The sequence below is a fragment of the Rhodococcus sp. 24CO genome, from assembly GCF_050586165.1.
In the GTDB taxonomy this organism is placed as follows: Bacteria; Actinomycetota; Actinomycetes; order Mycobacteriales; family Mycobacteriaceae; genus Rhodococcus_F.
This window is the reverse complement of record NZ_JAZFNF010000010.1, coordinates 173,015-228,297: the sequence shown is the minus strand read 5'-3', so window position 1 is coordinate 228,297 and position 55,283 is coordinate 173,015. Positions and strand designations below refer to the sequence as shown.

Annotated in this window: 58 protein-coding genes and 2 pseudogenes (2 of these 60 running past the window's edge); 44 read left to right on the top strand and 16 right to left on the bottom strand. The window is 61.5% G+C overall.

Translation table 11 applies throughout. The annotated features are described in order from the left end of the window. Positions 1 to 219: the 3' portion of a hypothetical protein gene (locus V2B23_RS25160; RefSeq protein WP_141484428.1), read on the top strand. The gene continues 6 nt to the left of window position 1, outside the view; 219 of the gene's 225 nt are visible here — the last part of the coding sequence; its start codon lies off the left edge, out of view; the stop codon is at positions 217 to 219. Between the two features lie 18 nt (positions 220 to 237). Here V2B23_RS25160 and V2B23_RS25155 read toward each other — a convergent pair whose 3' ends face one another. Next, positions 238 to 1,380: a TDT family transporter gene (locus V2B23_RS25155; protein ID WP_430952815.1), complete on the bottom strand. Its 1,143-nt coding sequence runs from the start codon at positions 1,378 to 1,380 to the stop codon at positions 238 to 240. Positions 1,381 to 1,525: 145 nt separating this feature from the next. Here V2B23_RS25155 and V2B23_RS25150 point away from each other — a divergent pair, with 145 nt between their 5' ends. From V2B23_RS25150 to V2B23_RS25140, 3 genes are all read left to right on the top strand, one after another. Further along, entirely contained in the window at positions 1,526 to 2,095 is a 570-nt protein-coding gene (locus tag V2B23_RS25150) for a DUF2567 domain-containing protein (RefSeq protein ID WP_430952788.1), read from the top strand. A 60-nt stretch (positions 2,096 to 2,155) separates the two neighbouring features. Beyond that, positions 2,156 to 2,551 (top strand): hypothetical protein, encoded by a 396-nt coding sequence (locus V2B23_RS25145; RefSeq protein WP_430952787.1) that lies wholly within the window; start codon positions 2,156 to 2,158, stop codon positions 2,549 to 2,551. Positions 2,552 to 2,652: 101 nt separating this feature from the next. Continuing rightward, positions 2,653 to 2,985, top strand: coding sequence for a short-chain dehydrogenase (locus V2B23_RS25140; RefSeq protein WP_430952786.1), 333 nt, complete (start codon positions 2,653 to 2,655; stop codon positions 2,983 to 2,985). 15 nt (positions 2,986 to 3,000) lie between these two features. Here V2B23_RS25140 and V2B23_RS25135 read toward each other — a convergent pair whose 3' ends face one another. After that, complete coding sequence (locus V2B23_RS25135) at positions 3,001 to 3,729, bottom strand: NUDIX hydrolase (protein WP_430952785.1); 729 nt, start codon at positions 3,727 to 3,729, stop codon at positions 3,001 to 3,003. Between the two features lie 101 nt (positions 3,730 to 3,830). On the opposite strand from V2B23_RS25135, the gene nadA reads away from it, so the two are divergent. Genes nadA through nadC form a run of 3 tightly spaced genes read left to right on the top strand, consistent with a single transcriptional unit; the run spans position 3,831 to position 7,308 of the window. After that, entirely contained in the window at positions 3,831 to 4,868 is a 1,038-nt protein-coding gene (nadA, locus tag V2B23_RS25130; RefSeq protein WP_033230932.1) for a quinolinate synthase NadA, read from the top strand. Then, positions 4,865 to 6,439, top strand: coding sequence for an L-aspartate oxidase (locus tag V2B23_RS25125; protein WP_430952784.1), 1,575 nt, complete (start codon positions 4,865 to 4,867; stop codon positions 6,437 to 6,439). Before nadA ends, V2B23_RS25125 begins: the two co-directional genes overlap by 4 nt. After that, complete coding sequence (nadC, locus tag V2B23_RS25120) at positions 6,436 to 7,308, top strand: carboxylating nicotinate-nucleotide diphosphorylase (protein WP_430952783.1); 873 nt, start codon at positions 6,436 to 6,438, stop codon at positions 7,306 to 7,308. The genes V2B23_RS25125 and nadC overlap by 4 nt, the downstream gene beginning before the upstream one ends. 67 nt (positions 7,309 to 7,375) lie before the next feature. Here the strand turns inward: nadC and V2B23_RS25115 are convergent, their stop codons facing one another. Next, positions 7,376 to 7,828, bottom strand: a complete 453-nt coding sequence (locus V2B23_RS25115) for a GNAT family N-acetyltransferase (RefSeq protein ID WP_430952782.1) — start codon at positions 7,826 to 7,828, stop codon at positions 7,376 to 7,378. Between the two features lie 112 nt (positions 7,829 to 7,940). Between V2B23_RS25115 and V2B23_RS25110 the strand changes: the two are divergent. The 3 genes and pseudogenes from V2B23_RS25110 (at position 7,941) to V2B23_RS25100 (ending at position 11,800) form a co-directional block, all read left to right on the top strand. After that, positions 7,941 to 9,965: pseudogene (locus V2B23_RS25110) on the top strand (glycosyltransferase family 39 protein). Positions 9,966 to 10,013: 48 nt separating this feature from the next. Beyond that, complete coding sequence (locus tag V2B23_RS25105; protein WP_430952781.1) at positions 10,014 to 11,198, top strand: hypothetical protein; 1,185 nt, start codon at positions 10,014 to 10,016, stop codon at positions 11,196 to 11,198. Between the two features lie 68 nt (positions 11,199 to 11,266). After that, on the top strand, positions 11,267 to 11,800 hold the full coding sequence (locus tag V2B23_RS25100; RefSeq protein WP_430952780.1) for a GbsR/MarR family transcriptional regulator: 534 nt from the start codon (positions 11,267 to 11,269) through the stop codon (positions 11,798 to 11,800). A gap of 27 nt (positions 11,801 to 11,827) precedes the next feature. Here the strand turns inward: V2B23_RS25100 and V2B23_RS25095 are convergent, their stop codons facing one another. Both V2B23_RS25095 and V2B23_RS25090 read right to left on the bottom strand, forming a co-directional pair. Continuing rightward, a complete protein-coding gene (locus V2B23_RS25095; protein WP_430952779.1) occupies positions 11,828 to 12,862 on the bottom strand; it encodes an iron-siderophore ABC transporter substrate-binding protein in 1,035 nt (344 codons plus the stop codon). A gap of 137 nt (positions 12,863 to 12,999) precedes the next feature. Further along, positions 13,000 to 13,455 carry a MarR family winged helix-turn-helix transcriptional regulator gene (locus V2B23_RS25090; protein ID WP_430952778.1) on the bottom strand — a complete coding sequence of 152 codons (456 nt, stop codon included), beginning with the start codon at positions 13,453 to 13,455 and terminating at the stop codon, positions 13,000 to 13,002. 84 nt (positions 13,456 to 13,539) lie between these two features. Here V2B23_RS25090 and V2B23_RS25085 point away from each other — a divergent pair, with 84 nt between their 5' ends. From V2B23_RS25085 to V2B23_RS25055, 7 genes are all read left to right on the top strand, one after another. Then, positions 13,540 to 14,802: a multidrug effflux MFS transporter gene (locus V2B23_RS25085; protein WP_430952777.1), complete on the top strand. Its 1,263-nt coding sequence runs from the start codon at positions 13,540 to 13,542 to the stop codon at positions 14,800 to 14,802. 279 nt (positions 14,803 to 15,081) lie between these two features. Continuing rightward, positions 15,082 to 15,363, top strand: a complete 282-nt coding sequence (locus V2B23_RS25080; RefSeq protein ID WP_033230926.1) for a hypothetical protein — start codon at positions 15,082 to 15,084, stop codon at positions 15,361 to 15,363. 39 nt (positions 15,364 to 15,402) lie between these two features. Further along, positions 15,403 to 15,816 (top strand): DUF7144 family membrane protein, encoded by a 414-nt coding sequence (locus V2B23_RS25075; RefSeq protein WP_033230925.1) that lies wholly within the window; start codon positions 15,403 to 15,405, stop codon positions 15,814 to 15,816. Between the two features lie 112 nt (positions 15,817 to 15,928). Next, entirely contained in the window at positions 15,929 to 17,305 is a 1,377-nt protein-coding gene (locus tag V2B23_RS25070) for an MFS transporter (protein ID WP_430952776.1), read from the top strand. After that, positions 17,292 to 18,806 carry a pyridoxal phosphate-dependent decarboxylase family protein gene (locus V2B23_RS25065; protein WP_430952775.1) on the top strand — a complete coding sequence of 505 codons (1,515 nt, stop codon included), beginning with the start codon at positions 17,292 to 17,294 and terminating at the stop codon, positions 18,804 to 18,806. Before V2B23_RS25070 ends, V2B23_RS25065 begins: the two co-directional genes overlap by 14 nt. 184 nt (positions 18,807 to 18,990) lie before the next feature. Continuing rightward, on the top strand, positions 18,991 to 20,280 hold the full coding sequence (locus V2B23_RS25060; protein WP_430952774.1) for a class I SAM-dependent methyltransferase: 1,290 nt from the start codon (positions 18,991 to 18,993) through the stop codon (positions 20,278 to 20,280). A 45-nt stretch (positions 20,281 to 20,325) separates the two neighbouring features. After that, positions 20,326 to 20,994, top strand: a complete 669-nt coding sequence (locus V2B23_RS25055) for a DUF1345 domain-containing protein (RefSeq protein WP_430952773.1) — start codon at positions 20,326 to 20,328, stop codon at positions 20,992 to 20,994. Between the two features lie 21 nt (positions 20,995 to 21,015). On the opposite strand, the gene V2B23_RS25050 is transcribed toward V2B23_RS25055, so the two are convergent. After that, a complete protein-coding gene (locus V2B23_RS25050) occupies positions 21,016 to 21,645 on the bottom strand; it encodes a LysE family transporter (protein ID WP_430952772.1) in 630 nt (209 codons plus the stop codon). A 162-nt stretch (positions 21,646 to 21,807) separates the two neighbouring features. Here V2B23_RS25050 and V2B23_RS25045 point away from each other — a divergent pair, with 162 nt between their 5' ends. After that, a complete protein-coding gene (locus V2B23_RS25045; RefSeq protein WP_430952771.1) occupies positions 21,808 to 22,920 on the top strand; it encodes a diguanylate cyclase in 1,113 nt (370 codons plus the stop codon). 952 nt (positions 22,921 to 23,872) lie between these two features. Here V2B23_RS25045 and V2B23_RS25040 read toward each other — a convergent pair. Further along, positions 23,873 to 24,816 (bottom strand): annotated as a pseudogene (locus V2B23_RS25040) (alpha/beta hydrolase family protein). 120 nt (positions 24,817 to 24,936) lie between these two features. On the opposite strand from V2B23_RS25040, the gene V2B23_RS25035 reads away from it, so the two are divergent. The 3 genes from V2B23_RS25035 to V2B23_RS25025 all read left to right on the top strand — a co-directional run bounded on the left by V2B23_RS25035 (position 24,937) and on the right by V2B23_RS25025 (position 27,030). Then, complete coding sequence (locus tag V2B23_RS25035; protein WP_430952770.1) at positions 24,937 to 25,536, top strand: TetR/AcrR family transcriptional regulator; 600 nt, start codon at positions 24,937 to 24,939, stop codon at positions 25,534 to 25,536. 286 nt (positions 25,537 to 25,822) lie between these two features. After that, positions 25,823 to 26,479 (top strand): nitroreductase family protein, encoded by a 657-nt coding sequence (locus V2B23_RS25030; RefSeq protein WP_430952769.1) that lies wholly within the window; start codon positions 25,823 to 25,825, stop codon positions 26,477 to 26,479. Beyond that, a complete protein-coding gene (locus V2B23_RS25025) occupies positions 26,473 to 27,030 on the top strand; it encodes a dihydrofolate reductase family protein (RefSeq protein WP_430952768.1) in 558 nt (185 codons plus the stop codon). The genes V2B23_RS25030 and V2B23_RS25025 overlap by 7 nt, the downstream gene beginning before the upstream one ends. Here V2B23_RS25025 and V2B23_RS25020 read toward each other — a convergent pair. Genes V2B23_RS25020 through V2B23_RS25010 form a run of 3 tightly spaced genes read right to left on the bottom strand, consistent with a single transcriptional unit; the run spans position 27,019 to position 31,992 of the window. Next, entirely contained in the window at positions 27,019 to 27,459 is a 441-nt protein-coding gene (locus V2B23_RS25020) for a hypothetical protein (RefSeq protein WP_430952767.1), read from the bottom strand. The genes V2B23_RS25025 and V2B23_RS25020 overlap by 12 nt on opposite strands. Positions 27,460 to 27,467: 8 nt before the next feature. Further along, positions 27,468 to 28,754, bottom strand: a complete 1,287-nt coding sequence (locus V2B23_RS25015) for a glycoside hydrolase family 1 protein (protein WP_430952766.1) — start codon at positions 28,752 to 28,754, stop codon at positions 27,468 to 27,470. A gap of 49 nt (positions 28,755 to 28,803) precedes the next feature. Further along, entirely contained in the window at positions 28,804 to 31,992 is a 3,189-nt protein-coding gene (locus V2B23_RS25010; protein WP_430952814.1) for an arabinosyltransferase domain-containing protein, read from the bottom strand. 337 nt (positions 31,993 to 32,329) lie between these two features. On the opposite strand from V2B23_RS25010, the gene hisD reads away from it, so the two are divergent. From hisD to hisF, 11 genes are read left to right on the top strand one after another with little or no spacing between them, the layout of a single operon-like run. After that, on the top strand, positions 32,330 to 33,652 hold the full coding sequence (hisD, locus tag V2B23_RS25005; protein ID WP_430952765.1) for a histidinol dehydrogenase: 1,323 nt from the start codon (positions 32,330 to 32,332) through the stop codon (positions 33,650 to 33,652). Next, positions 33,649 to 34,785, top strand: coding sequence for a histidinol-phosphate transaminase (locus V2B23_RS25000; RefSeq protein ID WP_430952764.1), 1,137 nt, complete (start codon positions 33,649 to 33,651; stop codon positions 34,783 to 34,785). The genes hisD and V2B23_RS25000 overlap by 4 nt, the downstream gene beginning before the upstream one ends. Further along, a complete protein-coding gene (hisB, locus tag V2B23_RS24995; protein WP_430952763.1) occupies positions 34,782 to 35,396 on the top strand; it encodes an imidazoleglycerol-phosphate dehydratase HisB in 615 nt (204 codons plus the stop codon). Before V2B23_RS25000 ends, hisB begins: the two co-directional genes overlap by 4 nt. Then, positions 35,393 to 35,542, top strand: a complete 150-nt coding sequence (locus tag V2B23_RS24990; RefSeq protein ID WP_430952762.1) for a hypothetical protein — start codon at positions 35,393 to 35,395, stop codon at positions 35,540 to 35,542. Before hisB ends, V2B23_RS24990 begins: the two co-directional genes overlap by 4 nt. Beyond that, positions 35,542 to 36,759, top strand: coding sequence for an MFS transporter (locus tag V2B23_RS24985; RefSeq protein ID WP_430952761.1), 1,218 nt, complete (start codon positions 35,542 to 35,544; stop codon positions 36,757 to 36,759). Before V2B23_RS24990 ends, V2B23_RS24985 begins: the two co-directional genes overlap by 1 nt. After that, entirely contained in the window at positions 36,746 to 37,042 is a 297-nt protein-coding gene (locus V2B23_RS24980) for a DUF2470 domain-containing protein (protein ID WP_430952760.1), read from the top strand. Before V2B23_RS24985 ends, V2B23_RS24980 begins: the two co-directional genes overlap by 14 nt. Positions 37,043 to 37,079: 37 nt before the next feature. Then, positions 37,080 to 37,715 carry an imidazole glycerol phosphate synthase subunit HisH gene (hisH, locus tag V2B23_RS24975; protein ID WP_430952759.1) on the top strand — a complete coding sequence of 212 codons (636 nt, stop codon included), beginning with the start codon at positions 37,080 to 37,082 and terminating at the stop codon, positions 37,713 to 37,715. After that, positions 37,712 to 37,975, top strand: coding sequence for a hypothetical protein (locus tag V2B23_RS24970; protein WP_430952758.1), 264 nt, complete (start codon positions 37,712 to 37,714; stop codon positions 37,973 to 37,975). The genes hisH and V2B23_RS24970 overlap by 4 nt, the downstream gene beginning before the upstream one ends. Positions 37,976 to 37,994: 19 nt before the next feature. Further along, the gene (gene priA, locus V2B23_RS24965) at positions 37,995 to 38,729 is read left to right on the top strand and encodes a bifunctional 1-(5-phosphoribosyl)-5-((5-phosphoribosylamino)methylideneamino)imidazole-4-carboxamide isomerase/phosphoribosylanthranilate isomerase PriA (RefSeq protein WP_045070169.1); all 735 of its coding nucleotides are present in this window, start codon (positions 37,995 to 37,997) and stop codon (positions 38,727 to 38,729) included. Between the two features lie 9 nt (positions 38,730 to 38,738). Further along, the gene (locus V2B23_RS24960; protein ID WP_430952757.1) at positions 38,739 to 39,572 is read left to right on the top strand and encodes an inositol monophosphatase family protein; all 834 of its coding nucleotides are present in this window, start codon (positions 38,739 to 38,741) and stop codon (positions 39,570 to 39,572) included. Continuing rightward, a complete protein-coding gene (gene hisF / locus V2B23_RS24955; protein ID WP_033230908.1) occupies positions 39,569 to 40,342 on the top strand; it encodes an imidazole glycerol phosphate synthase subunit HisF in 774 nt (257 codons plus the stop codon). The genes V2B23_RS24960 and hisF overlap by 4 nt, the downstream gene beginning before the upstream one ends. Here hisF and V2B23_RS24950 read toward each other — a convergent pair. Next, entirely contained in the window at positions 40,339 to 40,992 is a 654-nt protein-coding gene (locus V2B23_RS24950) for a TetR/AcrR family transcriptional regulator (protein WP_430952756.1), read from the bottom strand. The genes hisF and V2B23_RS24950 overlap by 4 nt on opposite strands. Before the next feature lie 53 nt (positions 40,993 to 41,045). Here V2B23_RS24950 and V2B23_RS24945 point away from each other — a divergent pair, with 53 nt between their 5' ends. The 3 genes from V2B23_RS24945 to V2B23_RS24935 all read left to right on the top strand — a co-directional run bounded on the left by V2B23_RS24945 (position 41,046) and on the right by V2B23_RS24935 (position 46,102). Next, positions 41,046 to 42,527 carry a flavin-containing monooxygenase gene (locus V2B23_RS24945; RefSeq protein WP_430952813.1) on the top strand — a complete coding sequence of 494 codons (1,482 nt, stop codon included), beginning with the start codon at positions 41,046 to 41,048 and terminating at the stop codon, positions 42,525 to 42,527. A gap of 126 nt (positions 42,528 to 42,653) precedes the next feature. Then, complete coding sequence (locus V2B23_RS24940; RefSeq protein ID WP_430952755.1) at positions 42,654 to 45,986, top strand: protein kinase domain-containing protein; 3,333 nt, start codon at positions 42,654 to 42,656, stop codon at positions 45,984 to 45,986. Continuing rightward, a complete protein-coding gene (locus V2B23_RS24935) occupies positions 45,962 to 46,102 on the top strand; it encodes a hypothetical protein (protein ID WP_430952754.1) in 141 nt (46 codons plus the stop codon). Before V2B23_RS24940 ends, V2B23_RS24935 begins: the two co-directional genes overlap by 25 nt. Positions 46,103 to 46,348: 246 nt before the next feature. On the opposite strand, the gene V2B23_RS24930 is transcribed toward V2B23_RS24935, so the two are convergent. Together V2B23_RS24930 and V2B23_RS24925 are read right to left on the bottom strand one after the other, a co-directional pair. Further along, positions 46,349 to 46,471 (bottom strand): hypothetical protein, encoded by a 123-nt coding sequence (locus tag V2B23_RS24930; protein WP_430952753.1) that lies wholly within the window; start codon positions 46,469 to 46,471, stop codon positions 46,349 to 46,351. Positions 46,472 to 46,506: 35 nt separating this feature from the next. Further along, positions 46,507 to 47,637, bottom strand: a complete 1,131-nt coding sequence (locus V2B23_RS24925) for a lipase family protein (RefSeq protein WP_430952752.1) — start codon at positions 47,635 to 47,637, stop codon at positions 46,507 to 46,509. A gap of 154 nt (positions 47,638 to 47,791) precedes the next feature. Here V2B23_RS24925 and V2B23_RS24920 point away from each other — a divergent pair, with 154 nt between their 5' ends. Continuing rightward, on the top strand, positions 47,792 to 48,148 hold the full coding sequence (locus V2B23_RS24920) for a hypothetical protein (protein ID WP_430952751.1): 357 nt from the start codon (positions 47,792 to 47,794) through the stop codon (positions 48,146 to 48,148). A 76-nt stretch (positions 48,149 to 48,224) separates the two neighbouring features. Here the strand turns inward: V2B23_RS24920 and V2B23_RS24915 are convergent, their stop codons facing one another. Next, entirely contained in the window at positions 48,225 to 48,521 is a 297-nt protein-coding gene (locus tag V2B23_RS24915; protein WP_430952750.1) for a hypothetical protein, read from the bottom strand. Positions 48,522 to 48,761: 240 nt separating this feature from the next. Here V2B23_RS24915 and V2B23_RS24910 point away from each other — a divergent pair, with 240 nt between their 5' ends. The 3 genes from V2B23_RS24910 (at position 48,762) to V2B23_RS24900 (ending at position 50,310) form a co-directional block, all read left to right on the top strand. Next, the gene (locus V2B23_RS24910) at positions 48,762 to 48,962 is read left to right on the top strand and encodes a hypothetical protein (protein ID WP_430952749.1); all 201 of its coding nucleotides are present in this window, start codon (positions 48,762 to 48,764) and stop codon (positions 48,960 to 48,962) included. Positions 48,963 to 49,144: 182 nt separating this feature from the next. Then, entirely contained in the window at positions 49,145 to 49,393 is a 249-nt protein-coding gene (locus tag V2B23_RS24905) for a hypothetical protein (protein WP_430952748.1), read from the top strand. Positions 49,394 to 50,103: 710 nt separating this feature from the next. Continuing rightward, complete coding sequence (locus tag V2B23_RS24900) at positions 50,104 to 50,310, top strand: hypothetical protein (RefSeq protein WP_430952747.1); 207 nt, start codon at positions 50,104 to 50,106, stop codon at positions 50,308 to 50,310. A gap of 1,008 nt (positions 50,311 to 51,318) precedes the next feature. Here the strand turns inward: V2B23_RS24900 and V2B23_RS24895 are convergent. Beyond that, a complete protein-coding gene (locus tag V2B23_RS24895) occupies positions 51,319 to 52,350 on the bottom strand; it encodes a beta-ketoacyl-ACP synthase III (protein WP_430952746.1) in 1,032 nt (343 codons plus the stop codon). A gap of 84 nt (positions 52,351 to 52,434) precedes the next feature. Between V2B23_RS24895 and V2B23_RS24890 the strand changes: the two genes are divergently transcribed. Further along, positions 52,435 to 53,019, top strand: a complete 585-nt coding sequence (locus V2B23_RS24890; protein ID WP_430952745.1) for a TetR/AcrR family transcriptional regulator — start codon at positions 52,435 to 52,437, stop codon at positions 53,017 to 53,019. A gap of 94 nt (positions 53,020 to 53,113) precedes the next feature. Here V2B23_RS24890 and V2B23_RS24885 read toward each other — a convergent pair whose 3' ends face one another. Next, a complete protein-coding gene (locus V2B23_RS24885; protein WP_430952744.1) occupies positions 53,114 to 53,650 on the bottom strand; it encodes a universal stress protein in 537 nt (178 codons plus the stop codon). A gap of 130 nt (positions 53,651 to 53,780) precedes the next feature. Between V2B23_RS24885 and hisI the strand changes: the two genes are divergently transcribed. The 4 genes from hisI to V2B23_RS24865 form a co-directional block, all read left to right on the top strand. Continuing rightward, positions 53,781 to 54,125, top strand: a complete 345-nt coding sequence (gene hisI, locus V2B23_RS24880; RefSeq protein ID WP_033230902.1) for a phosphoribosyl-AMP cyclohydrolase — start codon at positions 53,781 to 53,783, stop codon at positions 54,123 to 54,125. Between the two features lie 25 nt (positions 54,126 to 54,150). Further along, positions 54,151 to 54,444: a DUF1905 domain-containing protein gene (locus V2B23_RS24875; RefSeq protein ID WP_430952743.1), complete on the top strand. Its 294-nt coding sequence runs from the start codon at positions 54,151 to 54,153 to the stop codon at positions 54,442 to 54,444. A 23-nt stretch (positions 54,445 to 54,467) separates the two neighbouring features. Then, a complete protein-coding gene (locus V2B23_RS24870; protein WP_430952742.1) occupies positions 54,468 to 55,094 on the top strand; it encodes an SRPBCC family protein in 627 nt (208 codons plus the stop codon). A gap of 73 nt (positions 55,095 to 55,167) precedes the next feature. Beyond that, positions 55,168 to 55,283 carry the beginning of a DUF2784 domain-containing protein gene (locus V2B23_RS24865; protein ID WP_430952741.1) on the top strand. The gene runs 274 nt beyond the window's last position, so the window shows 116 of its 390 coding nt (coding positions 1-116); it begins with the start codon at positions 55,168 to 55,170; its stop codon lies beyond the right edge, outside the window.

Here is a 55,283-nt window from a genome sequence, read left to right as displayed (position 1 = left end):
GAGTCCGTCACTGACGAGCGGTACAACCCGTACACCGGGCGTCGACTCGTCGAGGGCGTCGAAGACCTGACGCCGGCCGCTGCGTCGCTCGGACTCGAACCACCTCGGTTCTGCGAGCACTGCGGTCGGCGCATGATCGTGCAGATCAGCCCCGACGGGTGGTGGGCGAAGTGCTCACGGCACGGGGTGGTCGACTCGATCGACGCAAAGCTCAGGTAGCGCGCGGCAGGTGGTAACTCACGTCGGAGGCGTTGTTACCGGCGGAAATTTGTGTGCCTTGATCGCCCCAGTTGTCGGAGGTGGCAGGAACAGATTTCCGCGAAGGCTGCCGCGGGCAGTTCGGACTGCCACCAGGCACCACGTGCTCAAAAGCCCGACGTAGGCGATGGCAGCGGCATATCGGAAGGCCGGCAATTCGGTATGCAACGCCAATTGTGTTGTGCCAGTAACAAAAGTTCCGACCGGAAAAGTCAAACTCCACCACGTCAGGGCAAACGGCATTCCCTGGCGTGCGGTCCGGACTGTGAGCGCTGTGGCCAACCCGATCCACAACACCGCGAATCCCCACACGGGAACTCCGAACAGGATCGAAAAGATCCCCATCCCGGAGGCCAATTGCGGTGAAACGGCAAGATGCGCATTCGCTCCGAGCAAGCCGACCGCCGTGATGGACTGGCCCAAAGGGCCCAGGACGATCCACAAAGTCGGCACGCGGGCGGTTCCGGAGGTACCGAAATGGGCGAGGCGACTCCACACCATCGTGATGATGATGAACGACGCGAACAACGACAGGCCGAACATGGCGTAACAGCCGTAGAGCATCGTCGTGCGTCCGGTGCCTGGCGGCATATGCGGGATGAGCAGCGCGCCGGTCGCCGCGGAGACCATGGGCGGCACGACGGGCATCAGCCACCCGCCGAAGGCCGCGTCCGCTTCGACCTTGTGCTGGGTGAACATCAGGTAAGGGATGGTCATTGCGGTGAACAGTCCGCCGATGGTTCCCATCGTCCACAGCGCCGCGTCGAGGATCACAGCAGCGTGTTCCCCGATGAGAGACTTTCCGATCAGTAACGCTCCGGCTCCCACTGTCAGAAATGCCATCGGTGCGGCGCCGTAGAAATGCGCCATCTGCGGGTTGTGTGCGTGGCTGCGAGCCACCGTCGGATGGCGTACCCAATGCGCAACCACAGCGACGACGAGAACCACGAGCAAGATCGCGGCGAGTGTCCACATCACCTGTGCAAACACTTGCTGACCCCGAACCTGCACGGGGAGTGTCGCTGCTGCCGTCGCCACAATTCCGGTGCCCATGACGGACGCGAACCAATTCGGCCCGAGATTGCCGAGGATCTGACCGGGCGATTGCAGTGACGAAAGCAACCACGGCTGGTGCGGTGCAACCACGATTGCTCCTCGCTTAGAGCGCCGATTGTATGAACATGGTTCGTCAGGTCAGCGTAGCGGCGCGAGCGCCGGTTCCGAGAGGTTCTCGGCTCCCCGATGAGGGAAGGTAGCGTCACACAGTGTGATTTCTCTTCGGCGGACTCGACTACGCACTGCACTTCTCATCGGTTGCTCAACAGCGGCGGTGAGCGCACTGGTCGGAGTGCTGTGGGCGTTCCTGGCTCCGGCCGAGCATCTGTTGGTTGTCGCCGAGGGCCGCGGAATTGCGCTGACCGGGGAGAGTCTTCATCAGTTCGATGCAGTCGCGATCTTTGTTCTCCTTGCCTTGATTCTCGGTGTTCTCACCGGGGTGGCCGCGTGGCTGGCGAGACTCAGTCGGGGTCCGTACGCGCTCGGCGGGTTGATCGTCGGTTCAGTGATCGGTACGGCACTGATGGCAGCGGTGGGAACCGGAGTCGCGAAGTTGCGATTTCCGTCCGTCGACAATCCAGCCGTGGGGGAGATCATCGCGCGGGCGCCCGGTGTCGGCACGTTGCTGGCGCTGATCGTTCAGCCGTTGGCGGCGTGCATCATGACATTGATTCTTGTGGCACTGAGCCCGTACGACGACCTCGGGGTTGCCGATCATGTAGACGACGCGGAGACCGAAGCGGACATGTTGTCGGAGCCTGCGACGCAGGAATCATCCTAGGGTTTCGCAGCAACCGCCTTAGTACGGACGATGTCGTAGTGCGTGCCTAGTCTTTCCGTCATGAGCTACGACATCCTTGCGTTCGAACCGTCGGCAACGAGTGACGAGGACTTTGCGTCCTGGTACGAGAACCAGGTGGAGTGGTCCGAGGATCATGGGTACGACGACCCGTCCGTGACCACATCTCGACTGCGCGCGTTCTACGAAGATCTTGTTGTCGGCTATCGCGCGATGAACGGACCCGGTGCGCCGACCGACGAAGAGTTGGACGCAGACGGGGATCTCGAATCGCGTTTGACCGACTACAGCATCGGAACCACGCTCGTCTACGCGGCGTTTGCGTGGAGCCAGGCCGAGGAAGCCCAACGGGTGTTTTGCGAACTCGCCGCCAAACATGAAGTGGCTGTGGCACTGGTCAGCGAAAGCTCCACGCCGGCGATCATTCGTCCTTCCTAGGTCGAATCCCCAGAGTTCTCACAGAATGAGCACAACGGCAGCACAAGATTGTGGACTTACATAGGGGTCACAGTGATTGATTCCTCGAAGGAGATGCCGCAATGAGTGCTCACACAGTTGATCTCGACCGGGGAGTGGTGTTGGTGACCGATATCGGCCGCGATCACGGAACGCGTGTTGCCGCCGAGTTCCTTGCTGCCGGCTGGAATGTGGCAGTGACGGCTCGGAGCGTCACGGCACTGGTTCGGATCATGGCCGGTAAGCCTGCCCATCGGTTCTTCGCGGTTGTCGCGGACCCGACGGATCGTTGGCAGGCGGATTGCATTCTCGACCGGGTGGGTGCACGTTTCGGCACGATCAACCGCGTGGTCGATCCCACCGGAACCGTCGCCGCAGCATGGCTGATGAGAAGCGATGTCGACGCTGCTGCGTGACATCGACGTTCGCAGTCAGCTGGGCGGTCGTAGAGCCGCAAACTCGTCTGTCACGCGCAGTGTGGAGTCGGTGAAGCGGTAGAGCGCCGGTGGGCGGCCACCCGACTTACCGGACGGCGCCGTGTTTCCGGTGGCTGTGAGCACACCGCGTCGGCACAGGACTCGATGCAGATTGGTTGCATCAACTTGGTACCCGAGTGCGGCGCAATAGATTTCGCGCAGAGTCGACATGGCGAACTCATCGGGAGCCAATCCGAAGCCGATGTTCGTGTAGGAGAGTTTGGCGGCCAGTCGGTTGCGGGCGTGCCGAACAACTGTGCCGTGGTCGAAAGAAGTCTTCGGCAGCTTCGAAACCGGGTGCCATGCGGTGTCCGGCGGAAGTTGCGGGTCTGCGCTCAGGGGAACCAGTCCCAGGAAGGTCGACGCGATGCGGCGCCCACCCGGAACGCGTTGCGGATCGCTGAAAACCGACAGTTGTTCGAGGTGCGCGACCTTGCGCAGATCGACTTTGTCGGCAAGGAGTCTGCGAGCCGACGTGGTGAGGTCTTCGTCGTCGCGCAGGGTGCCACCGGGCAGTGACCATGTGCCCTTCTGCGGATCGAGCGCGCGCTGCCACAGCAGGACGGCAAGTTCTTCACGTTCGTCGGTGCTGTGAGCGCCGTCACCTGCGGTGATGTCAGTGGGGAAGGCGCGAACCTGGAACACCGCTGTGAGCACTTCGTGGGTGGTGTTACTATTGGGCACGTTTTCGATCCTAAGTCGAAAACCTCGATAACGGAAATCCGGACCAGCCCGTTCGGATTGAACTGGGTGATGAGCCTGGGTTCACGGTGAAGGAGAACGCCATGACGACCACGACGTTGTGGGAGGGATCGACCTCGCAGATTCACGACGGCCCCGGCGGTTACGCAGGAGTCGAAGCGACGCCCGAGTGGGCTGCCGAGGTCAAACGTCTGGCTCGCGAACGCGGTGCCACGATTCTGGCGCACAACTACCAGCTTCCAGCTATTCAGGACGTCGCTGATCATGTCGGCGACTCTCTTGCCCTCTCGCGTATCGCGGCAGAGGCCCCCGAAGACACGATCGTGTTCTGCGGCGTCCACTTCATGGCCGAGACCGCCAAGATTCTGTCGCCGTCCAAGACGGTGCTGATCCCGGACGAGCGCGCGGGATGCTCGTTGGCCGATTCCATCAACGCGGAGCAGCTTCGCGAGTGGAAAGCGGACAACCCGAACGCCCTCGTGGTGTCCTACGTCAACACCACGGCCGAGGTCAAGGGCCTGACGGACATCTGCTGCACGTCGTCCAATGCCGTCGATGTGGTCAACTCCATCGATCCCGACCGGGAAGTTCTCTTCCTTCCGGACCAGTTCCTCGGAGCCCATGTCAAGCGCGTCACTGGTCGTACCAACATGCAGATCTGGGCCGGTGAATGTCACGTTCACGCAGGCATCAACGGTGACGAGTTGACGGCGAAGTCCAAGGCTCACCCCGATGCCGAGCTTTTTGTGCACCCCGAATGTGGTTGTGCCACTTCGGCTCTGTACTTGGCCGGCGAAGGTGCGGTTCCGGCGGACAAGGTCAAGATCCTCTCCACCGGTGGCATGCTCGACGCTGCCCGTGTCACGAAGAGCAAGCAGGTTCTGGTCGCCACGGAAATCGGCATGCTGCACCAGTTGCGTAAAGCCGCACCGGATGTCGACTTCCAGGCGGTGAACGACCGTGCGTCGTGCCCGTACATGAAGATGATCACTCCGGCCGCATTGCTGCGCTGCCTCCTCGAAGGCAAGGACGAGGTTCACGTCGACCTCGAGATGGCCAAGCGTGCTCAGAAATCGGTGCAGCGCATGATCGAGATCGGTAATCCGGGCGGCGGCGAGTGACGAGCCCTGCCGGGCGCTACGCCTGGGAGGCGCACGCCGATCTTGTCGTGGTCGGCGGCGGCGTTGCAGGGCTCACAGCCGCGCGCGTCGCGTCGATGCGTGGGCTGAAGGTGCTCACTGTCAGCAAGGGCGGTCCGACCGACACGTCGACGCAGTACGCGCAGGGCGGCATTGCCGTCGTGGGCGACTTGAGCACCGATTCGGTGGAGTCACATGTCGCCGATACCTGCGAAGCCGGTGTCGGACTGTGTGACGAAGCGGCGGTGTACTCCGTTGTGGAAGCCGGGCACGAGGCAGTCGCGGCCCTGGCAGCGCTCGGTGCGGTGTTCGATCGCGGGCGTGACGGCGAAGTGTCCCGTACCCGCGAGGGTGGCCACAGCACCAGGCGAATCATCCACGCCGGTGGAGACGCTACCGGCGCAGAAGTGCAGCGGGCACTCAACGCCGCTGGTCTGCCGGTTCTGTTCGGCGCCGCTGCCGTGCAGGTGGTCACCAATCGCCGCGGTGTGTGCGGGCTTGTCGTGTCCTCCCCGGACGGCCTCGGCGTCATCCATGCGCCTGCTGTTCTGCTGGCGACGGGCGGCCTCGGTCAGTTGTACTCGTGCAGTACCAATCCGCCCGGTGCAACCGCAGACGGTATCGCGTTGGCGCTCGCAGCTGGCGCGTCGGTCGCCGACCTCGAATTCGTGCAGTTCCACCCGACGGTTCTGTTCACTCCTGGCGGCCTCGGTCGACGGCCGCTGATCAGTGAGGCCGTACGCGGTGAGGGTGCGATTCTTGTTGATACCAACGGTGATTCGGTGACTGCTGGAGTTCACCCCCTTGGTGATCTGGCGCCCCGTGACGTCGTCTCGCGGGCAATTGCCGCGCGTCTGCGTGACCTCGGCGCCGATCACGTATTCCTCGACGCTCGAAAGCTCGACGGATTTTCGACTCGATTCCCGAATATCACGGCGTCGTGTCTCGAAGCGGGCATAGATCCTCGGACGCAGCTGATTCCGGTTGCTCCCGCCGCCCACTACTCGTGTGGTGGCGTCGCGACAGACGTCCACGGGCGTACCGGAGTTCCTGGACTCTATGCGGCAGGAGAAGTTGCCCGTACCGGTCTGCACGGAGCCAATCGCCTTGCGTCCAACAGTCTTCTCGAAGGATTGGTCGTAGGGGAGCGAGCTGGGATCGCCGCCGCAGAGCGACGCGAGGTTCACGCCGAGATTGTCAATGTCGCGAGCGCACCGCTTCCCATATTGCCGCGCGAGAGCGTTCAGACGATCATGACTACTCACGCATCGGTCGTTCGAGATGGCGCCGGACTCGAAGCCGCCCGCCTCGGCCTTGCAAATGCGGAACTCACGCTTGCAGTGAATGCCGAGGAACTCGAGGACGCCGCGTTGACGGTGACTGCGACGGCACTGGTTGCGGTCGCCGCTGCCCGTACCGAGAGCCGCGGGTGCCACACCCGCACCGATTACCCGAAAACCGATCCCGATCAGCGTCGCAGCATCCGCATCAAGCGCGGTGTCGACGGCGAGATGGAAATACACGACATGTTGTTGACAGGAGCCCACCGATGACCGCGCAGAAGACCTTGCCGGCACCCCTCGACCGTGACGAAGTCCTGACGCTGGTTCGACTCGCTTTGGACGAGGATCTCCGCTACGGACCGGACATCACCTCTGTTGCGACGGTTCCCGCCGACGCGACCGCGAAGGCGTCGGTTGTCTCGCGCGCCGAAGGCACTGTTGCGGGAATCGATGTCGGACTGCTTGTCCTCGACGAAGTGATCGGCGCGGGCAACTACGACGTGGTCGATCGTGTTGCCGACGGCACCCGGGTGGTTCCTGGCCAATCGGTGCTGACCGTCGAAGCGCCTACCCGCGGACTGCTCACGGCGGAGCGGACGATGCTCAACTTGGTGTGCCACCTGTCCGGAATCGCCACCGCTACAGCGGCTTGGGTTGATGCCGTTGCCGGTACCGATGCGAAGATCCGCGACAGCCGCAAGACCCTTCCCGGTCTGCGCGCGCTGCAGAAGTACGCCGTCCAGGTCGGTGGGGGAGTCAATCACCGCATGGGTCTCGGTGACGCGGCTCTGATCAAGGACAATCATGTTGCTGCCGCCGGATCTGTCGTCGCAGCACTGCGGGCTGTGCGTGAACTTGCGCCGGACATCGAGTGCGAGGTCGAGGTAGACACCCTCGAGCAGCTTGATCTGGTGCTTGCCGAAAATGTCGAACTTGTTCTGCTGGACAACTTCCCGCTGTGGCAGACCCAGATCGCGGTGCAGCGACGCAACAACGCGTCGCCTGCTACCAAGCTCGAATCTTCCGGCGGTCTGAGTCTCGACGTTGCCGCCGAGTACGCGGGTACCGGAGTCGATTATCTGGCGGTCGGCGCACTCACGCATTCCGTGACAGTTCTGGATCTCGGTCTGGATATGTGATGCTCGTGGCCGCCCCTCATTCGGAGTGGGCGGCCACGAAAGCATGTGGGGTGACGGCACTCGGCAATCAGGTCGTCAGACGAAGCTGGATCAATACGTGGTCGGTGTCGGCATCGGTGTAGCGTCCAGTTTCCTCGAACCCCATGATGTCGTAAAAGCGGCGTGCAGATCCGTTGAGCTCGTAAACCTCGAGGGTCACCGCGCCGTGCAGTGTGGTCGCATGCTCGACGAGCAGTCGCCCGATTCCGAGTCGTTGAGCCCGTGGTGAGACGAACAGGCCGCCGATCTCTGCTCCGAGGAGTCCGAGCAGGCCTACAACGTGCCCGTCGGTTTCGGCAACCCAGTTGTCTGCGTTCACGAGATAGACGTCGCGCATCTTCGCCGCACGTGCGCCTTCGCCCTCGCCGTCGATAAAAGGGTGTGCGAGTTTTGATGCCTGCGACCACAATTCGATGACGGCCTCCTCGTCGGAGGGCTGATAGGGCCGAATCTTCACGGTGTTGTCGCCTGTTGTGTCCACGGCATCACCCTAGGTGATCGGTACTTCACAGGAAGCTTGCAGCCGGTTCGCAGTGGCGTCGCGGGTCCGCGCGCGATGGTAATGAGTACCACCACCTGTGAAGGGACTCATGATGATCGCAGTTCTGAATCCGGCACCGACGCGGCCGCCGGCGCCTGCTATCCATCACGGCGACCCGTCACCGTCGTGGATTCGTACCCGGGGCGCCGCATTGGCCTTGACTGCGCTTCTCGTGAGCACCGCAGTTCTGTACCTGTGGAACCTGAGCGCAAGTGGGTATGCCAACATCTTCTACGCGGCAGCGGCTCAGGCAGGTTCGCAGGACTGGAAAGCCTGGTTCTTCGGATCGCTGGACACGTCCAACTTCATCACGGTCGACAAGCCGCCCGCGTCGCTGTGGGTAATGGGCTTGTCAGGACGGATCTTCGGATTCTCGAGCCTGAGTCTCCTTGTGCCGCAAGCGTTGATGGGAGTCGGTTCGGTTGCGCTCGTTTACGCTGCAGTGAAACGCGTCGCGACTGAGACAGCTGGGCTTATTGCGGGCGGCGTTCTCGCGGCAACACCCGCGGCCGCGCTCATGTTCAAGTTCGACAATCCCGACGCCTTGCTGGTGCTCCTCATGACGCTGACTGGTTACAGTGTTGTTCGAGCAGTCGAGACGTCGGTGGGTCGACGCGCTGCGATGTGGATTGCTCTCACCGGAATTGCTCTCGGCTTTGCCTTCCTCACCAAGATGCTGCAGGGCCTGATGGTGTTGCCCGCGTTCGGCCTGGCGTATCTGGTTGCCGGACAGGCCAGGTTGCGCGCCCGGGTTCTGCACCTGGCGATCGGTGTCGGTGCGGTGCTCGTGGCGGCGGGGTGGTGGGTACTGGCCGTGTGGCTCTGGCCCGCAGATTCGAGGCCGTACATCGGTGGCTCGACCAACAACAGCGTCATGGATCTTGTCCTCGGGTAGAACCGACTTGGTCGGATCTTCGGAAACACCGGTAGCGGCGGATTGAGTGGCGGCGCTGCAGGTTCGAGCTTCGGCGGCAGCACAGGCCTCGATCGGCTGTTCGGAAGTGAGATGGGAATTCAGATTTCGTGGCTGATCCCCGCTGCGCTGATTGCACTTGTTCTCGGACTGATCGTGAGTGGGCGTGCCCCGAGAACCGATCTGTTGCGGGCGTCGATGATCGTCTGGGGCGGCTGGTTCCTGGTGACAGGGCTGATCTTCAGCTACATGTCCGGCACCATCCATCCCTACTGCACCGTGGTGTTGGCTCCCGCGATTGCCGGAATGATCGGAACCGGCGGCTACGCGTTGTGGCTGGAACGGTCGCGGTGGATCGGGCGACTCGGCCTGGCAGCGACGATGCTTGCTGCGGGAATCTGGAGTTGGGTTCTCCTGCATCGTAATTCCGAGTGGCTTCCGGCTCTCGAATGGATCGTGCTGGCAGGAACTGTAATCGGTGCGGCATTGATCCTCCTCGGCGCCAGGAATCGGCTCCGGAAGCTGGTGATTGCGGGGCTGGTCGTCGGATCGTTGGCCGGCATCGGCGGTTCCGCGTCGTACGCAATTGCCACTGCAGCAACAGCTCACGGTGGATCGATCCCCACGGCCGGCCCGGCCGGTGCCGTCTCCGATTCGGGAATGGGTGGCGGGACGACTCGCGGCCAGGCACCTGGTAGCAGGACGGGTGCGCCCCAGAGTGCTGATGCCATCCCCACTGAGTCTGCCATCCCCACTGAGTCTGCCATCCCCACTGAGTCTGCCATCCCAACTGAGTCGACCCCATCGGCCGGCGCGGGCGCGGGTGCCAACAGTTCCGAGCTGACAGCCATGCTGGTCGGCGCGGACACCCGGTGGTCCGCGGCAACCAACGGTTCGCAGAGCGCCGCGACATACGAGTTGGCGAGCGATACCGCCGTGATGGCGATCGGTGGTTGGAGTTCGGACCCCGCACCCACGTTGGAGCAGTTCATCGCCTATGTCGTGAACGGCGATATTCACTACTTCATCGCAGGTGGTCAGGGGGGTGGGCGAGGCGGCGGTGACAGTACGTCGAGCGCGATCCAAGCCTGGGTGGAAGCCAATTTCGAAGGCGCCACCATCGGGAGTGCGGCGGTCTACGACCTGAGCGGTTACACCGCCTAAGGCGGGGCAGGTGCCCGGTGGCCGGACACTGTCGGTCATGATCGAGCAATGCCTGGGACCGAGGAGCGCTCGCCGAAGGATCGGCGTCAACGTTGGACGTGGCGCGACACCGCTTTTATCGCGGTGGTCGTGCTGCTGGGTGCCGGTGCGGCGCGCCTGACGCAGGACGACGGTCCGGCTGCGATTCCCGGTTGTGAATCCGTCCAAGCGGCCGAGGAGCCCAGGTCAGGTATGTATGCCACGATCGGGGGTGATGACCCTGGGTACAACGATCCTGACTATCCGTGGTTCTCCAAGTCGAAAGCAGACGCGATGCGTCACGCGGTGATCGAGGCACTACCGGTGGACGCCAGACTGGAAGATGCGGGCGTCGCCTTCGTATTTCCGCCGGTGCTCAACCTTGGAGAGACCGCGTCGCCCGAATCGGCGGAGGAATTGACCCTCGGTGGTTCGACCACTGCAAACGGTGACATCGCCCGCGGTGACGCGCGCGCAACAGTCTCGGTGGATGTTCGAGAATGGACTGGCCCGATCCCGCCGTGTGTCGAAGGTTCTGTAGATCGCCGTGAAGTGCGTGCCGACGGAACGGTTCTCGACTTCCACGAAGCACAAGACGGTGCCAGTCCCTATGCTCTGAACTTTGTCGCAGCCTACGTTCCCGGTGTCAGTCGTGTCTTCGCCTCCGTAACCGGATTCGACGGATCGGACGCGCAAGTCCTGTCGACGAACGAGTTGGTCGACGTCGCCCTCGCGCCAGGTTTTGCTGTGACGAAAGATATTCCGCCGGCGACGTTCTGCGACATCCTCACAGTGATAGTGGAGGGTGGGGTGGACGACGACGTCGTGTCGAGGCTCAACACCGTACTTGACGAGCGATGGCGGTGGCTCGGAACAACCGGCGTCAGGCTCGACCGGCCGTTGGGTTCGCTGGTTCCGGATGGCTCGGGCAGCGGCCTGTGCGCAGACGTTGTCGTGAATGCGCCAGGCGCGGCAGCAAACCTGCAAATCACGATTACCCGGAACGGATTCCGATTGCTCGAGAACGCCGTAATCTTGCCCGACGATACGTTGATCAGTCGCACTGAGAACCCCGGGACCAGCTCGGTGGTCGTTCGTCATCCGTCAGGTGAGACTGTTGTTGTCCGTACGGTGACGCACACTATGTCGCCGCTGGTAATCGAGCAACTCGAGTTGATTGCGACGTCACCAGGTCTCGAAATTGCGCCGAGCTAGGGAAGGTTCGATGGAACTGGCAGAATCAGAGGGTATTTGCCGCTTCGACTAGCTGGAGGCCACAAGAGATGGGCGACGTCAGCCCGGCGCGGGGTGGGGACTTTTCCGCGTGGTTCATCGACCAGTTTGCGACGTATTGGCAGTCGGGTGGTGGTGCTCGCATCGAGGGCCGGATCGCCGGCTATCTGCTCATCAGTGAATCTCCGGGAGTCAGTGCCGAGGAGTTGGCCATTGCTCTCGACACCAGTCGGGGATCTGTCTCCAACTACATTCGACGGCTCATTGATCGTGGATTTGTGAAGCTTGTTCGTCAGCCTCGCGATCGAACTCATTACTACGTCATGGATTCCGATGTGTGGGGCGGCTTCCTCGAGAACGAGCACCGGTACCTCGAGAATCAACGCACGCTCGCGACCGAGGCACTCCAGTATGCAAACCCCAACGGCCCCGCCTACATTCGTGTCCTGAATATGCGCGACTACATGGGCTGGATCATCGACAATCGCATGCTCGGCAGTGAATGGGCACGATTCAAAGAAGAGCGTGACGAGGCCGTGCAGGACGAGGCTGGACAAGATAGAGCAGGGCCCGCACCTGAATAAGGTATGGGCCCTGCGCGTCTCGCCGGTTTATTTGTTCAGTTTTGCGACTGCCTCGTCGATCATCGGTGCGTAGCGCTCGAGTGACCACGGGACGGTCAAGGGATTGATCATCGACGATCCCGTGACAAAAGGCTGGTCCGTCGGGGCGATGATAGTTCCTCGTGCGACGGCTGGAATCTGCTGATAGGCCGGCTGCGCTTCGATTTCCGCTCGGTTCGCGGGATCGGAGTAGAAGGTGAACAGCAGGTCCGAATTATTCAGCAGGTGGGCATTCTCGAGGCCGATCACAGCGGAGTCGGTGCCTTCGGATTCGGTCAGCGTGTAGACGACGGGGTCAACCTGCAAGCCCAGTCCGCGAACCATGGCAACACGCTGCTCTTCGGCGAAGAACACGCCGAGTGTTCCTGGGCCGGTGTTGTAGATGAACGAGAAGCTCACGTCTGCGTACTCGGGATGTGCTGCAGACGATTTCGCGAACTGGTCGTTGATCTTGTCGATCTCGGCAGTGGCTTTCTCGGTTTCACCCATGGCTTTGCCGATCACGTTGATCTGCTCTTCCCATGTGATGGTCCACGGGCTTTCCTCGTATGCAACGGTAGGTGCAAAGGCGTTGAGGGAGTCGAACTGCTGCTGGGTGATACCGGACCACGGTGCGAGGATCAGATCGGGATCAAGAGCGATGATCGCCTCGATGTTCAGATCGGCTCCGCCGGTGAACTGCTCGGGGAGTTCGCCACCCTGTTCGGTGACCGCCTCGTGAACCCACGGGAGGTAGCCGGATTCGTCACTGCCCCATGAATATTTCTCGACACCGACGGGAATGGTGCCCAGAGCGATCACCGTCTCGGCGGAACCCATGCCGAGCGTGACGATCCGCTCCGGCTTCTCGGTGATGACAGCCTTGCCGAGAGCGTGCTCGATAGTGACGGTCTCGAAGTTGCCGGTACTGGTATCGGCGGCGTCGCTGCTGCTGGTGCTGCAACCGCCGATTGCCAGGGCGGCGATGACAAGTCCACTCAGAAGCGCAGTTCGACGTAGGGATCGCACGGGGGCGTAGCGCATGAAGAGCCTTTCGGTGTCGAGGCGCCGGAGTGCTCTTGTGGATCACCAAGCAAGACGGACTGGCGCACAGGAAGCATAGGCTAGCCTTCCCTGAACTTTCAAGTCAGTTGAAAGTTCAGTCGACCTGCGCCGGTCGTTCAGTCCGTCGACATGGATCCCAGGCGGGCCAGGAGCGGCGCCGCGTCGACAAGTTTGGCCGCGTCTTCGGGATCCATTCCGGCCAAGAGGCTTCGAATGCCGTCGGACCACATCTGGTCGATCTTCTGGTTGTTGTGGGTGGCGACTGGGGTCTGGTGCAAGCGGAACGACCGCCCGTCGCTGGGATCGGATCGCTTCTCGAGTAGGCCTTGGTCCACCAGTCGGCGAACCGTGGTGCTGACGTTGCTGCTTTGCAGGTTCAAGGCGCGCGCGATCTCCGACACCGTACTGCCTGGATGTTCCTCGATTACGCGGAGAACTTCGATCTCGGAGTGGGGGAGTCGGGACAAGCCTGCCTCCTTCTCGCCGAAGCGCCGCAATGCCCACACCACCGAACGTGCTGTCTGTGCCAAGCGCTGGACATCGTCATCTGTTGCAGCCGATTCGTTGGACACGACCACAGTCTAGACGTTAAGGTATATATAAATTTATATCTATTTCTAGATATAGCCGTAGTGCAAAACTGATGAAGGATCAATGTGAAACAGCACGTGCAGGAAGCAGACACCATGGTGGAGTCCGACGAGGTGCCTGTGTCGGAAGCGGGACACACGACTCATCTACCCGCCAAGATCATCGCCACGTTGGCTCTGTTGGCAGCTGTGGCGCCACTGGCCATCGACATGTATCTGCCGGCGTTCCCTGAGATGTCGGTGGAGTTCGATACCAGTGCATCTGCCGTGCAGTTGACACTCACGACCTTCCTGATCGGTCTTGCCCTCGGCCAGCTTGTGTTCGGTCCGCTCTCCGATCGTTACGGCCGGCGGCCGCTTCTCCTCATCGGGACCGCGGCCTGTGCCGTATTCAGCGCGGGCGCCGCACTTGCGCCGAGTATCGAACTCCTGGCTGCAGCGCGCTTTGTGCAGGGCTTTGCCGGAGCAGCCGGAATTGTCCTGGGCCGCGCGGTGATCTCCGACCGCGCACGTGGTGCCGCTGCAGCAAAATTGTTCAGCCTGCTCGTGGTGATCAACGCAGTCGCACCGGTAATCGCACCTTTACTCGGCGGCGTAGTTGTCACCAATTTCGGGTGGCGTGGAGTGTTCTGGGTTCTGACAGTCCTGTCCGCGCTGATGTTCGTGTGCGTCCTGGTATTGGTGCCGGAAACCCTTCCGAAGGAATTGCGCACTACCGGCGGCGCTGCCGCGATGCTGGGTGAGGCTCGAAACGTTCTACGTAATCACCGCTACGTCGGCTTCACCCTCGCGTACGCCTTTGCATTTGGTGTCATGTTTGCGTACATCTCCGCATCGCCGTTTGTCCTGCAGAATGTGCACGGCCTCTCCACTGCCTGGTACACAGTCGTTTTCACCGTCAACGCGGTTGGCCTCGTGATCGTCAGCGTCGCCAACGGCGGGGTTGTCGCGAAACTGGGCGACCGGGTAACGCTGCGGATCGGTCTCACCCTGCTCGCGGTGTTTTCTATAGTCATGCTGATCAATGTGCTTGCCGGGCCCGTTCTGTGGATCACTCTGATCGCATTGTGGTGCACGATGGCCAGCCTCGGCCTGGTTATCGCCAATGCCACAACCTTGGCGCTCGGTGAGGCGCGGCAGGCCGCCGGCACCGGATCGGCAGTGCTCGGTGCGCTGCAGTTCCTGCTCGCTGCTGCGATTTCCCCGCTCGTCGGTATCGGCGGCGAAGACACGGCCCTGCCTATGGCCGTCGGAATGGTCGTCAGTGCGCTCATCGCGCTGTCGGCGCTTGCACTGACGAGAGGGAAAGCGTCAGCACACGCGCAGTAGTTTGCCTCGAACTCGCCATAGCCGGCCCGGGACTCCGTCAGTCCCGGGTCGGTTTTTGCGTGGAAGGAAGTAGAAATTTCACCCTCGGCGGGTGATGTCCGACGGCCAGTGGCCAGATACATTTCATCTACTAGCCACCACGGGGGAAATACAGGTTAGGGCAAGGCTGTCAGCGGATTTTGTTCAATTCACCGACGGATAAACGGACATATGGGAAAGATTGCGCGAAAGCGTCGTGTTCGGTTCGCGGAGTACGCCTAGCTGAAAGGGCTTTGCCTCATGCTCATCATCGGAATGATCTTGTTCGGAACCGTCATCGGAGCGGGTGCCCAGTTGATCCTCGGTGGCAACACCCGACGATTGGACTGGCCCTTCGCTTTCATCGCGGGAATTGGTGGATCGCTGGTCGGCGGCTTGCTTGTGAGTCTGATTGCGGGTGACGGACTTTCATTGCGTCCCAGTGGAATCATCGGCTCGCTGGTCGGCGCTGTCCTGATCACTGCAGGCTGGCAGTGGTACCGCCGGACTTCGAGCAACGCTGCACATTCCACCGATCGCTAACTTTCATCGTCGACATCTCCTTCTGCGAGAGGCAAGAATATGACCGACACATCGTCACCGTCACACGCTCATCCGGTGCGCAGTGGCATCGCGACCGGCACAAATTTTGCAGCAGCAGCCCTTCTTTTCATAGTCGGCATCATTTCTCTCCTTCAAGGGATTTCGGCTGTCGCGAACGACGACCTTTTTGTTGTCGGGGTTAACTACGTCTACGAATTCGATGTGACGACGTGGGGTTGGATTCACATAGCCCTGGGCGTCGTGGGCCTCGCGATAGCCATCGGAATGATGATGGCTGCCACGTGGGCGCGTATCGCGGCGATCCTGATTGCCGCGCTCTCGATCATCGCGAACTTCCTGTGGCTTCCGCATTATCCGCTCTGGTCGATCCTGATCATCGCACTCGACGTCATCGTGATCTGGGCGGTAGCCACCTGGGATGCCGAGGACTGACCGAGCAGCGCATAGAGGAACCGACCGACGGTGCGCCCCGGTGTTTTCCGAGTTGTGCGTGTCTGCCGGCTTTTGCTCCTGACGGTGCAGGCTGCCACCTAGTGTGTGATTGGTGACCACAGAAAAGCCCATACAGGGCAGCGGGCGCCGCGCGGGCGGACGGTTGTCGCGGGGGGTTGTTGCCGCCTACGCCGCGGGAAGTGTCGGGACCGGCGGTTTTGGCGTCCTGCCCGGATTGGTACTGGCGTACTACCTCACCGACACCTTGGGCGTCGCGGCTGGTGTGGCATCGCTGGTAGTGATCGTTCCCAAGATTGCCGACGTACTTGTCGATCCATTGATCGGAACGGTGAGCGACCGAAGTTCGCATCGAACGGGCACCCGCCTACCCCTGATGCTGGTGGGTTCGCTGGCCCTTCCGTTCCTCTTCGTGCTCACCTTCGCTGCACCGGTATCCGCCGGCCCGGGCGTCGGCGCGGTGTGGGTCCTGGTGTTCTTCCTCCTGGCGGCGAGCGCCTACAGCCTGTTCCAAGTTCCGTACATCGCCCTGCCGACAGAACTGACCGGTGACTATCACGAGCGCACACGATTGGTATCCGTCCGAATAGCGGTGCTGGCCTTGGCGATTCTTGTGATCGGTGGCGGCGGACCAGCGTTGCGCAACGCTGCGGGAGGCGGATCTGCGGGTTATCTCGTGATGGCCGTGGGTGTGTCCGCGTTGATGTGCGCCGCGATGCTCTGGGCGGTATTCGGCGCGGCGCGACGCACGGTGACGCGCGCGGACGCCCCGGTCGGCTCTTTGCTTTCGCAGTACCGCGACGGATTCGACGCGGTTCGCAGTACTCGATCGTTCCGTTTGCTCGTGATCGTATTTGTCCTGCAAGCGCTCGCGACGGCCGTGATGTTGGGCGGTGCTCAGTATCTCGCGACGTATGTCATGGGGAACGAAGACGCCATCACCGGACTGTTCGCAGCGTTGGTCGGTCCGGCGCTGGTCATCATGCCGCTGTGGTACCGCTATTCCCATCACCACGGCAAGCTCCGCGGGTACGTTGTCGCATCGACGGTTTTTGTTGTCGCCGCACTGCTTTTGGCGTTCGCCGCAGTTGACGCCGGAGCGTGGGTCTACGGCGCAGTCGGACTGGCAGGCGTTGGCTACGCCGGAATGCAGGTGTTTCCGTTAGCCATGCTTCCTGATGTGATCGAGGACGATGCCCGCATCGGTGGACGTCAACGAGGCGGGTCACTGAGCGGGATCTGGACAGCGGCAGAGACTGCTGGTCTTGCACTCGGACCTGCAGTGTTCCTGCTGTTTCTGGCGTCGACGGGCTTTGTGTCCTCGCAGGCCGGGGAGACGGTTGATCAACCGGCCTCCGCAATCACCGGTATCGCCCTCGGATTCTCGCTGGCCCCGGCTGCTCTGGTCGCGATCAGCCTTGTCGTCTTACGCGCATACAGCAGTGAACAGGAGCACGATGACCGCCGGTGACACCACATCTTTTCTTGGTAATACATCGATCGAGCAACGATCTGCGGAGGTGCTCGAGAGACTCCGCAGCCTGCGTGAACAGGACGCCCCCACACACGGTGGGCGAGTTCTGTCTTACGTGTACGACAGCGGACTCGCCGCGCTCGACCAGTTGGCCACGGACGCAGCGCAATTAGTGCAACCCGTAAACGGACTCGATCCCACGGTATTTCCGTCCACAGCGGTGATGGAACGCGAACTTGTCGGGTTCGTTCGAGGATTTCTGCACGGAGATGGCGACGTTGTCGGCAACGTCACCAGCGGTGGCACCGAAAGTTGTGTGCTGGCCGTCAAAGCCGCCCGCGACCTGCGCGGTCTTCCGCCGGGAGCCGGATCGATAGTTCTGCCCACCACCGCTCACGCTGCCTTCCACAAGGCGGCGCATCTACTCGGACTCGAACTGATCCTCGTCGCAGTCGATCCCGATTCCGGTCGTGTGCGCGCCGCCGACATTGCATCGGCTCTGCGCGACGATACGGTGCTCATCGTGGCGTCGGCACCGAGCTATCCGTTTGCTGCTCTCGACCCGATTGTCGAGATCGCGGAAATTGCTCGTACACAGTCGGTTCCGTTTCACGTCGATGCCTGCATCGGAGGGTTTGCCCTGCCCTGGTGGGGTGAACTGCCGGCCTGGGACTTCCAGGTTCCCGGTGTCACCAGCATCTCGGCCGATGTACACAAATACGGATACTCGCCAAAAGGTGCGTCGGTTCTTCTGTACCGGGGGCGAGATCTGCACCGCAAGCAGTATTTCGGGCTCACAGCGTGGCCCGGATATCCCGTGGTCAATCCGACACTGATGGGGTCGAAATCCGTTGCCGCCCTCGCCGGAGCCTGGTCTATCACCCAAGTGCTGGGTGAATCGGGCTACGTAGACCTGGTTGCGCGCGCTCACCGAGCAACTGCCTCACTCGTGGACACGATTGGCGGAATTGACGGTTTGCGTGTCGTCGGAATGCCGGTCGGCCCACTGTTCGCGGTAGCGGCGGATGGGGGCGTGCCGCAGGACCGGCAGGTCGATCCACATCGCTGGGCCACCGCCGTCGGCGTTCGAGGGTTCGTGCTCCAGGGGCAACCCGCGTCGACGCAACCTGACGGCACTGCGTTGCCGCGAACGACACATCTCACGATCACGCCCGTCACGGACAGTGTTCTGGGCGAGCTGACCACGGCATTGGTGTTGGGGGCCGACGATGTTCGCGGCCTTCCCGCGGCCGGGCCGCCGCCCGCGCTGGCGGAGCTCGCCGGCGCGTTCGAGCGCGGGGACGTGAGCGTCGACGATGTTCGCGCATTGCCCAGTGAGGCTGTTGCCGCAGCGCTCGTGTCGGCGGGGCTGGATCCGAAGGGCGGGGGCGACTCACCCCTCGACATGGCTGCGGTCCTCGCCGCCGTGGAATCCTTGCCCCGCGAGGTCACCACCCGACTGCTCGTGGAATTCCTGGCCGGACTCGTGGAACCCTGACTTGCCTGTTGGCGACGTACCCCCCTTTTTCGAGCGAAAGGTACGCCCATCGCCGTGGAGGCGCTGAAAGGTACGTTCGCTCGGAAAGGGAATGCACCAAACCTCGCATATGCCGCGAAATTTCGCCGTCCCGGGCGTAGATTTCGAGTATCGGAGGCTGTCGTTTCATGGAAGGGACGGATGGGTGACGGGTGCCGCAACCAAGGTTCTGAGACTGTTCGAGGAATTGGTGGGTATCGAACTCCCCATCCAGGTGCGCTGTTGGGACGGATCTCGAGCCGGCCCTCGCGACGCAGCGGCTCGGGTCTTTTTCCGGAATCGGCGTGCGCTACGGCGGGTTCTCTATTCGCCGAACGAACTGGGTTTGGCGCGGGCATACGTCTCCGGAGACTTGGACGTCGACGGCGATATCTTTGCATTGCTGGATGTTCCGGATCTTGTTTCGCGGATCGGTGAGCATCGTCTGTCCGGGATGTCGGCACGTACGATTGCCCGGTCGGCGATGACGTTTGTGAGCTTGGGTGCTGTCGGGCTTCCACCGTCGCCGCCGCAGATCGAGATGCGGTCCAAACGGGGTAAGCGCCACAGCAAGTCTCGTGATTCGGCGACGGTGTCTCATCACTATGACGTCGGAAATCGTTTCTACGAACTGTTTCTCGGACCAAGCATGGTGTACTCGTGCGGGTACTGGCCGGATGGCACTGTGTCCCTCGAGGATGCGCAGCGCGAGAAACTTGATCTGATCTGCCGAAAGTTGGAGTTGAAGCCGGGCATGCGCCTGCTCGACGTCGGGTGCGGGTGGGGATCGATGGCACTGCATGCGGCGCAGAACTACGGCGTCGACGTCGTCGGTGTTTCACTCAGTCGCGAACAGGTGGAGTACGCGAAGGCACGAGTAGCGGACGCGGGGTTGACCGAACATATCGATGTTCGGGTTCAGGATTACCGCGACGTGGATGACGGACCGTACGACGCTATTTCGAGCATCGGCATGTCGGAGCACGTGGGTTTGGCGAATCTGCCGGTGTATACGGCGCATCTGTACGAGTTGCTGAAGCCGCAGGGGCGCTTTCTCAATCACGCCATTGCTTCGGTGAAGTCGTTGCCGGACAAAGTTGTCGACGCACCCGGTTTCATCGACCGATACATCTTCCCGGACGGCGAAATTCTACCGTTGAGCAAAACGGTTGACGCTCTGGAGCGTTCGGGCTTCGAGACTCGGGACACCGATGCACTGCGCGAGCACTACGCGCTCACACTGCGTGCGTGGGTGGCCAATCTTCGGGAGAACTGGGACGCTGCTGTTGCCGAGGCCGGTGACGCGCGGGTCCGCACGTGGTTGTTGTACCTTGCGGCCAGCGCACTCGGCTTCGAGGAGGCGCATCGATTGACCATTCATCAAGTGCTGGCGGTGAAACCCGGTGAACGAGGATCAAGTGGTATGCCGCGATCGCGGCGCGACTGGTATTGCTGACGCTGATCGTGGGCACATGTGCGGCGTCGATGGTTGACTGAGCAGGTGAACGAGCGATTGCAGGACTTGCCGATTCCGGGAAACCAGAGCGGCTTGGGTGCCGGGCCCGCACTGCGAGTCACCCTGGGGCTGGTACTCGGCATTGTCGCGGGAATTGTGATGTGGGTGGTGGGCTTTCCGCGGTTCTCCTTTCTGATCGGCTGGAATGTCGCGGCGCTGGTTTTCACTGTCTGGACGTGGATCCTGGTGTGGCCGTTCGACGCCGTGACGACGGCGAGTCACGCGACGCGCGAGGAACCGGCACGCAACGTCGCGCACCTCCTCGTTCTCGGTGCAGCGGTGGCCAGCTTGGTCGGTATCGCGTTCCTGCTTGTTGCGTCACCCGACGGTCGTCGATACCAAGTTGTCGCCGCGTCGGTTGCGGTAATCAGCGTTGTCATTTCGTGGATTGCGGTGCATACGCTGTTCGCTCTGGGATACGCCCGGCTGTACTACACGGGGCCGGACGGGGGGATCGACTTCAATCAGGAAGAACCACCGCGGTACAGCGATTTTGCCTATGTCGCCTATACCGTGGGTATGAGCTTCGCGATCTCGGACACCAATTTGCAGTCGTCGGACATGCGGGCAATGGCGCTCGGCCATGCGTTGCTGTCTTATCTGTTCGGCTCTGTCATCGTCGCGTCGGTGGTCAATTTGATCGCCGGATTCTGAGCTGACATGTGCACCGGTAGGTCAGGCCGGGGCGCGGCCGACGCTCGACAGGAAGCCGGCCGCTCCGAAGAACAATCCGGCAAAAACACGGTTGGTGATTCTCTGCTGTTTCGGTGACCGCATGAGCCGCAGGACCCGCGCCGCAAGGCCGGTGTATCCGGTCATCACGACGACATCGACCGCGCACATGGTCGCCGCGATGACCAGATACTGCGGTACCAGCGGCGCGTTCGGATCGAGGAACTGCGGAAGCACTGCAAGCATGAACACCACGGCTTTGGGATTGCTGGCATTGATCAGGAACCCACGCACCATCATCATCGGACCGGAGCGCCGTGCGGCTTCGGAGTCGGTGGTTACTTCGCTGGGAGCAGACCGCCACTGTCGCACTCCGAGATACACCAGGTAGGCGACGCCCAGCCATTTGATGATCGAAAATGCCGCTGTCGAGTTGGCGAGGATCGCGCCCACGCCGGCCGCGACGATTCCGATCTGCAGGAGAAGTCCCAGCTGCAATCCCAGAATGTTCCAATATCCGCGACGGAGTCCGACGGCCAGACCGGAGGACATCGAGGCGATTGCCCCGGCGCCGGGCGACAGACTGATCACCCAACTTGCCCCGAAGAATGCCAACCAGACGTGCCAACTCATACTTTTTGCCTTTCGGCTGGGAAGGTATGCGGCCCGTGAAAGTGACGGGACTCCGAAGAAGTGTAGTTATGCGTATTGATGTATGCGGAGTGGTACCGACCGTTCTGGCACGGTACATTCGCTCTTGTTGTCTGAATATTTGCCAGGCGGGGGATCGGCGTGATGAATTTTGGCGGTGACGCAGGGCCGCGTTCGTTGATTCGCAATCAGATCGAGGTTTCCGAAACCCGTATGCGTTACGGGATCGCCGTACTGGTTCCCGTGTTTGCGCTTGTCGGGGTGTGTGCTGCCTTTTCCGATGAGGGGCAGAACACGCCGCTTCGGAGAATCGTTGCGGTGATGGTCTTGGTCAGTACTCTTCCGGTCGCATATCTGGTCAGTCGCATTCGGTTCGGCCTCATCTGGTGGAACCGGGATATCGGGCATCACTCCGTTCCGCCTGCAAGCACATACTTCGTTCTCTATGCAGATCTGGGGGTGACCGTAGTACTGGCGACGTTCGCCAGTCACGAGTTGGCGCTGTACGGGACAGCTCTGTTTGCGGTGATCAGTGTGTACGTGGCGCATTTTGTCGGGTGGGCGGCGACCGTGGTGCACATGGTCTTCACGAGTTGTGTGATCGCTGTTTTTGCCGTTCTCACCTGGCGTCAGGGATACCACGACATTGCGGGGATTATTGCAAGGGCGGCAACGTCGGTGATCGCTGTCAATGCGACGCTTGTCCTCCTCAGGTCATTTTCCGCGGGAATGCTCACGTCGTACCGCACTCAATTTGCGAACGCGAATCGCGACCCGCTGACGGGATTACTCAATCGTCGTGGATTCGAATTGTGGATGCAGATTGCGGAGGAGCACAAGCCTGGTCGATCCGGCGTCCTATTGCTCGACATCGACAACTTCAAGGCTGTCAACGACGGGTCCGGTCACGACAGCGGCGACGCGGTGTTGCGGTTGCTGTCTCACAGACTCGAACGAGTTGTCGGCGTGGACGCGGCAGTAGCTCGAACAGGTGGCGATGAGTTTGCTATCGCGGTACGCGGTGACGTGGCAATGCTCACCCGACTTGCCGAATCGATTCGGGATGAGGTGGCCGTCGGTTCGGACGAGGTTCCGATCACGGTCAGCATCGGTGTTGCGGAGGTGGTGTCGGGCGCGCACGGGAAACTGACTGGGCAGGAACAGATCAAGGAAGCTCTGTCTCGCGCAGACAAAGCGATGTATGAGGCGAAGTCGGACGGTCGCAACCGTGTCGTGGCCGATGTGCCGGCGCAGTAGCCCGCGCCGGACGTACAGTGTGTCAGTTTCAGAAGGCGACTACGCGGTGACCTTCAATTTTTGTGCCGCGTGCAGTCGCCTTTTGGCATTCCGTGTTCAGAAGTGCTGTGCGTCAACCGTTTGACTGGCGTTGCGGTACAGGATTTTCGAAGGTTCTGATGAGCAGATCCCTAGATGGCGCTCAAATAGCAGCCACTTCGTTCTCGGCAAGATGTCGGTAGAGAGTGGCCAGGCATGTGTCGATCGACCCGCCAACGCCGCACGAAGATCGATATGAAGCGAATTATCGCCGCTGGCCTCGTTAAGCCGTTCACTCACTATGTCGGCACCAGCCCGTAGCTCCAGACTGTCGTTCATATAGCGTCCGTCCGACGCCCAAAATCGGCCAGCTTTCCCATTCGTGTCATCACCTGGATTATCGACGTATCAGGATTTCTGGTCCATCGGAATCTCTACCTGAAGAGGTCCTGATCCCGGACCCAAGATCCCTTGTAGGCCAACGCTATCGGTGTAGTGTACAGGACCTCTGGGACCTCTTCCGGAAGTGCATCAACTTTCATCCCGCCAGTATCTCCCGCCCGTCTCCACCTTTTTCGCGGGTATCGAGGAAGGGATTCCCCGTCGATGTCACAACATCGACTCAGAGAGCACAATGGCGGACTTCATTCCGGAGCGGGCGTTAGTCGTGCAGTGTCCCACTGATCAGTGTCTCGCTAGCGAACGATTGATGGACGCTGTGGCTTCGATAGGAACACCTGATCAATTCTCGGACTCAAGGTTCAGCAGTCAGTCAGGGAACGACTCGGTGATAATGCTTCCACCGAGCGCGCAGTCGTCTTCTGAAGAATGCAGTCATCCCGGCATCCGGCGCAACGTCTTCATCTCATCAAGTGCCGCAGTGAGGCCTCCGCCAGCGACCACTGGTGCATGACGAGAGACCTAACTGCGCGTGTCACTTGCTGTCGACGTGCCCGATCGGGTCGGCGCTGTCGGTGAATGCGGCGCGGGCGGTGGGCCAGCTGGTCTCATCGACGTGGAGAGCGTCGCGAAGGTAGGCGGTGCTCATTCGTTGGATGACGGCGACCCGCTCCGGGTTTTCGTCAGTGGTCTCGGCGACTTCGTATCCGACGATTCCGCCAAGCGCATGCTCGGCCCCGTAAAAGGTTAGGAGGTCGGTGGCGCCGGGGCTGTGTGTGTAGGCATCGGTGAACCAGTCGGGTCCGCGGCTGGACATCTTGGACTGATCGTGGTCGCCCGCGATGACGAGTGTCGGCGTGGCCAACTCCTGGAACGACGGGCGCATGAATGGGAAGTTCGCCTTCGCGAACGGGTGCAGGTCGTCGCCACCGAGACCAGTTGCTGCGAACAGGATGCCCGCGGTGACGCGGCTGTGGACATGTCCTCGCCGACTTGTCCTGCTTCGTCGAAGATCCGAGCGCCGAGGAGCGACTGCGCTGTCTGTCCGCCCCAGGAGTGGCCGGTCGCGGCGACGCGGCCGTGATCGATGCGGCCGGCAAGCCCGGGGACGGCGGCCTCGATGGTGTCGAGCTGGTCGAGGATGCGGGTGAGATCCGTGATCCGCTCGGTCCAGATGGTCGGGAACACCGGGTGGTCGAACCCGAAACCGTTCCGGCGCGAGTCGAGGTGGGTGGGCTGGATCACGACGAACCCGCGGGAAGCCCAGAACGCGGTGAGCGGCGCATACCCGTCGAGGTTCCACCCGTTGCCGTGGGAGAACACCACGATCGGCAGGTTCGCGCCGGTCGCCGGGGCGGACACCCGAACTTCCAGCGATACCGGCCGGCCGGGGGCGGACAGTTCGATGGGAGCAACGGAGACGACCGGAGTGCCGGCGCCGACAACGCCGTCCAGTGTTTCGATCATTGATGAGGTCATAGCAAGTTCCTTACTGCGGGTGCGCTCTGCGATACTGGTTACCGGAGCGACGTTCCGAAATATTACGGAACAGTGTTCCGTAATGCAAGTACATCCGATCGAATTGGTGAGGACAGGCACATGGCTGACACCGAGAGCGACCAGTCGCGCGTTGCGCGGCCCCAGCAGGTCGGCCGTCCGCGTCGAAGCCAGCAGGCACTCCTTGACGCAGCGGCAGCGGTGTTCGTGACGTCCGGGGTCGACGCTCCGGTGCGGGAGATCGCAGCGAAAGCAGGCGTCGGTGTGGGGACGATCTACCGTCACTTTCCGACCCGTCCGGAGCTCGTGGTGGCGGTGTACCGACACCAGGTCGAGGCATGCGCAGAAGCCGGCCCGCGACTACTCGCGGAGAGCGCGACGCCCGAGGCTGCCTTGCGGGCATGGGTGGCTTTGTTCGTCGATTTCCTCGTCACCAAACACGGGCTCGCTGGCGCACTCCACGGAGACAGCGCCGGGTCCGACGCTCTGCACGCCTACTTCGTTAGCCGTCTCGTGCCGGTGTGTAGCGACCTCCTCGGGGCAGCACTCGAGTCCGTTGACACTGCTCCGCCGGTCGATGCGTACAACGTGCTCAAAGGCATCGGCAACCTCTGCATCGGTGCCGCAAGCGACGCCCACTACGAGGCCACCATTCTCGTGCAACTACTCATCTCGGGCGTGCTTAGCCGAGGACTTCGCTGACCCAGACCATCGAACCCTCACACGGGGCACGACAGGACGCGCCGCGAAAATCGCGCCACTTACTGCTGCGATTCACAGTTGGCAAGGCGACTGGAGCCCGTGCGGCAATGACTTCACCCTCAGCCGGATCCACTGCCTCACCTGCGGCGAGTCCGAGACGATGTAGCGTCTGTCGCTCGGCCAGCAGGACGGACCGTGATCCCGAATGCCACTGCTCGAAACTGACACAGTGTCAAAGCGGTCGTCGTCATCGCGCGGCCCGGCCTGTCGGTGCAATGATCGATCGATGAGTGAATTTCCGGTTCTGGACCTGACGCCCGACGAATTGTTGACGACAACACGCACAGTCAGAAAACGCTTGGATCTGACAAGGCCTGTTCCCCTGGATCTGATCAAGGAATGCCTGGAGATCGCGTTGCAGGCTCCGTCGGGATCGAATCGCCAGGGTTGGCAATGGATTGTGGTGACCGACCCCGAGCTGCGTCGACAGATCGGTGAGATCTACAAAGACGTCACGGAGCGTTATCTGACGTCGCCAGGATCTGCCGCGCAGTTGTTCAGTGACGATCCCGATCGGGCCGCAGTCCAAGCGCGCGTCGGCAGTAGCGCCGAGTGGCTCGGCAACCACATGGGTGAAGTTCCGGTTCTGATGATTCCGTGCATCAAGGCGGAGCGGATCTTGCCTGCCGGTAATCAGGCGGGACTGTGGGGATCGTTGCTTCCCGCGGTGTGGAGCTACGCATTGGCGGCGCGCGCCCGTGGATTGGGAACTGCGTGGACAACACTGCACCTTGCGCGCGAAGCCGACGTTGCAGAAATTCTAGGGATACCGGCGGGCTTCCACCAGGGCGCCCTGATACCCACCGCGTACTTCACGGGAGAGACATTCAAACCGGCGGCACGCGAGCCGATCGACAACATTCTGCACCTCGACCGATGGTGAACCTCGAGTACTCGGCAATCTGCTCGCTCGACGGCTATGTCGCCGACGACGAGGGGAACTTCGACTGGGCAATGCCGGACGCCGAGGTACACGGCTTTGCCAACAACCTCGAACGGGACGTGGGCACGCACCTGTACGGGCGCCGGATGTACGAGGTCATGACGGCGTGGGAGACGATGGCAGATCCCGACCCGATTGCCGATGAGTTCGGTCGGATCTGGCGCCGAGCGGACAAAGTTGTGTACTCCACGACGCTGGCCGAGCCGTCGACCCAGCGAACCCGAATCGAGCGAGCTTTTGACCCCGAGGCCGTGCGGGCGATGAAAGCCAGGGCGACGCAGGATATTTCGATCAGTGGGCCCACGCTGGCCGCGCACGCGATAGCCGCCGGCCTGGTCGACGAAATTCACCTGTTCCTCTGCCCCGTGATGGTTGGTAGCGGATTGCGTGCATTGTCCGCCGACGTGCGTGTGGACCTCGAGTTGCTGGAGCAGAAGGCATTTCGGAGCGGAGTCGTCTACCTGCGATACGGCGTGAAGTCAGGAGAGTGATACGGGCATGATGTCGGCGACGATGACATGTATGAGGCCGTCGCGGATCTCGAAGGTCTCCCGGATCTCGACCGTCATCAAGCGCGTGTCGGCAACGCCGGCATCGAGGAGATAGACGGCGGTCACGACGTCTCCGTCTTCGGTCATTCGAAGATCGCGCACGGACTGAATCACGGTGTACTGCACACCGTAATCGAGGTCGGCGGACAACTGGGGACCCGAGAACCCGGTCTGGATGCCGGCTTCGACGCGCGTGGCATCCGGTGCGAAGTGCACGTCGGTGACGTCGTGAGAGACCAACGCGTCGATGTAGGCGCGTGCTTCTGCTTCACTGGGTGAGTCCGGTGCGGCGTGGGCAAATGACGCACCGGTAAAAATCATTGCTGCAGAGATGGTTGCAGTGGCGATGGTCTTTCCGAACGTGGACATGAGAGTTCCTATCGCGTGGTGTTGGTGCAACTGAGTGGGGGATCGACCAGGGAGCAGAATGCGGGGGCTTTCACGGGTACGTAATCCGCCCCGACGCCGTTGTTTTCGATGATGTTCCGGTACGTCTCGACGCCGTCGGTGGGGGTACGGGTGAGGGTGGGATCGGTCAGGACGTCGACGGTGTACAGGCCGAAACGTGGACGGTACGAACCCCATTCGTAGTTGTCGGTGACGGACCAGTAGTTGTACCCGATGATGTCGGCGCCGTCCTCGCGGGCGCGTTCCATCCAATAGACGTGGTCGCTCAGATGATTCGAGCGTGTGTATCCGTCGGGGCGTGGATTTCCGTTGTCTGTGGGCATTCCGTTCTCGACGATGTAGAGGGGGAGTTCCGGGTATTTGCGCGAGTAGCGCATCAGTGCGTCGTACAAACCCTCGGGCTGTGGTGTGACGTTGTAGAACTCGTCGATCGCGGCATAGGCCGCGGTCGGGTTGTCCAGTGCCACACCGTAGTAGTAGTCGACACCGAGGAAGTCGAGCTTGTCGCTGACCCGATCGGTGAACACGGAGTCGATTGCCTCCGAGACGCCGGGAATGAATGCGAAGTTGCTGCTGACGCGAGCGCCCGGATCGAGGACGTGGATGCGGTCGTAGATCGATCGGTGCACCCGAACCAAGGCGTCGAACATCGCGGGAGCCTGGGGGAGCGTGATTCCGCCGTACGTCAATTCACGCTGCACGTACACCGTCGGTTCGTTGATCGTGATCCACAATGCGCCGACCCCGGAGTATCGCGCGACTACTTTCTCGGCGTTGGTCAGCCAGTCGGCTTCGGTTTTCGGGTTTGTCCACCCACCTTGATCGACGACCCAGCCCGGATACACCCAGTGATCGAGAGTGATCATCGGCGTCATTCCGCGGGCAAGAATATGCGCGACAACAGCGTCGTAGTATCCGAATTCGGTTTCGTTCCACGTTCCGGGTGAGGGTTGCACCCGCGCCCATTCGACGCCGAAGCGGAACACCTGCGCGCCGAGATCTGCCGCGCGGTCGATGTCCTCGGCAAAGCGGTGCCGAAAGTCGACCGAGTTACCGATAGCGTCGTGAGTTCGACCCGATGCGGAGTATCGCGACCAGTTGCTGTCCGGGGAGGAACCCTCGGATTGAAAACCCGAAGTGGCAACGCCCCACAGAAACTCGTCGGACGGGGTGCCCGATGCCTGCGCCGGTGATGCCGCCGCCCCGATCACGAGGGCGAGCAAGGCGGCGGCAATCGACCGTGACGTGACTCCCATGATGGGAGGTTAAGTCATACAGGTGTCCAGAAATGTGGCTTTTGCAGGATCAGAATTCAATCGTCATCGGACCGGGAGTCCACATACCCGAACGTTGCACACGGGATTCGTCGAGTTCCGCGGGTACCGCCGCCGAATCCAGACGCGTGTATTTCTCGATCGATCCCCAGTCGCGATCCCAGTCGTTGTCGAGATACGACGGTATGGTCTGCGCACTGACGAGGAGATCGATCCATCCGAGCGGACCACCGCCGAAGTGGTCCTGCCACGCTGTGGTCACGAGTGCGCCGCTGTGATCGGGCAGGATGCGGTACTCGGGAACCTCGGCAACGCCGACGCGATGATCGAACGGCCGTTGGCACGGGAAGGCCAGACCCACAGCCCAGTCCAACATCACGGGAGCGTCGGAACCGACAACGTCCTGCAGTTTCTGCGTCTGCGGTACGCGCGGCGGAGTAACCGCCACCCATTGATCGTCCTTGCTGTCGAGATCGCTGACAACAAGGCGAATGGTGTTCGCTTCCACAGGAATCTGGTCGAGTGGAACGCGAAGGTTGCGCCACGACGGTGACGGACCGATATCGAGGGGTGCGATGCGGCCACCGATTTCGACGTCATCGGCACCTCGCGCGGTGCCGTATTCGACCTCGACGTTCTGCCCGTAGGTGACGATGCCGTCGGTATCGACGGATCGGACGCGTCCCGCTGCGGCGATGGAAATGATGTCGCCGCGGGAGCCGCTGTCGTTGAGATCGGGAAGTTGATACCACCCGCTGGTCAGAGCGCCGGGTGCGGCTTGGCCGTAGCTGCCCATCACCGGAGTTGTGGCGGGATCGAGGCCGAACGGCAACGCGACCGAACTGCCGTTGACGCCGGTCACTCCAGCGCCACCACCTGTTCCTGCGGAGTTTCCGGCCGTGGTCTCGTCGCTGTCGACGGTGTTTGCACCACCGGTGGTGGTGGCTTCCTCGTCGGCGCTGAGGTCGCCGGCAACGCCGTTCGGATCAAATCCGGTAGCGCTGCCGGATGACAGTGCGGTGGCGATGTCGCCGGAAAGGGGCGTCAGCATCGATGCGTTCGGATCAGTTTCGAGCAGGACGTCGTTGGCAAGGCCACAGGGTTGTCCGAGTACCGCGTCGACGTTTGCGCGGCCCACCGAGTAGGCCGGGTACTGGCTGATCACGCCCTTGGACATGGAGAGAACTTCGAAGAGAACCATGGCGCCGGCCGCAACGGTCAGCGGTGAGATGGCCAGCAGGCGAGCGCGACGCGGCGACAGTTCCTTGCCGACGGTGTACGGCTCGCGGAAGAAGAACCACGCGGCGACTCCGAGCATCAGTACGGTCAGCCCGAGGAGAACGGTGCTCGCGCCGAGCCCACTGATCGACACCGGCTTGTCCCACCACGGAACGCTGTAACTCGAGACGTAGTAGTAGCCGTTGCTGCCCGTGAACGCCATTGCCAGCAGGAACAGCACGCCTGCGGCGAACAGTGCGCGATTGCGCGGGGAACGCAGGAGGGTCGTTCCGACGGCAACTGCCGTCATCATTGCGAGAACCGCTGTCAGGCCCGCGAAGATTCCGAAATGGTGAGTCCACTTGGTGGGCGAGAACATCAACAGAGGCAACGCGCCGATGGTGAGACCGACAACTCGCCGCGGCGGGCCGACGGCCAAACCGGGGATCCGGCCGCCTTTGCGGAGCATCATCGCGGTGCAGACACCTAGGCACAGGAACATGACAAAAACGCCGAAGCGGCGCGTCAGCGAACCGTCGACGGAGATGTTGAGCAGGTATTGATAGCGCAGGTATTCGTCGAACCACGGAGCGTTCGGTGAGATCGAGTGAACGCGCTGCATCTCGATGACGGCGGCCAGGCTCTGATCGCCGAAGGCGGGGATGAGGATCGACAGTCCTGCAGCGAGCAGTGGTCCGACGGCCGCGACGTAACCGGTGGTCCGAGCGCGTTCGACGATGATGCCGATGATGGGACGGATGCCGGCGATCAACGCGGCGAAGCAGATCAGTCCGGACGGACCTGCAGTCAACGTGAACCCGGCAATCAGAATTGCGACGGCAACCGGCAGGAGTCGACGCGTCGCGATGGCGCGTTCGATCGAGCACCACGTCAGGAGAACACCGAGCGCAACAATCGGTTCGGGACGCAATCCGTTGTTGAACGGGAGCCAGAATGCGAGGAAAACGAGCGCGCCGGTCCAGAGAGCAATACGGTTTCCCCGGATTGCTGCGCCGAGGCGCGGGGCGACCTCACGACTGATGACAAGCCACGCGACGACGCCGGCTACCAGGGCCGGAAGCCGGACCCACGGGCTTGCCGGACTGATATGCGCGAGTAGTCCGAGGATGTTGTAGTACGGGGTACCGAACGGTGTTTCCGGGACGGCGAACCAGCGGAAGTAGTTCGACATGTACCCGGATTGCTCGGCTGCCCGGGCCATCGTGAACTGATAGCCGTCGTCGGTGGTTGTGGCTCCGATGAAGTGCCACAGCACCAATGTTCCGATGACAACACCGTCGACGCGGGTGAATTTCCACCACCGTGTCGGCAGGAATTTGCGGCTGCGACGGCCGTCGAGATTATCGAGGCGATGCAACGCGACGAGCGAGATGATCGCGGTCAGCGCGCCGAGAATCATGGCGAGCGTTTTAATCGTCGACGGACTCGACGTGAATCGGGAGTCGGAGACTATCGAGACGTCCAATCCGGCGGCAGCGGTGTTCAGGTCACTGAACACGCCGACAACTTGTGGCCGGTGGTCACCATCGAGAATCCGTGGCTCTGACCCGGTGGCGGAGACCGTCGTCCGGGTGGGCTCGGCGAGCACCGTCAGTGCGCAACCGCCGGGGAGTTCGCCTGGGGTCTCGGAGAACAGCGGTCCCGAGAACACAACCTCGTCCCGCAGGATCGCGTCGACGCGTGCGGGTGCGTCCGCCGATGCGGGGGACACCGTTGCGACAAACCCGTAGCGACGCGCGTCGGCGGCGCTTGCGGGCGCGGTAGATACGAGGGTTCCACCCGTTGGCGCCAACTCGGCTATCGACGCGCAAGGAATGGAGGCCTCGAACCGCTGCGGTGTGTACGAGACGAGGGGGGATTCGACGCTGGTCGTGGAACCGGCCTGCGGCCAGTTGATGCTGGCCGTGTCCTGCTGGATAGGCAGGAACGGAATGGATACACACGCGAGGATTCCGAGAACGGAGGCAACGATTGCCACCATCCGTGCGCGCGTCTGCTGTGTGGCGCGCTGTGGAATCGGCGGGTTGGGAGGTGCGGCCACGGCCACGTCACTGTCTGTCACGACTTTCGACCCTAGCGGTGCGTGACGTGTTTGTTATAAACACAGAGGCCTTTCGAAATGTCTGGATGTGCATTTTGCTCGATCCGGCGACGCCGGTCAGCCGTGACTGGCGCCACACGCGACGACTGCGTGCGGCCCCTGAGCGCCGCAGGTGGACCGGTGAATAACACGGTGCGACTATCCTGAATAATTGACGTCAGTTCTGTGTTCTCTCCGCGAGACACAGGTCCCCCGTTTGCGTACGAGAGGAACTCTCATGCTTGCCCGCACCGACCTGCGTGGTCGTACCCCATCCACGGCCGAACTTCGTGCCGCGCTTCCGCGAGGTGGAGTGGATGTGGACGCGGTGCTGCATCAGGTTCGCCCGATGGTCGAGGCCGTTCGCGATCGCGGCGCAGAAGCTGCTCTCGAGTTCGGCGAGAAGTTCGACGGCGTTCGCCCGACTTCGGTCCGCGTTCCGGCAGCTGAGCTCGAACGCGCACTGCGCGAACTCGACCCTGCAGTCAAGGAAGCCCTCGAGGTTGCGATCGAGCGCACGCGCAAGGTGCACGCCGATCAGCGTCGCAAGGACACCGTCACCGAGGTAGTCCCGGGTGGCACCGTCACCGAGCGTTGGGTTCCCGTCGAGCGTGTTGGTCTCTACGTGCCCGGCGGTAACGCCGTATACCCGTCCAGCGTTGTCATGAACGTCGTCCCGGCCCAGACTGCCGGCGTCGGATCGCTTGTTGTCGCCTCGCCTCCGCAAGCCGATTTCGGTGGATTGCCGCACCCCACCATTCTTGCCGCCGCAGCGATGCTCGGCGTCGACGAGGTGTGGGCCGTCGGCGGCGGCCAGGGCGTTGCCCTCCTGACCTACGGCGGCATCGACACCGACGGAACCGAGCTTGTGCCCGTCGACCTCATCACCGGTCCGGGCAACATCTATGTCACTGCCGCAAAGCGCCTGTGCCGCGGACTCGTCGGCATCGACGCAGAAGCCGGCCCCACCGAGATCGCGATCCTCGCCGACCACACCGCTGACCCGGTCCACGTTGCTGCCGACCTCATCAGCCAGGCCGAGCACGACGTCATGGCCGCCAGCGTCCTCGTCACCACCAGCGTCGAATTGGCCGACGCGGTCGACAAAGCTCTTGCTGCGCAGCTCGAGATCACCAAACACCGCGAGCGCGTCAACACCGCGCTTACCGGAAGCCAGTCCGGAACCGTTCTGGTCACGGACGTCGCCGCCGGTCTGCGCGTCGTGAACGCCTACGCGGCCGAGCACCTCGAGATTCAGACCGAGGATGCAACCGGTGTCGCAGCTCAGGTCACCAGCGCCGGAGCGGTTTTCGTCGGCCCATGGGCCCCAGTCAGCCTCGGCGACTACTGCGCCGGCTCCAACCACGTTCTGCCGACGGCCGGCTGTGCACGTCACTCGTCCGGCCTGAGTGTGCAGACGTTTCTGCGCGGCATCCACGTGATCGACTACTCCGAATCGGCATTGAAAGACGTTGCCGGACATGTCATCACGCTTGCCAATGCGGAAGACTTGCCGGCTCACGGCGAGGCTGTGCGTCTGCGGTTCGAGGCTCTGCGATGAGTACTGTTCCCGGAGCGTCGATTTCGGTGGACGCGCTTCCGATTCGCGAGAACCTGCGCGGCAAGTCCGCGTACGGCGCCCCGCAGTTGACGGTTCCGGTTCAGCTCAACACCAACGAGAACCCGCATCCGCCGACGCAGGCGCTCATCGACGACGTCGCTGAATCCGTGCGTGAAGCGGCCAAGGAACTGCACCGTTACCCCGACCGCGACGCTGTGGCGCTGCGGACGGATCTGGCTGCCTACCTGTCGAAGCAGACGGGTGTTCCGGTCACCGTCGACAATCTGTGGGCGGCTAACGGATCGAACGAGATCCTGCAGCAACTGCTTCAGGCCTTTGCCGGTCCGGGACGTAGCGCGATGGGATTTGTGCCGTCGTACTCGATGCACCCGATCATCGCCGACGGTACCGATACCGAGTGGGTGGAGGTGTTCCGCCGGGACGACTTCGCACTCGACGTCGATGCTGCCGTCACGGTGATCTCGGAGCGTCGACCGGATGTCGTGTTCGTGACCAGCCCCAACAACCCGACCGGCCACAGCGTCGGCATCGCGGAGCTGCGACGCATCCTCGAAGTGGCGCCGGGCATCGTGATCGTCGACGAGGCTTACGCGGAGTTCTCCGCTGCACCGAGCGCGATGACGCTGATCGACGAGTTCCCGGCCAAGCTGGTTGTCACCCGCACCATGAGCAAGGCGTTCGCGTTTGCCGGTGGCCGACTCGGATATCTCGCCGCCGCTCCCGCGTTCATCGACGCACTGTTGTTGGTGCGCTTGCCGTATCACCTCTCGGTCGTCACGCAAGCGGCGGCACGTGCCGCCCTGCGTCACGCCGACGAAACCCTGGGTAGCGTCCACGCACTGTCCGCCGAGCGTGACCGGGTGTCGAAGGCTTTGGCAGATAGCGGCTTCCGGGTTATTCCCAGTGATGCCAACTTCATTCTGTTCGGCCAGTTCGCCGATAGTGCCAAGGCGTGGCAGGCGTACCTCGACCGAGGTGTCCTCATCCGAGACATCGGTATCCCCGGGTACCTCCGAGCAACTGTCGGACTCCAAGCCGAGAACGACGCGTTCATCAAGGCCAGTGACGAGATCGCCGGTACAGAACTCATCAATGCAGGAGAGACGGTATGAGCGATCGCATTGCGCGGATCGAACGGACGACGCGAGAATCCAGCATCGTCGTCGAATTGAACCTGGACGGGACCGGCATCGTCGATGTCTCCACCGGCGTTCCGTTCTTCGACCACATGCTCACCGCGTTGGGTACACACGCCAGCTTCGACCTGAGCGTTCAGGCCACCGGTGATGTCGAGATCGACGCGCACCACACCGTCGAGGACACCGCCATCGTTCTCGGTCAGGCCTTGGGCCAGGCGTTGGGAGACAAGAAGGGCATTCGCCGTTTCGGTGATTGCTTCATCCCGATGGACGAAACCCTCGCGCATGCGTCCGTCGATGTGTCCGGTCGTCCGTACTGCGTGCACACCGGGGAACCGGATTACATGGTGCATTCCGTCATCGGCGGGTACCCCGGAGTTCCGTACCACGCAGTGATCAACCGCCACGTCTTCGAGTCGATCGCGCTCAATGCCCGTATCGCACTGCATGTTCGGGTCCTGTACGGACGCGATCAGCACCACATCACGGAGGCCGAGTTCAAGGCTGTTGCTCGCGCTCTGCGTGAGGCAGTCGAGCCGGATCCGCGCGTAAGCGGCGTGCCGTCGACGAAAGGCACTCTGTGAGCGTCCTCTTGACCTATCTGCTGTTCATCGGCGCCGGAATCGCGGTGGGCGGCGCCTACTCGATGTTCAAGGTGAACAAATTGGCGTCGGGAATTCTTCTGGCGCTGGCGATTCTGGCGGCTGTTGCGGGGGCACTGCGCATCTGATGGTGGAGCGCACATCATCCCCGGGGTTGCTCCGAACCCCGGGCATGATCAGTGTTCTGGTCATGGCGGCTGCCGCATTTGGTGGCTGGTCGTTACTTCTTCCGGTTGTTCCGTTGGTGGTGGCGCAGTCGGGTGGCTCCGACGCCTTGGCCGGGGCCGTGACGGGCGTCTTCATGGCGGCTACTGTGCTGACACAGTTGCTGGTGCCGCGATTGCTGAGGACGCGCGGCTATCGCCCTGTGCTTGCTGCGGGTTGCCTGCTGCTCGGGCCGCCTTCGCTGGTGCTGTTGATATCTTCCGATTCGATTGCGGCGTTGTCCGTGTCGGCAGTGCGCGGTGTCGGATTCGGTTTGCTCACGGTGGCAGGCGGCGCACTGGTCGCGGAATTGGCGCCCAGGCGGATCTTGGGCCGAGCTACCGGCGCCCAGGGCATCGCGATTGCAGCCTCTCAAATGGCAGGTTTGCCACTGGGTTTGGCGATAGCGGCAAGATGGTCGGCCACACCGGTCTTCGTTTTGGGTGCCGTGATCCCGGTGCTCGCTGTGATCGCTATTGCCCGCTTGCCGAAATTGCGCGCTCAGCCAACCGGCACGTCTGCGCGAGTGAGTGTGTTCACGGTTATTGTGCCCGTGGTCGCGCTAGCGTGCGTGTCGGCGTCGTTCGGCGGCTTGTCCTCACTGTTGCCCATCGCAATTTCGGATCGCGCCGCGATCGCCGGCGTGGTGCTGGCGACCGCCAGTGGGGCCATGTTGGTCGGCCGATACTCAGCTGGATTGATCTCCGATCGGTTCGGCAGCGGCAAAATGCTTGCGCCGGCCTTGGTGTCGGCGGCAGTCGGTCTCCTCCTGTTCGCCCTGAGCGTCGACGACGGTGCGACTGTGGTGTTGATCTGTGCTGCAGTGCTTTTCGGGTTCGGATTCGGTGGTGTGCAGAATGAATCCTTGGTCATGGCCTTTTCGGCAGCAGGGCCGAAACGCGTCGGATCGGCCAGCGCGATCTGGAACATTGCATACGACGCCGGCACTGGAATAGGTGCGATTGCACTGGGATTTGTGGCATCGGCATCGGGATACACGTGGGTATTCGTCGTCTCGGCAGTTGTCGTCGTGGTGGTCCCGGCACTCGCTGCGGCCGGCACATTGATCGGCCGGCGGGGCGATCCGAAACCGGACAACCACGGCACAAGTTCTAAGATCCGGAGTTATGACAACCTTTGACGAGACGGTTATCGCCGGTGTGACCGCTCATATGAATGCGGATCACACGAGCGACAACCTGATGATCGTTCGGGCATTCGCGGAGCCGACCGCAACCAGTGCGCGAATGGTTGGCCTCGATTCGGTTGCGGGCGAGTGGGTTGCCGATGTCGACGGGACGGAAAAGCTCGTGAAGGTCGAGTGGCCCGAGCCGGCCGTGGACCGCGCCGCCATCCGGACACAAGTAGTTGCTCTGTGCATGGACGCGTACAACAAACTTGGCGTCGCGAGGCCTGAGCACTGATCGCAGCAGCGTCAAGCGTGCCCGATAGAGTTGTGGCATGAGCGCTTCCACGATTGCCGTCCTCGACTACGGCTCCGGCAACCTGCATTCGGCCACCCGCGCATTGGCGCGCACCGGCGCACACGTGGAGGTAACCAGTGATCCCAAGGTGGCGCTGGCGGCCGACGGCCTGGTCGTTCCCGGCGTCGGCGCTTTTGCGGCGTGCATGGAGGGCCTGCGTGAGGTTCGGGGTGAGCGGATCATCGGTCAGCGCCTTGCGGGTGGACGGCCCGTTCTGGGCATCTGCGTCGGCATGCAGATCCTGTTCGACCGCGGCGTCGAGTTCGGTGTCGAAGCCGAGGGCTGTGGCGAATGGCCCGGCACTGTCGAGCGCTTGAAGGCCGATGTGTTGCCGCACATGGGCTGGAACACTGTCGAAGCACCCGAGTCCAGCACCCTGTTCAAGGGCATCGACGCCGACACTCGCTTCTACTTCGTGCACTCGTACGGTGTCCAGAACTGGGAACTGCCGCCGTCCGAGCACATCGCTGCTCCCAAACTCACGTGGGCCGATCACGGCGGAAAGTTCCTCGCTGCCGTCGAGAACGGTGCGCTGTCCGCAACGCAGTTCCACCCTGAGAAGTCGGGCGATGCGGGTGCTGAATTGCTGAGCAACTGGGTGCAGAGTTTGTGACCGGACCTTCCGGCAAGTACAGCGGAGACAACTTCTCGTTGGCTCGTCTTGCGCTGTTCTCGCTCGGCGCCACCGTGGCTGTTCTGGCAGTCACGACGATGGTCGTCGTTCTGGTGGATCCGACGCCTGTCGTAGGGCTCGTGATCGGCCTCATCGGGGTTGCCGCGGCGATAGCTGCCATGGGCGTCGTGTCGAAGCGGATGACGCGAAATGCCTTCGGCGACGGTGATCAAGACCCGACACACGGTTCCGGGTCCTGACCGACTAGGGTTATCGCACGTGAGCCTGGTCCTTTTGCCTGCTGTGGATGTTGTCAACGGTGAAGCTGTTCGCCTCGTGCAAGGAGAGGCGGGAAGTGAGACCGGTTACGGGTCGCCCCGCGACGCCGCCCTTGCGTGGCAGAACGACGGTGCCGAATGGGTACATCTTGTCGACCTCGACGCCGCCTTCGGTCGCGGATCCAACAGCGAACTACTGGCCGGCGTCATCGGCGATCTGACGGTCAAGGTCGAACTGTCCGGTGGAATCCGTGACGACGCCTCCCTCGAAGCTGCACTGGCCACCGGCTGTGCTCGCGTCAACCTCGGTACCGCTGCCATCGAAGATCCCGAGTGGTGCGCCCGCGCATTGGCCAAGTACGGCGACAAGATTGCCGTCGGCCTCGATGTGCGTCTGGTCGACGGCCAGTACCGCACCCGCGGTCGCGGCTGGGTCACCGACGGTGGAGACCTCTGGGAAACCCTCGCTCGTCTGGACCGTGACGGCTGCACGCGTTACGTCGTCACCGACGTATCCAAGGACGGAACCCTCACCGGTCCCAATCTCGAACTTCTGAGCCAGGTGTGCGCTGTGACCGACGCGCACGTTGTCGCGTCCGGTGGCGTTTCGACCATCGACGATTTGCTGGCTATCTCCAGCCTCGTGGATCAGGGCGTCGAAGGCGCGATTGTCGGCAAGGCGCTGTACGCCGGCCGCTTCACCCTTCCTGAAGCACTTGCCGCAGTTTCCGGTTAGATTCGCTTGATGACCCCGCCGCGTGACCTCGACGAACTCCTCGCGATTGCCGGTGGGCTGCTCGACGGCGTTCACGATCAGTTCGTTGCCGGTGTGGGCTCGCCGAGCGCAGTCCGTAAGGGCTGGGCCGATTTTGCCACCGAGGTGGACCTCGCGCTCGAGAAGCGGTTGTCCTCGGAGTTGTTCGATCGCACCGGGATTGAGGTGCACGGCGAGGAGTTCGGCGGGCCCGACATCGATTCCGGGCTCGTCTGGGTTCTCGATCCTGTCGACGGCACGTTCAACTACTCGGCCGGGCTACCGCAAGCCGGAACGCTGCTGGCATTACTCGACGACGGCGTTCCGGTCCTGGGATTGACCTGGTTGCCGTTGATCGGGCATACCTATGCGGCGAAGGCCGGTGGCCCGTTGTTTGTGAACGGCGTCGCCGTATCGCCTTTGGAGTCCACTGATCTGGCGTCGTCGATCGTCGCGATGGGTGCGCTGAACGCGAACAGTCGTGGACGAATTCCCGGCAGCTATCGCCTCGAGGTGCTGGCTGAAATCAGCAAGGTGTCTTCCCGGATCCGAATCCACGGCAGCACCGGGGTTGATCTGGCCTTCACCGCGGCAGGAATCTTGGGCGGCGCGATCGTCTACGGGCACAATGCGTGGGACAACGCGGCGGGGGTAGCGCTTGTCCGCGCGGCAGGTGGGGTGGTCACCGACCTCGCCGGCAATCCGTGGACCGTAGAATCGGATTCGGTACTTGCTGCCGCTCCCGGTGTTCACGGTGAAATTCTCGACATCCTTACATCGCTCGGTGATCCGCGCGCTTCGTCCTCAGGAGGACCAACGTCATGACCCTCGCAGTTCGTGTGATTCCGTGCCTGGACGTCGATGCCGGACGAGTGGTCAAGGGTGTCAATTTCGAGAACCTTCGCGACGCGGGCGATCCGGTCGAACTGGCCGCTGCGTACGACGCCCAAGGCGCCGACGAGCTGACCTTCCTGGACGTCACCGCGTCGACGTCTGATCGTGGCACGATGCTCGACGTCGTAAGTCGTACTGCCGAGCAGGTTTTCATTCCGCTGACGGTGGGCGGCGGTGTGCGCACGGTCGAGGACGTCGACCGTCTGCTGCGGGCCGGGGCCGACAAGGTCAGTGTCAACACCGCAGCCATCGCACGTCCTGAACTGCTCAAGGAATTGAGTGAGCGTTTCGGTTCGCAGTGCATCGTCCTCTCGGTCGACGCAAGGACGGTTCCGCAGGGCCAGCCGGACACACCGTCCGGCTGGGAGGTCACGACGCACGGTGGCAAGCGCGGAACCGGCATCGACGCGGTCGAGTGGGCCGAGCGCGGCGCAGAGTTGGGCGTCGGCGAGATCCTGCTCAATTCCATGGACGCCGACGGCACCAAGGCCGGTTTCGATCTGCTGATGATCCGCGCGGTCCGCGCCGCTGTTCACGTTCCCGTCATCGCCAGCGGCGGCGCCGGTCTGGTCGAGCATTTTGCGCCGGCCGTCGAAGCGGGCGCCGACGCAGTCCTCGCGGCGAGCGTGTTCCACTTCGGCGATCTGAGCATCCCGCAGGTGAAGGACGCCATGCGCGCCGAGGGGATTGTTGTCCGCTAGGCGTTTTCTGCTCGGATTCCGTCGAACATCATCCGGGTGATCGCCTGATTGAGGGCGTTGCAGTCCACGGACGACTCCGCTCGCAGCCCCTGTATGCCGCTGGCCAGCATCATGCCGTTGACAGCCTTGGCCGTGTTTGCAATGTCGAGGTCGGCGCGGAGGTATCCGCACTCGACGCCGTGACGGAGATATCCTGCAGTCAGTGCGGCGGCCTGGTCGAGTAGATCGAGCATCCGGCCCGTCAGGTCGGCGTCGACCCCCGTTGTCTCGAAGAGCAGCACCCGCGGGATCCGTGGGTCGTCGAAGAAGATGCGGGGGAGTGCGTCCGCGATGCGTGCCACCTGAGCTCGGTATTCGTCCAAGGTGTTGGCTGCGTCCGGCGCGTTGTCGGTGGCGAGTGCGCCGATGATTTTGGCGATCAGATCGTCGATCACGTGATCGATGATGTCGCGTTTGTTCTCGAAGTATCGATAGAACGTGCCGTGGCCGATTCCGAGAGTTGTTGCAATATCAGCGATCCCGGTGGCGTGGTAGCCACGTTGGGCAAAACACTCGAATGATGCGTCGATGATCTCGCGGCGTAGTTCCGCCTTTTTTCGCTCCGCTCGGGTTATGGCCTTCGTCACCCTGAAGATGATACCGTTTTCCATAACGGAATGACGTGTCAGTTTCTGATGTGCGGTTCACGAGGGGATTCAATCTGATGGCAGTGCAGTACGACGCAGTTGTGGTGGGGGCGGGCTTCGGCGGAATGGGTGCGGCCATTCAACTCAAGCGGTTGGGCCTGAACAACCTGGCGATCCTCGAGCGCGAGGATGATCTGGGCGGAACGTGGCACGTCAATCGCTATCCCGGGTTGGCGGTCGACATCGCGTCGGTCACCTACTCGTATTCGTTCGAGCCCAATCCGCACTGGTCGAGGCTCTTTGCGCCGGGCGCGGAATTGAAGAAGTATGCCGACCATGTCGCGGACAAGTACGACCTACGACGCCATATGACGTTCGGCGCCGTGGTGAACGGCGCGCGGTGGGACGAGGACGAGGCGCACTGGGTGGTGTCCGTGGACGGGCAGCCTGAGATCACTGCGACCTATCTACTGACGGCGACAGGTTTTCTCTCTCAGCCGCATCGGCCGGACATCTCCGGCATCGACGAATTTGCGGGCAAGATCATTCACACCACGGCGTGGGACGATTCCTACGATCTTGCCGGTACGAAGACGGCAATCATCGGAACCGGCGCTACTGCAGTGCAACTCATTCCAGAAGTTGCGCGTCAAGCCGCGGATCTGACCGTGTACCAACGCACACCTATCTGGGTTGTTCCCAAACTCGACGTCCCCATTCCGTCGGCAGTCCAGAAACTCTTCTCTCGAATTCCGTTGACTCAGCGGATCGCACGCGCAGTCAGTTCCGGAATTCTGGAAATGATCATGGTGAGCGCTGTTTTGCACTACAAGCAGGTCAAGCTGATCAACAAGGGTGCCGCAGCAGCATCGCGCGCATTCCTGCGGTCTCAGGTCCGCGACGCTGCGCTCCGCAAGCAACTCACTCCGGACTACGACTTCGGATGCAAGCGACCTACCTTTTCCAACAGCTACTTCCGTACATTCACCAAACGTAACGTTCACCTCGAGACGACGTCGATCGACCACATCGCCGCCGACGGTATCGTCACCGTCGACGGACGTAAGACCGAGATCGACACTCTGGTGTTGGCCACCGGGTTCAATCTGTGGGACGTCAACTTCCCGGCGATCGAGGTGATCGGCCGGGAGGGCAGAAATCTCGGAAAGTGGTGGCGTGACAACCGTTTCCAGGCATATGAGGGAGTGTCGGTTCCGCATTTCCCCAACTTTCTCACCCTCGCTAGTCCTTATTCGTACAGCGGACTGTCCTACTTCACGACCATCGAATCGCAGATGCAGCACATGGAGCGACTGTTCGGTGAATTGAAGCGACGAGGAGCCGACACCTTCGAGGTCACCGAGGCAGCCAATGCCGAGTTTCTCGACCGAATGACCGAAAACCTGGCGGACTCCGTTTTCTACGGCGGTAGTTGCCAGACCGCGCGAAGCTACTACTTCAATCAGCACGGTGAGGCGGCAATCCTGCGGCCCACATCGACGCGCAACGCATTTGTCGAGGCGAAGCGCTTTCCTCTCGAGGACTATTCGATCTCCTGATCTTTCCTGGGCTTGATTCCTGGTGGCGGGCGGCGGTGCGTAGCGGCAAAAAGGGATATCCTGATTTTGGACTTCTCGAGATCAGTGCCAACGAATCCTCGGGGAGGGCTGGTTGGTGCAAGGTTGATGTCGGAAATCGATCCGTTTGGTACGCAGCGTGCTGATCCGTTCAGCACGGCGTACGACACTTCGAACGTCGTCTCCGAACTGGAGATGTCGGGGCTGGAGGACGCCCGCGAGATCGGGCGTGGAGGCTTCGGCGTCGTCTATTGCTGTTCGCAGCCGCGCTTGGATCGCATCGTTGCCGTCAAGGTTCTCACCGCGAGTGTTGAACAGGAAAACGATGCTCGCTTCGTCCGTGAACAACACGTGATGGGGCGGCTGACCGGCCATCCGAACATCGTCAACGTTTTGCACGTCGGCACAACGGCAAGCGGTCACCCGTACATCGTGATGCCGTATCACCCGAGAGGATCTCTGGAGACACGAATTCGTTCGACCGGTCCGCTGTCGCTGAGCGAGACACTTCGACTTGGAGTGAAAATAGCCGGCGCCCTCGAAAGTGCTCATCGACTCGGGATTCTTCACCGAGACGTCAAACCGGCAAACATCCTGTTCACCGACTACGGCGAGCCGGCGATCACGGACTTCGGTATCGCGCACATTGCGGGCGGGTTCGAAACCTCTACCGGTACCGTGACGGGATCACCGGCGTTCACGGCACCCGAAATTCTCAGCGGAGAGCCGCCCAGTGTTGCGGGAGATATTTACGGCCTCGGTGCAACATTGTTCTGCGCTGTGTCCGGGCACGCGGCATTCCAACGTCGCAGCGGCGAGGAATTGATCGCACAGTTCTTGCGTATCACGACCGAGCCGATTCCAGACCTCCGCGAACTGGGAATTTCGGAAGGGATGTCTGCTGCCATCGAGCTTGCGATGAATGCCGATCCACTTCGGCGGACTTCTTCGGCCCGCGAATTCGGCGAAGAGCTTCGAAAAATTCAGTCTTCCAAAGGCTTTCCCGTAACCGATATGGCGCTGTTGGCAACCGAGGCGGGTGAGGAAAGTCAGCAGAAGCCCGGTACGTCAGATGGTGATGTCCTCGTCAGATATGCGGGCTCGTCTGCGACCACTGTGTCTCCGCCGCCTTCCGGCAATTTGCCGTTGGAATTGACCAGCTTCATCGGTCGGCGGCGAGAGCTGACTGAAACCAAAGCGAAGATTCTCGAATCCCGGCTGGTCACGTTGACGGGTGTGGGTGGCGTGGGAAAGACACGGCTGGCGGTCAGAGTTGCTGCGGATCTGCGACAGAAGTTCGACGACGGAGTGTCGGTAGCCGAACTTGGCGAACTTCAGGATGCGTCGTTGCTTGCCGATCTTGTTGCGTCTTCGCTCGGGATCAGAGACCGAACCGACCCGCTCGACGACGTATTGGCTGATTTTTTGGCCAACCGGAATGTGCTGCTTTTGCTGGACAACTGCGAACACCTGGTTGATGCAGTAGCCGATCTGGTCACGTTTCTTCTGCGCGTGTGTCCGGAACTTCGTATCCTCGCAACCAGTCGTGAACCGCTCGGTATCGGTGGCGAGGCTGTTCTTCGAGTGCCGCCGTTGTCCGTGCCCGCCCCCGACCTCGAAACGTCGCTTCACGGTTTGTCTCGATTCGACGCGATCACGTTGTTTACCGATCGGGCCGCAGCGGCGTTACCTGGATTCGAGCTGACTGAGGGGAACAAGGTCACGGTTGCGCGGATTTGTCAGCGACTCGACGGCTTGCCCCTACCCATCGAATTGGCTGCGGCTCGATTGCGTTCGATGTCTGTAGAACAGATCCTGGATCGGCTGACCGACCGGTTCAAGTTACTCACACTGGGTAGCCGCAATGCGCCGTCCCGCCAACAGACCTCGAGATTGTGCATCGACTGGAGTTACGACCTTTGCACGAGATGGGAACAACAGTTGTGGGCGAGGCTATCCGTTTTTGCCGGTGGTTTCGAACTCGATGCAGTGGAAAGCATTTGCTGCGGGGATCACAGTGCAGACGAGCTGCTCGACGGAATGGCCTCGCTGGTCGACAAGTCGATCCTGATTCGAGAAGAATCGGAAACCGTCGTGCGTTTCCGGATGCTCGATACGCTCCATGATTACGGCCGAGAGAAAGCGGAAGAATCCGGCGACTACGGTTCGTTGCGGCGGCAACATCGTGACTGGTACCGAAAGATGGTGCTGGAAGCGGAAACCGAATGGATCAGTGCCCGGCAAAAAGACTGGATCGATCGATTAGGGAGAGAACAATCAAATCTCCGCGAGGCGATGGATTACGCGGAGTCGACGCACAGTGACGACTGCCTCGGGCTGCAGATCGCCGGCGCGCTCTTCCCGTTCTGGCTCTCGCGTGGACTCTTCAGCGAGGGGCGCTATTGGCTCGATCACCTCTTGGACATCGATGTCGAGCATCCGACCGTCGATAGAATCAAAGCCCTATGTGCCAGTAGTGTTCTCGCCGAAATCCAGGGTGCGCTCGATGTCGCGGCGGCACGTGTTGCCGAAGCAGTCGAGTTGTCCGAAAAGTTGGATGTGTTCGATCATCTCGACTTGTCCGAGCATCTCGACGAGTGGACCTCGCAGGCCAGGGTGATCCAAGCGCGGGGTTGCCTCGAACTGTTTCTCGGGGACACTACTCGCGCGTGCGACTACCTCCGGAAGGCATTGGACCTGGTAGGAACCGGGGACGACCTCGCGTTGCGGGTCTGGATTCTGAACACCCTCGGGATGGCGTACGAAGCCAACGGTGAGACGGACCGGTCCATCTCGTGCCACGAGCAGGTTCTGGCGATCACGCAGCGGACCGGCGAATCTGTGTACCGGTCGTACTCGTTGTGGTCGATGGGTGTCGCAGTCTGGCGGCAAGGAGATTTCGCCTACGCGGCGGACCTTGTCAAACAAGCATTGCGTATCGCCGAACGCGTCGAGGAACCGCTCACCGCAACCGTGTGCCTGGACGCGCTTGCATGGATTGCCGGCGCCGAACACGACGAACGTCGCGCCGTTGTCCTGATGGGTGCCGCCGAAGCGATCGTCGACATGGTGAACAGTTCTCCGGTTCTGTTCCCGAGCTTGGGAAACTATCGACTGCGGTGCGAGCAGGAAACCCTTCGTGCGCTTGGCGGCCAGGCTTTTCGCAGTGCCCGGGATCAAGGGCACTCCCTGGATTTTCACGAGTCCGTAGCCTTTGCGCTGCAAGAGAATCCGCCGGCTACCGGCCAGACGGCCGGATTGAGTGTGCGCGAACAACAGGTTGCCGACCTCGTCGCTGTTGGTCTGGATAACAAAGCCATCGCGGATAGGCTCGCCATCTCGGTTCGGAGCACTCAACGGCACATCGAGCACATTCTGACGAAACTCGGTTTCACCTCACGCTCACAACTCGCGGCATGGGAGTTGGAGCAGCCCTCGTAGTGCTGGAGACCGCGGTCCACATCGTCGAGTGTGAAGTTGATCAGCCTGGCACTCGGATCATCGACTTCGTGGTCCTCGCCGTCGATATGCCCCGTACAACGAACCTGCGCCTGTGAGCTCGCACGTTTGCCCAGCGCGAGCAGCGGCTCCCGAAGGTGCTCGCGCCGTCCGACTCGCTTGCCGAAGCGATGGGTAACGCCGGTCCGCTCCCAGCCCGGCCGTAACCGGTTGTTCGAGCAGCAACGCGTTTACATACCTGCGCACAGCATTTGGGTCAATGGCGACAATACTTGGGACGCCGGTATTCTCAGCGGCGGAGCCGTCGTCAACACTTATCCCTCCGACAATAAGATTTACCAGACCTATGTCCCGCTGACCGTCGACACCGACGAGGTCATGATGGATATCTCCGGACTGTCCAACGTCCGACCACTGTGGTGGGAACCGTCGGGGGAGACGGTCGTGTACTCGGCTTGTTCTGGCACTGAAGAACCTGGCCCCGCGCTGAGCATCTACCGATCTACGGCTGGAAAAGGTTCCGGACGAAGGAGAGACTCTCGGGGAGTGCGGCCCGCATCGTCTCGATATGCCCCGTCGGGTACGTGCGGAATGTGACTGGCTGGCGGTTGGCGGCGAGTTCAGCCGCGAGTTTCAACGCCAGCGGCGCCGGCACCATCTCGTCCGTCAGCCCCTGCCCGAGGAAGACGGGCCGGTCGTATCCGGTCGTGGGGATCTCGAGCATGCCGCGAGCAGCGGTGAGCAGTGCGGGATCGTCGAGCGGTCGGTTCACCAGATCGCCGATCGTGACGTCGCCGAGGTCCGATGCCATTTCCTGGTAGCAGTCGGTTTCGGCTCGGGTCAGGGTATCGGTGCCGCGCGGTGTCAGGTATCGATCGATGTCGAGATCGGGTCGCGCTGCCCGGAGTCCGGCCAGGATGTACGAGACGAACACGGTGCTGCCGGTCAGTGGCAATCGGGGAAAGTCCGGCCCCAGGAGTGGTGCGAGGTTCTCCAGATTCGACGGCGCCCCGGTTGCGACCGCGCCGCGGTAGTCCAGTTCGGGTGCGTATCGTGTCGCGATCGCTGCCGTGACCATCGCGGACTGCCCGCCCTGAGACTGTCCGAGTGCCACCCATTGCGGTGAGAGCGACGGTTCGATCGCACGCGCAGCACGCACCATGTCGATCATGCTGTGCGCCTGAGACGGTCCGTCCAGGTACGGGTGGATTCCCGGGGTGCCGAGCCCCACGTAGTCGGTCGCGACGATTGCGTAGCCCTGCGAGAGCCAGTTCGTGAGGTATGGACTGCCGACGGTCCCGGTCACGGTGGGAGCGCACTCGTCGGAAATACCTACGGTGCCGTGGGCCCACGAGATCACCGGCCAGCCGCCTTCGGGTGGATCACCGGCGGGGAGGAAGAGCGCGCCGGTACTCAACGCCGGCCGGCGGAGCGGTCCGGTGGACCAATAGGTGAGCTTTGATCCGTTGACGGCGCCGGGGATCCAGAAGGATTGTGGCAGGGAATCTGTCGCGGTCACTGTGCCCGGCGCCGTGGCTGGCGACGGTACCTGCGCCTGGGCGGGCGCGGTCGAGAGGACCGCGGAGGTGAGCGCGATCACCATCAATGCTTGGCCGATTCGTCGTCGGATCATTGCACCGCTCCCGGGGTTTGTCCGTGTGTACGCTGACTCCCATTCTGCGCGAATCGGAGGTGCCGGCGTACCGGTTCGACCATCTTCGGGTGCCGCTACCGCGGTCGAGGGCCGGTTTGTTATCCGAGAAGCGGACGGGCGCAGCGTAGTTCCCGTGACATTGTCATGGTGGTGGGGGTGGATTCATGGGGCCGGGAGAGTATCCGGGCGAGTACTCGGGGGCCTCGCGCCCGTACTGGCCGCGTACGACGGCGAGGTCGAACTCGAACGTGGTCTCGATATCCTGTTTGCGGGCCTGGCCGCAACTCTGACCAATCCCGACAATCAACGCACCGGTAACGGTTTCGCCGTCGACGCAGCAGATCGGAGCGGACTACGTGGACAGGAATCGTCTGATCGTCACGACTTACAACCGCAACGGGTAGACCACGACTCGATGCGATCTGCCGGCGATTATCACTTGCTCCCCTTCAATCGAAAGGTGCAAGGAAAGGTGTCATGCGATTGGTGATGCTTGCTGCTGATCGCGTGGCTCAGGACACTGTCAAGTTATCTGGTACGTAACTGTTTTCGGTCGCAGCACGCCATCACGCCGAGCGGTGTGCGGCCAGCGAAGCCGCCGTTGGCTTATACGGCGAGCGTTGCCTTCCATCGTGCGCAGATGGATCAGGCCGGTCTCGAACGGATGTATGCGGGTTGACTTCCGGCCGTCGCAGATCGATAGGCCGATCCGCACCGCGTACGGCGACATCGAAGATCTGATTGCCATCCGCATCGATGGCACTCGCGTCGAATCGCACGAAAAGGATCTCGACCGCACGCCACAGATAATGCTGGATGCTGATCGCTTGCACCTTGTCAGGAAATTGGCCGACATGGTTCATTCCCGAAGAGCTGACTGGAAATTGAAGCTCAACTCTGGTTCAACGTCCTCATCTGAAGTATCGGGTATCCAATTGCACGTGATGCTCCCCGCTGGCGAATTCGAACGTTCGCTGGCGGTGGTCGCGGCAGTCGATCGGTCCAGGTTTTCGAGCTCCCCAGCGCATGGTTCGTGAACCACCGTTTTCAGAACACCAAGTGCGCACGTAACGGACGAGGGACTGCCGGGCGATTATCCGGGTATGACACGAGCTCGGGTACTGGTTGTCGCCACCACGGTGGGCCTAACACTGTTCCTCGGCGTCGGAGTCGCGGCCGCTTCGCCGGGTGGACCGGACCCGTACTGGTGGATGGGCCCGCAAATCCGACCGTGGCTCGAGCCGATCTTCGTCGGCCTAGCCAACTGGTTCTACAATCTGCCGCTGGTGCCGTACCTGTCGTAGCGGCCGCGCCGCCGTCATTGCGTCAGCAATCCAGCGCTGCAGTTCCCGTGCTCCGGGTGGCACTAGGTTGTTGGTTTCTACCTTGTTTGGGGCGTGATCAATTGTCTCGAATTCGCATCGGTTGAATGTCCATCGCAATCGCGACGGGCAGGTTTGCCGTATTCCCTGCCAGAATCAGTTCTATGTCCGATTCTGACGCTCAACGCACTGATCCCATTGCGGTCGGGTCCCGAGTCAAGGTGATCGCGGCCTCCGGATCGCGATCTGGAGATACCGAACCCCAGGTCGGTGTCGTGGTCGAGGACTACGGCGATATCGTCATCGACAGCTCTGACCTGGGGCGGGACTGGGCGCCGGTGCAGCGGTGGGCGATCTCCCTCGACGACGGCCGTCTGGTTTTCGCCGCTGAGGGTGGCCTCGAACTCGCCTGAATCTTTCTTCTCTCTCACCGACGAGAATCACCGGCTACACCTGGGATGCGGGTATGTGAAAACCTAACTTATTGAAAAACTTCACGTTCCCGCCCCATTGTCCGAGAATTTATTACAGTCCTGAGCTGAAGGGCAACCCCAAGCCTTTATGCATCAAAAACCTAAATACGAGGCCAAGGGGAAGCATGGCCGATAGGAGAAGGTCGTTAGACATGTTGCACCATTTTCTGTAGTTGGTTGCCTGACTTCGCTGAGGCTAGCACGAAATATTCTTCTGTAATTCCTTTTGGATAATCCGCATTGACCATTTCTCAGAGTTTAGGGAGCCTGTACCCTTACTCCGCTCGAGATTGTGCATGCAGCAACGATTGGACTCGCCATCTGGTTCTTCGTTGCGTTCACCGATGCGATATTTGTTCGCTGCGTGGTTCCTACTTCGCTGGACCGATGAGCGCCGAGTATCCGCCGCATTCAAAGGAATTGCCATCAAGGAATAAGAGAAGTAATTTGCAATAAACGTCCTGTTCTCGGACTGTAACTCCAGGAAATTATTTGCACGGTGGAGGCCCGTCAGACGAGACGCCGATGGGCGTTGGAGCCAAACTATCCTAACGATGTTCCGATGACCGTGGTAGGCCGCGAAAACGGATACGCTGATCGAACAACTGCCGGGGTCGACGTTGGCGTATCCAGGATGAAGGGAGCCGCAGATGTCTGCAGTCCCGTTGAAAGTCGTCCGGAAGAAACTCGCACACGAAGCGATCCTGGACAAGATCGACCGCGAGCACCTCTCGATCAACACCGACGAGGTCGAGACCGACCGCGAGATGCGAAACATGTCGCCACTCTCCGTTTTGTTTAGCAAGAGCGAACGCCTGCGCGTACTCGACCTTCTCGTCGAGAGAACTCGTGAGTGACGGCGAAGCGACCTCGAGAAGGAGGATATCGCCATGTTCAGAGTGGGCGGACTGGTTCAACCATCGGCGCCTCTACGAGCGCGGCGACGATGTTCCTCCGGCCGATCTCGAGGCTTTCTACTACGTTAAACACAGAACTTGCGAATCGCGGAGTTCTCAAATCAGTAAGCCTCTGGACTCGCCGATGTGATTCACAATCGAAGAAAAGCGCCGACCCGCGTTTGACCATGTTCTGACACTCGTGTCCGAAGCCGATGTTCATATATCTGATTGTCAACGAGTTCTGAAAAACGGGCACACGTACGAGTGATATTGGGCTCATGCCGGAATTCGTCAGAACTGGCGCTTGACCCCTAATGTGACGCGCGGATCGCAAGGACCGAATCGTCTACCGCCGAAGGCTGGCTATTCGCGTGAGGGATGTAATCTGTCTTCTGTGTCAACATCATCCAATTCAGACTATCTGGTACACCTATTAGTATATTTTAATGGCATTATTGGTGGTAATTCTGACTACTGACCTTCCATTTCGGCAAAACTCTAGCGGAAGATGCTTTGGGTGCCGACAATGGATCTCTGGTTCCTTTTCGCATCGGAATTTCTCCAAATATTATCTATTAAGCTTCCATTTTCACTTTGCTGCCTCGCTGCATCAAGAAGAATTGAGAATCGAAAGTTTCAACAAAAATGCACCGAAGAATCAACATCCGAAGATCTTAGATTAGGTGAAGGTAATTTCAGGGTTTGGGTCAGAACCCGCACCCTGCCTCCTGGCAGGTGCGGGTTCTGACTTTTTCGCTTCTCTGATCGGTCGGCGCTGCCCACGATGAGGGTTGCACTCGCCAAGAACTCGGGCCGATTCAAGGACCCACCCGAACGCGGTGGGGCCGTAGGAAAGATGCCGCGGCTGATCTGGGTGGGAATCTCCGTCGACCAAGAGTGCGGCGGTGGCGACTTAGAGTGGCCATCCGGCTGATGTGTTGGGATCGGGCGTGAAGTCCGGGGGTTTTATGCGATCGGGGGTAGTTGAACGACCTGCCCGGCGTAGGCCAGTCCTGCACCGAAGCCAAGCAGCAGTGCCGTATCACCGCGGCGGGCCTCGCCGGACCGGAGGAGTTGTTCCATCGCCAAGGGGATCGACGCGGCGCTGGTGTTGCCGCTGACGGCGATATCCCGAGCAACCGCGACGGTGTCGGGCAGTCCCAGTGTCCGGATCAGCGCATCTGTGATGCGACTGTTGGCCTGGTGCGGCACGAAAGCATCCAGATCCTCGGCTGCGATACCGGCCTTTTCCAGCGCGTCGCGGCACGCCTTCTCCAGAAAGGTTACCGCCCAACGGAACACGGCCTGACCGTTCATCCGGATGTACGGTCGCTCCGCGTGACCTCCACCGATTTCTGCTGCCTCGACCTCGGCAAAATACTGTGTGAAGTCTTTGTCCTGCTTGATCGCCGCGGTCTGGCTTCCATCCGAACCCCACGCGACCGGGCCGATCCCCTCCACGTCGGACGGACCCACTACGACTGCGCCAGCGCCGTCGGCGAAGATGAACGCGCATGTCCGGTCGGTGGGGTCGAGCAGGTCGGAGAGTCGTTCCACGCCGATCACCAGAACGTGACGGGCTTGTCCGTCGCGAACGAGACTCGCTGCGTTGCCCAGGGCGTAGCAGAATCCCGCACATCCAGCTGAAATGTCGTAGGCGGCAGTGTCGTTCATGCCGAGTTCGGTTGCAACCACCGCTCCGGCCGACGGGCCTAGCACCATCTGCGACGAGGTTGCCAGTACGACTGCGTCGATCTGCTCGGCCACCAGATCCGCGGCGGTCAGTGCCGCGCGGGCGGCCGCCACGCTCATCGAGACGATGGTCTCGTCGGGTTCGGCCCAGCCGCGGGCGGTGATACCGGAACGGGTCCGGATCCATTCGTCGGTGGAGTCGATGCGGTCGACGATCTCGGAATTGGGGACCACGCGTCGAGGTCGGTACACGCCCAGGCCGAGAAGGGCTGCGTGGGCGACGCGAGGTGCGGTGACGATAGGCATGGCATCCTTCCATGTGAACCAATCGGTCCATATTCTTCATGTCTAACATGAACCGATCAGTCCACACAACTCGAAGGGGCTCGCATGACCTCCCCACGCCCACGCACTCGTCTCCTTGCCAGCACCATTCCGATGGTGCAAGAGTTCGGGGTGCACGGTGCTGGTCTGACAGAGCTCCTCAAACGCAGCAATACATCGCGAAACTCGCTGTACCAGCATTTTCCAACCGGAAAGACCGAGGTCGTGGAAACGGCCACTCGGATCGTGTCGAGGGTCGTCGGATCGCATCTGAGCGCGATGGTTCAACAGTTGCCGACCACATCATCGATCGATCGATGGCTCGACGAACTGCTCGCCTTCTGGCTCGATCCTCTCGAATCCAGCGACTACCGATTGGGCTCGTTCATGATGGCGGCAGCGTTGGACGAGTTCGATCCCACGGTCCAGTCGGCCGCCGGTCAAGCGTTCACCGACTGGACGGCACTGCTCGCCGGCGGCCTCGTTGAGACCGGGCTCGACAACTCAACCGCGCGCTCGATCGGCGGGCTACTCTTGTCGGTCATCGAGGGAGCGATCGTCCAGAGCCGCGCGCTCAAGTCCAGTGAACCATTCACCGACGCTCACTCCCAGCTCAGTGTGCTGTTGAGATGTCAACTCGCGCAGAATTAGTCGCAGCGCGCAATCACCCCCTGGCTCCCAGCGTGTGGACCTATTAGACACCCACATCGATGGATTCAACGTGTGCAGTTGTCGGCGGCAATATCTACGCCGTTTTGCGCGTCCACGTCGTTGACTTCAACCCGGCTGGAACCAGGACAATTGGGTACCGGTTCTGGCGGTTCAGACGCGAGGCAACAGAACTGTGCAGCACCTGACTCATTGCGGAAATCGGACCTCGCCGCGGCGCCCCGATCACAATGGTGAACGCGCCGTATTTTTCTGCCGTAGACAGGATTAGGCCTGCTGGGTCGCCGTGATTGCAGTCGTATGTCCAAGTGCCGGCGTGCGATGTCAATGCGCAGCGGGTGTGTTCACGTTGGGTGATCATCGTTGAATTGAGGCGTTTCTCGAACTGGGGTGAGTCGGTTTCCACGGGTTGGTCCTCAGCATTGATGCAGTGAACGACATGAAGTGATGCACCTTCCGCGGTGGCCAGCGAGAGTGCAAACTCCAGGACGTCGCCGCTCGACGGTTCGCTGCCGATGCCGACCACAACATGGCGTGTATCGGCGATGCCTGTTGCTGGACTCTCTAGGTGGAAGGTGTGCTCGGGGTGTGGTCCGCCATGATGCTTCGTCATCGCGAGTCCTCCTTCACCAGGGAGATCGATTCTACGAATTTGGAGCTTTGGCAACTATTTTACGGCGATCACCACTGAGTTTCCGTAGGCGGATTCCGCAGGCAAGGCCGTGGGACGGTATAAACGTCCTATGAGTCTTGACCCCGCGATTGCAGCAAAACTGAAGCGAAATGACGCCGGACTGTTCAGCGCAGTTGCGCAGGAAAAGTCCACAGGCGACGTGTTGATGGTCGCGTGGATGGACGACGAAGCACTCGCTCGCACGCTGGAAACCCGTAAGGGAACGTACTATTCGCGTTCACGTCAGCAGTATTGGGTCAAGGGGGAGACGTCAGGTCACACCCAGTATGTCCACGAAGTGCGCCTTGACTGCGACGGCGATTCAGTCCTTCTGATCGTCGATCAGGAAGGCGCCGCGTGCCACACCGGCACCCACACCTGCTTCGATACCGACGTACTGCTCGCTGCTGAGTAGGAAACTTCACGGAAGAGGGAGCAGTATGGCCGCGACGAAGACTCCGCAACCGCTCGAATATTCGTTTACCTCTCCCATCGAGAAGGACGGCGCGTTCGCGACGTATCTGACCGTGCCCGGGTCGGCGGAACTGCTCGGTACTCGGCGAGCAGTCAAGGTGGTCGGCACGCTTGACGGTGAGCACCCCTTCGAAGCGACGTTGATGCCGTCAGGCGACGGACCGCATTGGTTGCCGCTGCGGGTTGCGCTGTGCAAAGCGATTGGTAAGAGCGCGGCGGGCGAAGAAGTGTCGGTTCGCCTGCTGCAGCGTTTGAGCTGATTTTCCCTTTATGAAGGAGCGTCGTGGTTGCTGATGCAGTTGACTCTTTGTCATTGGTAACCCGGCGCCTGAGCGGGGTCAGTGGTGATGAAGGTGAAACGCGATCGCTCCACCTGTCGCGTGAACTCGCGGCGCCGATCACGACGGTGTGGTCGGCAATAGCCGAGTTGGATCGCATTCCGCAGTGGTTCATGCCTGTTTCAGGCGACGCCCGACTCGGTGGCCGTTATCAACTCGACGGCAATGCCGGTGGTGAGATTCTGGCGTGCGCCGCGCCGCACACACTGAAGATCACCTGGGAATACGGCGGTGACGTCAGCTACGTGACGATCAAATTGATCGAAACCTCCAGCGGGGAAACATTGTTCGATTTCGTCCACGCCGCCGATGTCGACCCGGATCGGTGGAATGAATACGGGCCAGGTGCCGTCGGGGTCGGTTGGGACATGGGATTGCTCGCATTGGCGCAGCACGTCGAGCTGGGAACCAACACTCCACTGGAGACGCCGGAGTGGTCGGCAAGCGATGAAGCAAAGGCATTCATGGCGGCCAGTAGCGAATTGTGGGCCGACTCTGCGATTGCTTCCGGCGACGACCCCGCGCAGGCGCGAGCCGCCGCCGCACGAACAACTGCTGCATACGCCGGGTAGAGAACGTCTCCGCGGACTAACATCGGAATAGTCTGGTTGTTGCGGGACTTCCGCGCCACGAGCGGAGACGACGATGGTGTACCGGCTCATCGAAAGTGCGACGGTATTCGTTCACTTCAGCTTTATTCTCTACGTGGTGTTCGGTGGGTTCGTGGCGTGGAAGTGGCGTCGTACTATTGTTTTTCACCT

Excerpts from the sequence above, each read along its gene's own strand:
- V2B23_RS24985 (WP_430952761.1), top strand. The coding sequence starts at position 35,542 with ATGGTGGAGCGCACATCATCCCCGGGGTTGCTCCGAACCCCGGGCATG.
- V2B23_RS25145 (WP_430952787.1), top strand. The coding sequence starts at position 2,156 with ATGAGCTACGACATCCTTGCGTTCGAACCGTCGGCAACGAGTGACGAG.
- hisB (WP_430952763.1), top strand. The coding sequence starts at position 34,782 with ATGAGCGATCGCATTGCGCGGATCGAACGGACGACGCGAGAATCCAGC.
- V2B23_RS25045 (WP_430952771.1), top strand. The coding sequence starts at position 21,808 with ATGAATTTTGGCGGTGACGCAGGGCCGCGTTCGTTGATTCGCAATCAG.
- V2B23_RS25080 (WP_033230926.1), top strand. The coding sequence starts at position 15,082 with ATGCTCATCATCGGAATGATCTTGTTCGGAACCGTCATCGGAGCGGGT.
- V2B23_RS24980 (WP_430952760.1), top strand. The coding sequence starts at position 36,746 with ATGACAACCTTTGACGAGACGGTTATCGCCGGTGTGACCGCTCATATG.
- V2B23_RS24950 (WP_430952756.1), bottom strand. The coding sequence starts at position 40,992 with ATGGAAAACGGTATCATCTTCAGGGTGACGAAGGCCATAACCCGAGCG.
- V2B23_RS25035 (WP_430952770.1), top strand. The coding sequence starts at position 24,937 with ATGGCTGACACCGAGAGCGACCAGTCGCGCGTTGCGCGGCCCCAGCAG.
- V2B23_RS25100 (WP_430952780.1), top strand. The coding sequence starts at position 11,267 with ATGGGCGACGTCAGCCCGGCGCGGGGTGGGGACTTTTCCGCGTGGTTC.
- V2B23_RS25025 (WP_430952768.1), top strand. The coding sequence starts at position 26,473 with ATGGTGAACCTCGAGTACTCGGCAATCTGCTCGCTCGACGGCTATGTC.
- V2B23_RS25030 (WP_430952769.1), top strand. The coding sequence starts at position 25,823 with ATGAGTGAATTTCCGGTTCTGGACCTGACGCCCGACGAATTGTTGACG.
- V2B23_RS25140 (WP_430952786.1), top strand. The coding sequence starts at position 2,653 with ATGAGTGCTCACACAGTTGATCTCGACCGGGGAGTGGTGTTGGTGACC.
- V2B23_RS25065 (WP_430952775.1), top strand. The coding sequence starts at position 17,292 with ATGACCGCCGGTGACACCACATCTTTTCTTGGTAATACATCGATCGAG.
- V2B23_RS25020 (WP_430952767.1), bottom strand. The coding sequence starts at position 27,459 with ATGTCCACGTTCGGAAAGACCATCGCCACTGCAACCATCTCTGCAGCA.
- V2B23_RS25075 (WP_033230925.1), top strand. The coding sequence starts at position 15,403 with ATGACCGACACATCGTCACCGTCACACGCTCATCCGGTGCGCAGTGGC.
- V2B23_RS24900 (WP_430952747.1), top strand. The coding sequence starts at position 50,104 with ATGTCTGCAGTCCCGTTGAAAGTCGTCCGGAAGAAACTCGCACACGAA.
- hisH (WP_430952759.1), top strand. The coding sequence starts at position 37,080 with ATGAGCGCTTCCACGATTGCCGTCCTCGACTACGGCTCCGGCAACCTG.
- hisI (WP_033230902.1), top strand. The coding sequence starts at position 53,781 with ATGAGTCTTGACCCCGCGATTGCAGCAAAACTGAAGCGAAATGACGCC.
- V2B23_RS25095 (WP_430952779.1), bottom strand. The coding sequence starts at position 12,862 with ATGCGCTACGCCCCCGTGCGATCCCTACGTCGAACTGCGCTTCTGAGT.
- hisD (WP_430952765.1), top strand. The coding sequence starts at position 32,330 with ATGCTTGCCCGCACCGACCTGCGTGGTCGTACCCCATCCACGGCCGAA.
- hisF (WP_033230908.1), top strand. The coding sequence starts at position 39,569 with ATGACCCTCGCAGTTCGTGTGATTCCGTGCCTGGACGTCGATGCCGGA.
- V2B23_RS24940 (WP_430952755.1), top strand. The coding sequence starts at position 42,654 with ATGTCGGAAATCGATCCGTTTGGTACGCAGCGTGCTGATCCGTTCAGC.
- V2B23_RS24905 (WP_430952748.1), top strand. The coding sequence starts at position 49,145 with ATGTCCGATTCTGACGCTCAACGCACTGATCCCATTGCGGTCGGGTCC.
- V2B23_RS25050 (WP_430952772.1), bottom strand. The coding sequence starts at position 21,645 with ATGAGTTGGCACGTCTGGTTGGCATTCTTCGGGGCAAGTTGGGTGATC.
- V2B23_RS24890 (WP_430952745.1), top strand. The coding sequence starts at position 52,435 with ATGACCTCCCCACGCCCACGCACTCGTCTCCTTGCCAGCACCATTCCG.
- nadA (WP_033230932.1), top strand. The coding sequence starts at position 3,831 with ATGACGACCACGACGTTGTGGGAGGGATCGACCTCGCAGATTCACGAC.
- V2B23_RS24915 (WP_430952750.1), bottom strand. The coding sequence starts at position 48,521 with ATGAACCATGTCGGCCAATTTCCTGACAAGGTGCAAGCGATCAGCATC.
- V2B23_RS24925 (WP_430952752.1), bottom strand. The coding sequence starts at position 47,637 with ATGATCCGACGACGAATCGGCCAAGCATTGATGGTGATCGCGCTCACC.
- V2B23_RS25010 (WP_430952814.1), bottom strand. The coding sequence starts at position 31,992 with ATGGTGGCAATCGTTGCCTCCGTTCTCGGAATCCTCGCGTGTGTATCC.
- V2B23_RS24885 (WP_430952744.1), bottom strand. The coding sequence starts at position 53,650 with ATGACGAAGCATCATGGCGGACCACACCCCGAGCACACCTTCCACCTA.
- nadC (WP_430952783.1), top strand. The coding sequence starts at position 6,436 with ATGACCGCGCAGAAGACCTTGCCGGCACCCCTCGACCGTGACGAAGTC.
- V2B23_RS25000 (WP_430952764.1), top strand. The coding sequence starts at position 33,649 with ATGAGTACTGTTCCCGGAGCGTCGATTTCGGTGGACGCGCTTCCGATT.
- V2B23_RS24875 (WP_430952743.1), top strand. The coding sequence starts at position 54,151 with ATGGCCGCGACGAAGACTCCGCAACCGCTCGAATATTCGTTTACCTCT.
- V2B23_RS24960 (WP_430952757.1), top strand. The coding sequence starts at position 38,739 with ATGACCCCGCCGCGTGACCTCGACGAACTCCTCGCGATTGCCGGTGGG.
- V2B23_RS24910 (WP_430952749.1), top strand. The coding sequence starts at position 48,762 with ATGACACGAGCTCGGGTACTGGTTGTCGCCACCACGGTGGGCCTAACA.
- V2B23_RS24935 (WP_430952754.1), top strand. The coding sequence starts at position 45,962 with ATGGGAGTTGGAGCAGCCCTCGTAGTGCTGGAGACCGCGGTCCACATC.
- V2B23_RS25105 (WP_430952781.1), top strand. The coding sequence starts at position 10,014 with ATGCCTGGGACCGAGGAGCGCTCGCCGAAGGATCGGCGTCAACGTTGG.
- V2B23_RS24895 (WP_430952746.1), bottom strand. The coding sequence starts at position 52,350 with ATGCCTATCGTCACCGCACCTCGCGTCGCCCACGCAGCCCTTCTCGGC.
- V2B23_RS24945 (WP_430952813.1), top strand. The coding sequence starts at position 41,046 with ATGGCAGTGCAGTACGACGCAGTTGTGGTGGGGGCGGGCTTCGGCGGA.
- V2B23_RS25015 (WP_430952766.1), bottom strand. The coding sequence starts at position 28,754 with ATGGGAGTCACGTCACGGTCGATTGCCGCCGCCTTGCTCGCCCTCGTG.